Origin of the sequence: Pseudomonas sp. Pdm06 (assembly GCF_014851795.1) — a bacterium.
In the GTDB taxonomy this organism is placed as follows: Bacteria; Pseudomonadota; Gammaproteobacteria; order Pseudomonadales; family Pseudomonadaceae; genus Aquipseudomonas; species Aquipseudomonas fluorescens_AA.
Genome location: NZ_JACVAH010000004.1, coordinates 456,374 through 504,181, shown reverse-complemented (window position 1 = coordinate 504,181; position 47,808 = coordinate 456,374). Strand labels below are relative to the sequence as shown.

At 62.4% G+C, this 47,808-nt stretch carries 41 protein-coding genes (1 of these 41 running past the window's edge); 22 read left to right on the top strand and 19 right to left on the bottom strand.

Annotated features, from left to right (window positions below; translation table 11 throughout):
* Positions 1 to 343 precede the first annotated feature (343 nt).
* The 7 genes from IB266_RS09990 to IB266_RS09960 form a co-directional block, all read right to left on the bottom strand.
* Positions 344 to 1,354: a Gfo/Idh/MocA family protein gene (locus IB266_RS09990; RefSeq protein WP_192261088.1), complete on the bottom strand. Its 1,011-nt coding sequence runs from the start codon at positions 1,352 to 1,354 to the stop codon at positions 344 to 346.
* A gap of 29 nt (positions 1,355 to 1,383) precedes the next feature.
* Positions 1,384 to 3,315 carry a 3D-(3,5/4)-trihydroxycyclohexane-1,2-dione acylhydrolase (decyclizing) gene (iolD, locus tag IB266_RS09985; protein ID WP_192261087.1) on the bottom strand — a complete coding sequence of 644 codons (1,932 nt, stop codon included), beginning with the start codon at positions 3,313 to 3,315 and terminating at the stop codon, positions 1,384 to 1,386.
* A gap of 151 nt (positions 3,316 to 3,466) precedes the next feature.
* Positions 3,467 to 4,288 carry a TIM barrel protein gene (locus IB266_RS09980; RefSeq protein ID WP_192261086.1) on the bottom strand — a complete coding sequence of 274 codons (822 nt, stop codon included), beginning with the start codon at positions 4,286 to 4,288 and terminating at the stop codon, positions 3,467 to 3,469.
* Positions 4,289 to 4,322: 34 nt separating this feature from the next.
* Positions 4,323 to 5,825: a CoA-acylating methylmalonate-semialdehyde dehydrogenase gene (locus IB266_RS09975; protein ID WP_192261085.1), complete on the bottom strand. Its 1,503-nt coding sequence runs from the start codon at positions 5,823 to 5,825 to the stop codon at positions 4,323 to 4,325.
* Positions 5,826 to 5,853: 28 nt separating this feature from the next.
* The gene (gene iolB / locus IB266_RS09970; RefSeq protein ID WP_192261084.1) at positions 5,854 to 6,663 is read right to left on the bottom strand and encodes a 5-deoxy-glucuronate isomerase; all 810 of its coding nucleotides are present in this window, start codon (positions 6,661 to 6,663) and stop codon (positions 5,854 to 5,856) included.
* Positions 6,660 to 7,550 (bottom strand): myo-inosose-2 dehydratase, encoded by an 891-nt coding sequence (gene iolE / locus IB266_RS09965; protein ID WP_192261083.1) that lies wholly within the window; start codon positions 7,548 to 7,550, stop codon positions 6,660 to 6,662. Before iolE ends, iolB begins: the two co-directional genes overlap by 4 nt.
* Positions 7,551 to 7,782: 232 nt before the next feature.
* Positions 7,783 to 9,720 (bottom strand): bifunctional 5-dehydro-2-deoxygluconokinase/5-dehydro-2-deoxyphosphogluconate aldolase, encoded by a 1,938-nt coding sequence (locus tag IB266_RS09960; protein ID WP_192261082.1) that lies wholly within the window; start codon positions 9,718 to 9,720, stop codon positions 7,783 to 7,785.
* A 313-nt stretch (positions 9,721 to 10,033) separates the two neighbouring features.
* On the opposite strand from IB266_RS09960, the gene IB266_RS09955 reads away from it, so the two are divergent.
* Complete coding sequence (locus IB266_RS09955; protein WP_003202885.1) at positions 10,034 to 10,957, top strand: MurR/RpiR family transcriptional regulator; 924 nt, start codon at positions 10,034 to 10,036, stop codon at positions 10,955 to 10,957.
* Between the two features lie 29 nt (positions 10,958 to 10,986).
* Positions 10,987 to 11,598 carry a glutathione S-transferase gene (locus IB266_RS09950; RefSeq protein ID WP_192261081.1) on the top strand — a complete coding sequence of 204 codons (612 nt, stop codon included), beginning with the start codon at positions 10,987 to 10,989 and terminating at the stop codon, positions 11,596 to 11,598.
* 225 nt (positions 11,599 to 11,823) lie between these two features.
* Here IB266_RS09950 and hcnC read toward each other — a convergent pair whose 3' ends face one another.
* From hcnC to hcnA, 3 genes are read right to left on the bottom strand one after another with little or no spacing between them, the layout of a single operon-like run.
* Entirely contained in the window at positions 11,824 to 13,083 is a 1,260-nt protein-coding gene (hcnC, locus tag IB266_RS09945; protein WP_192261080.1) for a cyanide-forming glycine dehydrogenase subunit HcnC, read from the bottom strand.
* Positions 13,076 to 14,485: a cyanide-forming glycine dehydrogenase subunit HcnB gene (hcnB, locus tag IB266_RS09940; RefSeq protein WP_192261079.1), complete on the bottom strand. Its 1,410-nt coding sequence runs from the start codon at positions 14,483 to 14,485 to the stop codon at positions 13,076 to 13,078. The genes hcnC and hcnB overlap by 8 nt, the downstream gene beginning before the upstream one ends.
* A complete protein-coding gene (gene hcnA / locus IB266_RS09935) occupies positions 14,482 to 14,805 on the bottom strand; it encodes a cyanide-forming glycine dehydrogenase subunit HcnA (RefSeq protein ID WP_072404983.1) in 324 nt (107 codons plus the stop codon). Before hcnA ends, hcnB begins: the two co-directional genes overlap by 4 nt.
* Before the next feature lie 276 nt (positions 14,806 to 15,081).
* Between hcnA and IB266_RS09930 the strand changes: the two genes are divergently transcribed.
* The gene (locus IB266_RS09930; protein WP_053122824.1) at positions 15,082 to 15,765 is read left to right on the top strand and encodes a response regulator transcription factor; all 684 of its coding nucleotides are present in this window, start codon (positions 15,082 to 15,084) and stop codon (positions 15,763 to 15,765) included.
* On the top strand, positions 15,743 to 17,128 hold the full coding sequence (locus IB266_RS09925) for a sensor histidine kinase (protein WP_192261078.1): 1,386 nt from the start codon (positions 15,743 to 15,745) through the stop codon (positions 17,126 to 17,128). Before IB266_RS09930 ends, IB266_RS09925 begins: the two co-directional genes overlap by 23 nt.
* Before the next feature lie 29 nt (positions 17,129 to 17,157).
* Here the strand turns inward: IB266_RS09925 and IB266_RS09920 are convergent, their stop codons facing one another.
* Together IB266_RS09920 and IB266_RS09915 are read right to left on the bottom strand one after the other, a co-directional pair.
* Entirely contained in the window at positions 17,158 to 17,403 is a 246-nt protein-coding gene (locus tag IB266_RS09920) for a DUF1652 domain-containing protein (RefSeq protein ID WP_192261077.1), read from the bottom strand.
* A 240-nt stretch (positions 17,404 to 17,643) separates the two neighbouring features.
* Positions 17,644 to 19,128, bottom strand: a complete 1,485-nt coding sequence (locus IB266_RS09915; protein ID WP_192261076.1) for a helix-turn-helix transcriptional regulator — start codon at positions 19,126 to 19,128, stop codon at positions 17,644 to 17,646.
* Between the two features lie 308 nt (positions 19,129 to 19,436).
* Between IB266_RS09915 and IB266_RS09910 the strand changes: the two genes are divergently transcribed.
* A complete protein-coding gene (locus tag IB266_RS09910; RefSeq protein ID WP_192261096.1) occupies positions 19,437 to 19,895 on the top strand; it encodes an REP-associated tyrosine transposase in 459 nt (152 codons plus the stop codon).
* Positions 19,896 to 19,959: 64 nt separating this feature from the next.
* On the opposite strand, the gene IB266_RS09905 is transcribed toward IB266_RS09910, so the two are convergent.
* On the bottom strand, positions 19,960 to 21,243 hold the full coding sequence (locus tag IB266_RS09905; RefSeq protein WP_103310395.1) for a Zn-dependent hydrolase: 1,284 nt from the start codon (positions 21,241 to 21,243) through the stop codon (positions 19,960 to 19,962).
* Between the two features lie 150 nt (positions 21,244 to 21,393).
* The gene (locus IB266_RS09900) at positions 21,394 to 22,878 is read right to left on the bottom strand and encodes an NCS1 family nucleobase:cation symporter-1 (protein WP_092171876.1); all 1,485 of its coding nucleotides are present in this window, start codon (positions 22,876 to 22,878) and stop codon (positions 21,394 to 21,396) included.
* 608 nt (positions 22,879 to 23,486) lie between these two features.
* Between IB266_RS09900 and hydA the strand changes: the two genes are divergently transcribed.
* From hydA to preA, 3 genes are all read left to right on the top strand, one after another.
* Positions 23,487 to 24,926, top strand: coding sequence for a dihydropyrimidinase (gene hydA, locus IB266_RS09895; protein WP_060741721.1), 1,440 nt, complete (start codon positions 23,487 to 23,489; stop codon positions 24,924 to 24,926).
* Positions 24,927 to 25,107: 181 nt separating this feature from the next.
* The gene (locus IB266_RS09890) at positions 25,108 to 26,475 is read left to right on the top strand and encodes an NAD(P)-dependent oxidoreductase (protein ID WP_192261075.1); all 1,368 of its coding nucleotides are present in this window, start codon (positions 25,108 to 25,110) and stop codon (positions 26,473 to 26,475) included.
* Positions 26,476 to 27,750, top strand: coding sequence for an NAD-dependent dihydropyrimidine dehydrogenase subunit PreA (gene preA, locus IB266_RS09885; RefSeq protein WP_192261074.1), 1,275 nt, complete (start codon positions 26,476 to 26,478; stop codon positions 27,748 to 27,750).
* A 143-nt stretch (positions 27,751 to 27,893) separates the two neighbouring features.
* On the opposite strand, the gene IB266_RS09880 is transcribed toward preA, so the two are convergent.
* Together IB266_RS09880 and IB266_RS09875 are read right to left on the bottom strand one after the other, a co-directional pair.
* Entirely contained in the window at positions 27,894 to 28,514 is a 621-nt protein-coding gene (locus IB266_RS09880) for a TetR/AcrR family transcriptional regulator (protein WP_003202912.1), read from the bottom strand.
* A 267-nt stretch (positions 28,515 to 28,781) separates the two neighbouring features.
* Positions 28,782 to 29,117: a DUF6124 family protein gene (locus IB266_RS09875; RefSeq protein WP_060741718.1), complete on the bottom strand. Its 336-nt coding sequence runs from the start codon at positions 29,115 to 29,117 to the stop codon at positions 28,782 to 28,784.
* An 865-nt stretch (positions 29,118 to 29,982) separates the two neighbouring features.
* Here IB266_RS09875 and IB266_RS09870 point away from each other — a divergent pair.
* The 7 genes from IB266_RS09870 (at position 29,983) to IB266_RS09840 (ending at position 37,105) form a co-directional block, all read left to right on the top strand.
* On the top strand, positions 29,983 to 31,212 hold the full coding sequence (locus tag IB266_RS09870) for an OprD family porin (protein ID WP_225613486.1): 1,230 nt from the start codon (positions 29,983 to 29,985) through the stop codon (positions 31,210 to 31,212).
* A 145-nt stretch (positions 31,213 to 31,357) separates the two neighbouring features.
* On the top strand, positions 31,358 to 32,179 hold the full coding sequence (locus tag IB266_RS09865; protein WP_060741716.1) for an NAD-dependent epimerase/dehydratase family protein: 822 nt from the start codon (positions 31,358 to 31,360) through the stop codon (positions 32,177 to 32,179).
* Between the two features lie 42 nt (positions 32,180 to 32,221).
* Positions 32,222 to 33,127 carry an SMP-30/gluconolactonase/LRE family protein gene (locus IB266_RS09860; protein ID WP_192261072.1) on the top strand — a complete coding sequence of 302 codons (906 nt, stop codon included), beginning with the start codon at positions 32,222 to 32,224 and terminating at the stop codon, positions 33,125 to 33,127.
* A gap of 58 nt (positions 33,128 to 33,185) precedes the next feature.
* Positions 33,186 to 34,154 carry a TRAP transporter substrate-binding protein gene (locus IB266_RS09855; RefSeq protein ID WP_060741714.1) on the top strand — a complete coding sequence of 323 codons (969 nt, stop codon included), beginning with the start codon at positions 33,186 to 33,188 and terminating at the stop codon, positions 34,152 to 34,154.
* Positions 34,155 to 34,229: 75 nt separating this feature from the next.
* A complete protein-coding gene (locus tag IB266_RS09850; RefSeq protein WP_060741713.1) occupies positions 34,230 to 34,757 on the top strand; it encodes a TRAP transporter small permease in 528 nt (175 codons plus the stop codon).
* On the top strand, positions 34,757 to 36,037 hold the full coding sequence (locus tag IB266_RS09845) for a TRAP transporter large permease (RefSeq protein WP_192261071.1): 1,281 nt from the start codon (positions 34,757 to 34,759) through the stop codon (positions 36,035 to 36,037). Before IB266_RS09850 ends, IB266_RS09845 begins: the two co-directional genes overlap by 1 nt.
* Before the next feature lie 198 nt (positions 36,038 to 36,235).
* Entirely contained in the window at positions 36,236 to 37,105 is an 870-nt protein-coding gene (locus tag IB266_RS09840; RefSeq protein WP_192261070.1) for an aldose 1-epimerase, read from the top strand.
* A gap of 128 nt (positions 37,106 to 37,233) precedes the next feature.
* Here the strand turns inward: IB266_RS09840 and IB266_RS09835 are convergent, their stop codons facing one another.
* On the bottom strand, positions 37,234 to 38,034 hold the full coding sequence (locus IB266_RS09835; RefSeq protein ID WP_192261069.1) for a sulfite exporter TauE/SafE family protein: 801 nt from the start codon (positions 38,032 to 38,034) through the stop codon (positions 37,234 to 37,236).
* 207 nt (positions 38,035 to 38,241) lie between these two features.
* Between IB266_RS09835 and IB266_RS09830 the strand changes: the two genes are divergently transcribed.
* A complete protein-coding gene (locus IB266_RS09830) occupies positions 38,242 to 39,105 on the top strand; it encodes an MBL fold metallo-hydrolase (protein WP_103308832.1) in 864 nt (287 codons plus the stop codon).
* 127 nt (positions 39,106 to 39,232) lie between these two features.
* Here the strand turns inward: IB266_RS09830 and bkdR are convergent, their stop codons facing one another.
* The gene (bkdR, locus tag IB266_RS09825) at positions 39,233 to 39,721 is read right to left on the bottom strand and encodes a Bkd operon transcriptional regulator BkdR (RefSeq protein WP_003202929.1); all 489 of its coding nucleotides are present in this window, start codon (positions 39,719 to 39,721) and stop codon (positions 39,233 to 39,235) included.
* Positions 39,722 to 39,913: 192 nt separating this feature from the next.
* On the opposite strand from bkdR, the gene IB266_RS09820 reads away from it, so the two are divergent.
* The 5 genes from IB266_RS09820 to IB266_RS09800 all read left to right on the top strand — a co-directional run bounded on the left by IB266_RS09820 (position 39,914) and on the right by IB266_RS09800 (position 46,197).
* Entirely contained in the window at positions 39,914 to 41,149 is a 1,236-nt protein-coding gene (locus IB266_RS09820) for a 3-methyl-2-oxobutanoate dehydrogenase (2-methylpropanoyl-transferring) subunit alpha (protein WP_060741704.1), read from the top strand.
* A gap of 1 nt (position 41,150) precedes the next feature.
* The gene (locus tag IB266_RS09815) at positions 41,151 to 42,209 is read left to right on the top strand and encodes an alpha-ketoacid dehydrogenase subunit beta (RefSeq protein ID WP_060741703.1); all 1,059 of its coding nucleotides are present in this window, start codon (positions 41,151 to 41,153) and stop codon (positions 42,207 to 42,209) included.
* Positions 42,210 to 43,475, top strand: a complete 1,266-nt coding sequence (locus IB266_RS09810) for a dihydrolipoamide acetyltransferase family protein (protein ID WP_192261068.1) — start codon at positions 42,210 to 42,212, stop codon at positions 43,473 to 43,475. It begins immediately after the preceding gene.
* Positions 43,476 to 43,493: 18 nt separating this feature from the next.
* Complete coding sequence (gene lpdA / locus IB266_RS09805) at positions 43,494 to 44,876, top strand: dihydrolipoyl dehydrogenase (protein ID WP_192261067.1); 1,383 nt, start codon at positions 43,494 to 43,496, stop codon at positions 44,874 to 44,876.
* A gap of 301 nt (positions 44,877 to 45,177) precedes the next feature.
* Positions 45,178 to 46,197 (top strand): branched-chain amino acid aminotransferase, encoded by a 1,020-nt coding sequence (locus IB266_RS09800; protein ID WP_192261066.1) that lies wholly within the window; start codon positions 45,178 to 45,180, stop codon positions 46,195 to 46,197.
* A 184-nt stretch (positions 46,198 to 46,381) separates the two neighbouring features.
* On the opposite strand, the gene IB266_RS09795 is transcribed toward IB266_RS09800, so the two are convergent.
* Entirely contained in the window at positions 46,382 to 47,311 is a 930-nt protein-coding gene (locus IB266_RS09795) for a DMT family transporter (RefSeq protein ID WP_192261065.1), read from the bottom strand.
* Between the two features lie 109 nt (positions 47,312 to 47,420).
* Here IB266_RS09795 and IB266_RS09790 point away from each other — a divergent pair, with 109 nt between their 5' ends.
* Positions 47,421 to 47,808, top strand: the 5' portion of a protein-coding gene (locus IB266_RS09790; protein ID WP_060741698.1) for an AraC family transcriptional regulator. It continues 404 nt past the right edge of the window; the window shows 388 of its 792 coding nt (coding positions 1–388); it begins with the start codon at positions 47,421 to 47,423; its stop codon lies off the right edge, out of view.

The window sequence follows — 47,808 nt, the reverse complement described above, 5'->3', positions numbered from 1 at the left end:
GCTTGCTCGCGAAGACGGCGATACATTCAACATTGATGTCGACTGACACTACGCCATCGCGAGCAAGCTCAGCTCCCACCATTTGACCGAGTACCTTTGAGGGAACGCAGTCGACTGTGGGAGCGGGCTTGCTCGCGAAGACGGCGATACATTCAACATTGATGTCGACTGACACTACGCCATCGCGAGCAAGCTCAGCTCCCACCATTTGACCGAGTACCTTTGAGGGAACGCAGTCGACTGTGGGAGCGGGCTTGCTCGCGAAGACGGCGGTACATTCAACATTGATGTCGACTGACACTACGCCTTCGCGAGCAAGCCCGCTCCCACAAGGGATTGCGGGTTAGCCATAGAAGGGTGGGCGCTCGGGCAGCTCGACCTTGACGATCTGCCCGCTCTGCTGCGCTTCGACACAGGCATCCGCCGCCACCGCCGCGGCAAACCCATCCCAGGCCGATGGCCCACCCACTTGCCTGGCACGCACACCATCGATGAAGGCCTGCAACTCGACGTCATAAGCGGCGATGAAGCGGTCCTTCCAATCCATCAGGATCGCATTGGACAACTTGGCGCCGCTGCGCAGTTGCACCTGGGACGGCTCCGGCAGCTTGGCGATGCCGGTCTCCCCCACCACTTCGCACTGGATGTCATAGCCGTACTGGCAATTGACGAACACCTCGACGTCGATGCGTGTGCCCCGGGCGGTTTCCAACAGGACGATCTGCGGGTCCCGCAAATGAGCCAGGGCCTTGCTGGTCTTGCGTGGGAACACCACCTGCACCGACACGTAGTCATCGGCCAACAACCAGCGCAACACATCCAGCTCGTGGATCAAGGTGTCGGTGATCGCCATGTCGGTCTTGTAGTTCTCGCCCACGCTCGGGTTGCGGTGGGCGCAGTGCAGCATCAGCGGCTCACCGATCTGGCCGCTGTCGATCACCGCCTTGAGCGCCCGATAGCCTTCATCGTAGGGCCGCATGAAGCCGACTTGCACCAGGCGCTTGCCATGGGCCACTTCGGCCTCGACGATCTTGCGGCAACCTTCGGCCGTGACCGCCAGGGGTTTTTCACAGAACACCGGTTTGCCCGCCGCAATCGCCGCCAGCACGAATTCTTCATGGCTCGGGCCCCAGGAGGTGACAAGGATCGCCTCCACGTCCGGCGCCTTGATCAACGCATGGCCGTCAGGGTAGACCTCGGCGGTCAGCTTGAGATCGGCCACGACCTTGGCCGCTTGTTGCAGGTTGATGTCGGTCACCGCCACCACCTGGCTGTTGAGCAAGGTCTGGCTGCAACGACGGATATGGTCCTGGCCGATGGCCCCGGTGCCGATGACGCCCAGCTTCAAAGACATGTAGAACTCCTTTCGTAGGGTTGGGGCAATCAGTATTGACGGGCCTTGGCCAGTCGTTCATTGAGGGTCTTGGCGACGGCATCGGTGCGGGCGCTGGTGGAGACTTGCGCCACGCCGACCCGCCACCACGACAGGTATTTGTGGATCATGGTCTTGGGCAAAACCTTGATGTCGATCAGCGTCGAGACGCTCTGGCGCCGCGCATCGGCCAGGGCCGCGTGCAGTTCGTCGAGGGTCCTGACCTTGTAGGTCTTGCAGCCATAGGCCGCGGCACTCATGGCAAAATCCACCGGCACGAAGGCGCCGTCGAGCTTGCCGGTCTCGGGGTTGCGAAAGCGGAACTCGGTGCCGAAGCTGTCCATGCCGTGTTCCATTTGCAGGTTGTTGATGCAACCGAACGTCATGTTGTCCAGCAGTACCACATTGATCTTGCGGCGCTCCTGGATCGAAGTCGCGAGCTCCGAGTGCAGCATCATGTACGAACCGTCGCCCACCAACGCGTAGACCTCTTTGTCGGGCTCGGCGAGTTTCACCCCCAGCGCGGCATTCACCTCATACCCCATGCACGAATAACCGTATTCGACGTGATAGGTGTCCACGCCCTTGCTGCGCCAACTGCGCTGCAAGTCGCCGGGCAGGCTGCCAGCGGCGGCGACGATGATGGCGTCATCCGCCAAGGTTTCGTTGAGCGTGCCCAGCACCCGGCTCTGAGTCAGGCAGGAACCGGTGAGTTCGATGAATTCGCGAAACACCGCCGGGTCCATGTGGTCGTTGATTTCCGGGACGAAATCCTCGGCCTGGAAGTCCGCCTGATAGACCCGGTCCACTTCCGCGTCCAGTTGCGCCTTGGCGTCGGCGATCTGCCCGCCCCATTCGGCGCGATAGTCACCCATCGCGGTCGACAAGGCCTCCAGCCCCGAACGGGCATCGGCCAACAGTTGCACACCATCGAGCTTCAAGGCATCGCACGGGTTGATGTTGAGGTTGAGGAACTGCACATCGGGGTGCTGGAACAGCCATTTCGACGCGGTGGTGAAATCACTGTAGCGCGTGCCGATGCCAATGATCAGGTCGGCTTTCTTGGCCAGCAGGTTCGCCGCCAGGCAACCGGTCTCGCCGACACCGCCGACGTTCAGCGGGTGGCTGGACACCACGGCGCTCTTGCCGGCCTGGGTCTCGGCGAAAGGAATGTCGAAGCGCTCGGCAAAGGCCTGCAACGCGGCGTTGGCACCGGAGTAGCGCACCCCGCCGCCACAGATGATCAACGGTTTGCGCTTGCCCTTGAGCAGCGCCAGGGCATCGCTGAGCATCGCTTCGGTGGCCGGGCGGCGGTCGATGCGGTGCACGCGTTTTTGCAGGAAGTAGTCCGGATAATCGTAGGCTTCGGCCTGTACGTCCTGGGGCAGCGCCAGGGTCACCGCGCCGGTTTCAGCCGGGTCGGTCAGCACGCGCATCGCCTGGATCGCCGCGGTCATCAACTGCTCGGGGCGGTTGATGCGGTCCCAGTATTTGCTCACGGCCTTGAACGCATCGTTGGTGCTGATGCTCAGGTCGTGAAACTGTTCGATCTGCTGCAGCACCGGGTCCGGCTGGCGACTGGCGTAGACATCGCCGGGCAATAGCAGCAGCGGAATGCGATTGGCCGTGGCGGTGGCTGCGGCGGTCAGCATGTTCGCCGCGCCGGGGCCCACCGACGAGCTGCAGGCGTAGATCTTGCGCCGCAGGTGCTGCTTGGCGAACCCGATGGCGGCATGGGCCATGCCCTGCTCGTTGCGCCCCTGATGGACCACCAGGTCGCCGCTGTCCTGCTCCAGCGCCTGGCCCAGGCCCAGCACGTTGCCGTGGCCAAAAATGGTAAAGACTCCGGCGACGAACTTGCTCTGGACGCCATCGACCTCGATGTACTGGTTATCGAGGAATTTCACCAGGGCCTGGGCCATGGTCAGTCGTGTTGTGGTCATGCTTGCACCTTTTCAAACGCAACTCGGTCAAGTGTGGGAGCGAGCTTGCTCGCGATAGCGGTGTGTCAGGCGACGCATGCATTGATTGGGGCGCCGTCATCGCGAGCAAGCTCGCTCCCACAAGGGGTTCTCCATCATTCAGGAAGTCGGGTCAGGCCTGTGAGCTTTGCAGGTGATTCATGCTCGCCCCCAACGCCTGGCGAATATCGGCCAGTTCATGGACGCTCTCGGCAAACGGTTCGAAGGACAGGTAGCCCTCGTAGCCCCCAGCCCGCAGCGCCTCGATCTGCGCGGCATTGCCGAGAATGTCAGCGGCGCCCACCAGCACCCGGTGACCGTCGCGAATCGTCGCCAAGGGCGCCTGGGCATCCTCGACGCCGGAGATGTGCACCAGCCCGGTCAGTTCGGGAAAGAACGCCTGCTCCCCCGCCAGATGATGGTGAAAGGTGTCGTGCACCAGGCGGAACACATCCAGCCCGCCGATGGCCTGGATCGCGTCCACTGCCGTGCGCTTGCGCCGCAGCGAGCACTCTTCGAAACCCAGAGGCTCGATGAAACCGTAGATGCCAAAGGCGCGCAGGATCGGCGCCAGCTCACTGAGGGCGGTACGCAGCCCCGCCGCCCGTTCAGCCTCGCTGCGCGGGTCGGCGCGGTCGTTGAGCGGGCACATCACCAGCCCCTCGGCGCCGCATTCACGGGCGTAATCGACCAGCCGCACGGCCTGGGCACGACGCTCTTCGTTCCACACATCGAAGGGGTACAGGGCGTTGATCGACAGCACCTTGATGCCGCGAGCCTCGCACAACTCTCGTACCTGGGCCGGCGGCATGCCGTCTTCGATCTCGACGCCCTTGAGGTCGTTGCGGATCTCGATGGCATCGGTTTTCAACGCCAGGGCCAAGTCGATGAATTCGGGCAGTGACAGGCGTGGGGCAACCATTCGGTTCAAAGCAAAACGCAGGGGCTTGTTCATTGTTGTTCTCCCTCCGGCACTTGTAAAAAACGGGTTATTGGGCAGTCGGCATGCTGAATTCAGGACCCTTGGCGATGCTGTCGGGCCAACGCTGCATCACGCTTTTGTAGCGGCTGTAGAAACGCAGCCCTTCTTCGCCGTAGGCATGGTGATCGCCGAACAGCGAACGCTTCCAGCCACCAAAGGAATGCCAGGCCATGGGCACCGGAATCGGCACGTTGATCCCCACCATGCCGACCTTGATGCTGCGGGCGAACGCCCGGGCGATGCCGCCGTCACGGGTGAAGCACGACACGCCGTTGCCAAATTCATGGGCGTTGATCAGCGCCACCGCCGTGGCGAAATCCGGTACACGGACGATCCCCAGCACCGGGCCGAAAATCTCTTGCTGGTAGATGCTCATCCCGGCGGTGACCTGGTCGAACAGCGTCGCGCCGACAAAGAACCCCTGCTCGGCCCCCGGCACCTTGAAACCACGGCCATCGACGATCAGGCGCGCGCCCTCGGCCACGCCGGCGTCGATGAAACCTTCCACCTTGGCCTTGTGCTCGGCGGTGACCAACGGCCCCATGTCGGTGCCGGGCTGCTGGCCGTTGCCGATCTTCAGTTGATCAATACGGGGTAACAGTTTGGCAATCAATTCATCCCCCACATCACCCACCGCCACGGCGATGGAAATCGCCATGCAGCGTTCACCGGCCGAGCCGTAGGCCGCCCCGATCAACGCATCCGCGGCTTGGTCGAGATCGGCGTCGGGCATGACGATCATGTGGTTCTTCGCCCCGCCCAGGGCCTGGACGCGCTTGCCCTGCGCCGTGCCTTGCTGGTGGATGTACTCAGCGATCGGTGTGGAGCCGACAAAGGAAATCGCTTCGATGTCCGGGTGCTGCAACAGCGCATCCACCGCCACCTTGTCGCCTTGGACGACGTTGAACACGCCATCCGGCAGGCCGGCTTCCGTCAGCAAGCGGGCCATCAGCAAACTGGCGGACGGATCACGCTCCGAAGGCTTGAGGATGAAGCAGTTGCCGGCGACCAGCGCCAGGGGAATCATCCACAAGGGCACCATCACCGGGAAGTTGAACGGCGTGACCCCGGCGCAAACACCCAGGGGCTGGCGCAGGTTCCAGTTGTCGATGCCACCGCCGATGTTGTCGCTGAAATCGGTCTTGAGCAGGTTCGGCGCACCGCAGGCGTACTCGACGATCTCGATGCCCCGGGTGACTTCACCGTGGGCGTCGGACAGCACCTTGCCGTGTTCACGGCTGATGATCTGCGCCAGTTCGTCATGATGCCGATCGAGCAATTCCTTGAACTTGAACATCACCCGCGAACGGCGCAGGGACGACTGCTCGGACCAGGCCGGGAACGCCGCCAGTGCCGAAGCCACCGCTGCGTCGACGGTACTTGGTTCGGCCAAGGCCACCCGGGCCTGCACCGCGCCAGTGGCCGGGTTGAAGACATTGCTCAGGCGCGCGTTGTCGCTGGCCTGAATTCGACCGTCGATGTAATGGCCTACTACCGGGGCGTCGCTCATTGCTTGTTCTCCCTGCGTATGTGTGGAGTCAGAGATCCAGCAGCCAGCTGTGCTGCGGATCGTTATGGAATTGCCAGACCCGCTTCGGGCCGGCCATGACGTTCAGGTAATACGACTCGTACCCGTAGGGCACACTGACCGGGTGATAGCCCTTGGGTACCACCACCAGGTCGCTGTTCTCCACGGCCATGGCCTGGTCGATGCTGCGGTCGTCGGTGTAGACCCGCTGGAACACGAACCCTTGGGACGGGTTGATCTGGTGGTAATAGGTCTCTTCGAGGAAGCTCTGGTGGGGCAGGTCGTCGGTGTCGTGCTTGTGCGGCGGGTAACTCGAGGAGTGCCCCGACGGCGTGCGCACCTCCACCACCAGCAGCGAATGGGCCGGTTCGCTGTCCGGTAGGATGTCGCAGACATAGCGGGTGTTGGCGCCCTTGCCGCGCACGCTGCGCTTCATGCTCTCCGGGCGGATCAGTCGTGGGCCGTATTCGTTACGCGCCGAACCCGGCGCGGCACACACCGCCACCTGCACATCGCTCAGGGCGGTGACCTGGGCCTGGCTGCCCGGTGGCAGGTAAGCGGCATAAGGTGACTTGTCCTCGAACACCGACTGGCGATCACCCAGGTTGTCCCAATCGAAGGCGCCCTGCCCCGGCGCTTCGCCCTTGAGGCTGATGCGCCCGCTGAGCAGCACCAGGCACAATTCCTTGTCGCCGGCGGCCACCGGTAGGGTTTCACCGAGGCTCAAGCGATAGGCGGCGAAGCCGACGTACTCCAGTTCTCCACGGGGCAACTGGACCATGGTCTGGCCCTCTGGATGGCTTTTGATCAACAGGCTCATGACGCACTCCTTTCCAGCAAGGCACGCAGAGTGTCGTAGCCCTTCTTGGCGTAGGCATAACTCGGCGCTACGGCAGGATCCTGCTCGGCTTCCACCACCAGCCAACCTTGGTAGTCGGCGGCCAGCAGCACATCGAGCAACGCGGCGAAATCGATATCGCCATCCCCCGGCACGGTGAAGGTGCCGTTGATGATGCAGTCGGGGAAGCTCCAGAGGTTATTGCGCGCCAGTTGCACCACTGGTTTGCGCACGTCCTTGAAGTGCACATGGCAGATCCGTTCGATGTGTTTGCGCAGCACCTGCAACGGTTCGCCACCGCCCATGTAGCAGTGACCCGAATCGAACAACAGGCCCACTTCGCTGCCGGTCAGGGCCATCAATTTGTCGATGTCCGCGGGCGACTCGACATAGGCGCCCATGTGGTGGTGGTAGGCCAGGCGCACGCCTTGGGACAAGGTGAAGCGCGCCAGTTCGGTGAGTTTGTCGGCGTAGGCTTGCCAGGCTTCGTCGGTGTGAAAACGCGGCCGCTCAACCAATGGAATGCGTTGGCCTTGAATGGAATCGGCGACCTCGCCATACACCAGCACGTTGGCGCCGTTCTGCGCCAACAGCTCGACGTGGCTGGCGATGGCGTCGATTTCCTCGGCCGCCGAGCGCCGGGCCAGGCGACTGGAATACCAGCCGGAGACCAGCGCCAGGTCGTACGGCCGCAGCACATCGCCGACGCCCTTGGCGTCCTTGGGGAACTTGCCGTTGAGCTCGAAGCCTTCGTAGCCGATGGCTTTGCCTTCACTCAGCGCGGTACTCAACGGCGTCTCGCCGCCCAACGATGGCAAGTCGTCGTTGCTCCAGGAAATCGGGTTGATGCCAATTCGAATAGCGGGCATGGCTGCACCTTTTATTGTTGTCTCTAAATGTTCAACCGATCACCTGTGGCGAGGGAGCTTGCTCCCGCTCGGCTGCGCCTGTAGGAGCTGCCGAGTGCAACGAGGCTGCGATCTCTCCACTACCAATTGAGTCGACAGCGAACGATCAAGATCAAAAGATCGCAGGCTTCGCCAGCTCCTACAGCGTCCAGCGGGAGCAAGCTCCCTCGCCACAAAAAGCCCGGCATTGCTATCACGCCCGCGCAGCACGCCAGGCCTCGATCAATTCCACAAACCGGCCCTGCACCTGCCGGATCAGCGTTTCATCGTCGATTTCCCCGGCCAGCCAGGCCCGGCTCGGTTCCTGGAAGATCGTGCGGCCCACGGCGAAACCGCGGCAGGTGCTGCTCTGGCTGGCCTGGCGAAACCCTTCGGCCAATGCGGCGGCCGGGGCGTTGAGGCCCAGCAGGACCACGCCACGGCAATACGGGTCGCGCTGTTGGATCAGCTCATCGAGCTGCTGCCATTCATCCGCGCCCTGGGCTTCGATCTTCCACCACGCCGGGAAGATACCCAGGTTGTAGAGGCGCTTGAGAGCGCGATAGAGCACGTCCGGATGCGGCGATGGATGATCCTTGGGCGGAATGACTTCCAGCAGCAATTCATGGCCGCTGGCCTGGGAGGCCTTGTACAGCCCCATCAATTGCGCCTCTTGCTCCAGGCGCAGCAGCGGTTCGTCGTCAGGGTGAAATTGCACCAGGCATTTGATGATCTGCTCCTGTGGCCAGGCGATCAGGTTGCTGCCAATGGAGCGCCCATGCTCGAAGGCCAGTGGCCGCGAACCCTGCACTTCCACCGGCCGCGCCACCCACCAGCCGCGGCCGGTGGCAGCGTTCAGCGAATCCTGGCCGAAGCGCTGGTCGGCCAGCAGACCGACGTCGGCCTCGATGCCCTGGTGCCGCAGGTCGGCTTCGACCCGTGCCACCGCCTGGATGAACAGTTGCTTGAGTTCGCCGATGCTGCTCAACTCGCGGCCGCCCTTCTGGGCCAGCTCCACCAGTTGTCCACGATGGTCGAAGGCGAAGATGAACAGCTGTTTCCAGGTCTTGCGGGGCACGCTGACCTGATGCAGGCGTTGCAGCACGACATCCTGGTCCGGCCGGGTGATGGGCACCGGGCTGTCGAACAAATAGTCGAGTTCGGCCCGGGTCGGCATTGCCGGGGCGCAGGCATGGCGCGACACCACCAGCCCACCGCAAGCATTGGCCAACTGGCAGCAGCGTTCATCGCTGGCGTCCTCCAGCCAGCCGGCGAGAAATCCGGACATGAACGCATCGCCAGCACCCAGTACATTCAAGACTTCGACCCGCACGCCAGGGTAAATGGCGCCGTCTTCGAGCCGGGCCGGAATGGCACCATGGATCACCGTGCAGCCCTGGGGGCCGAGCTTGACCACCAGGGTCGCCGCCGTCAGCGAGCGTACGGTACGCAACGCGGTCAACAGGTCTTCACTGCCGCCGGCGATGAGGAATTCTTCTTCGGTGCCGACGATCAGATCGAAACGCGGCAGGATGCTCTGCACGTGCTGGCTGACTTTCTGGTCGGCCACAAACCGCGTTTCGCCATCGGCCTTGCTCGCCAGGCCCCAAAGCACTGGTCGGTAATCGATGTCGAGGACCCGCTTGACCTGATGTTTTTGCGCATAGTCCAGCGCCTGGATACTGGCCTTGTAGACGCCGTCGGTGGAGAAATGCGTGCCGGTGATCAGCAAAGCCTTGCTGGAAGCAATGAAGGTTTCGTCGATGTCTTCGGCGCGCAGCGCCATGTCGGCGCAGTTCTCCCGGTAGAACACCAGGGGAAAGGTTTCCCGGTCCTTGATCCCCAGCAGGACCATGGCCGTCAGACGTTCGGGATCGACCTTGATGCCCCTGACATCGCAGCCTTCGCGGGCCAGGGACTCCACCAGGAAGCGGCCCATGTGGTCATCGCCTACCCGGCTCAACATCGCCGACCTGAGGCCCAGGCGCGCCGTGCCGAACGCGATGTTGGCCGAGGAACCGCCAAGGTACTTGGCGAAGCTCGAAACATCTTCCAGGCGCGCCCCGACTTGCTGCGCGTAGAGGTCGACGCCCAGGCGTCCCAGGCAGATCACATCCAATTGACGCCCACTGGCAAAACGAGTCTGGCCCATGCTGGCTCCTGTTATTTTTATCAGCCTGCGCTTGTCGCCGACACCGGCGCCAACGCTGTTGGTGAGTGCAGACTAAAACGAGCAGCGCGCAATAATCAATAATTATTCTATAAATTTTTTACGTGGAATATTTTTTCCAATACGCTATGACCCAAGCGAACCAGACGCAGTGCATCGTTTCAGCACCTGCTGCAACATTTGTCCGCCCATGATTTTCCCTGCGCCTACGCTGTAGACTGCGACCAGCCAACCTATTGTCGAGGGCCGGCCTTTTTTCGGGCCGCCCTATAAGAACAAGCCAGAAGGATTTTCTATGACCCGCCCCGATGATCTGCCGGCGCCGTCCGAGAGCGCGTCCGAACCCGCCCTCCCGAGCCCTCCGATCAATGCCGAGCGCCTGCTGCAACTGATCACCGACGAATACGAAAGCCTGCCGCGCCAGCTCAAACGCATCGCCAGCTACATGAGCCAGCAGAGCGACCGGATCATGGTCGACCGCATCAGTGACATCGCCCGGGAATGCGAAGTACACCCCTCGGCCATCGTCAGGTTTTCCCAGCGCTTCGGCTTCAGCGGGTTCAGCGAAATGCAGGCGTTGTTCCGCGAGGCCTACACCCACAAGACCACACCGGTACAGAACTACCAGCAGCGCATTCGCAGCATGATCGCCAACAAGTCGCAGAAAGCCAGCGGCGGCGACCTGGCCCGCGAGTGCGTCAACGCGACCCTGTCGGGCATCGAGCGCCTGGGGTTGGAGCTGGACGACCAGGCGTTCGAAAAGGCCGTGGACCTGGTGGTCAACGCCGACAACATCTATGTGGTGGGCGTACGCCGCTCGTTCGCGGTCGCCGATTACCTGGTCTACAACCTGCAACACACCAACAAACGCATTCACCTGGTGTCCGGCCTGGGGGGCAGCTACCGCGAGCAGATGCGCAGTGTGCGGGCCAACGACCTGGTCATCGCCATCAGCTTTACGCCCTACGGCAAGGAAACCCAGCACTGCCTGCGCATTGCCCAGCATCACCAGGCCAAGACCCTGATCATCACCGACAGCAACCTCTCGCCCCTGGCCAAGCGGGCCAACGCCGTGTTGCTGGTGAACGAAGGGAGTTCGTTCGCCTTTCGTTCGTTGAGCGCCACGTTGTGCCTGTGCCAGGCGTTGTTCATCGCCGTGGCTTACCGGCTGGAACTCAAGGTCGATGAAATCCATGAACAGGTCGGGTTCGAGGACTAACGCCCGCAGGATTTTCCGAAGGAGACGTCATGAAACTGATCGGCATGCTGGACTCGCCCTACGTACGACGCGTCGCCATTTCCGCCAAGTGCCTGGGGGTTGCCCTGGAACACGAGTCCGTTTCGGTGTTCAGGCATTTCGAACAATTCCAGCGCATCAACCCGGTGGTCAAGGCCCCGACCCTGGTGCTGGACGATGGCAACGTGCTGATGGATTCCACGTTGATCATCGACTACCTCGAGGCCTTGGCCGCGCCGGGCAAAAGCCTGATGCCGGTCGACAGTGGGCAACGGCTGCGCGCACTGCGCCTGATCGGCCTGGCCCTGGCGGCGTGCGAGAAGTCGGTGCAGATCTACTACGAACGCAACCTGCGGCCGACAGAAATCCAACACGCCCCTTGGGTCGAACGCGTGGAAGGCCAACTGGCGGCGGCCTATGGCATGCTCGAACAGGAACTGGTGAAACAGCCCCTGGCCACCGATGGCACACTCGATCAGGCGGGCATCACCCTGGCAGTGGCCTGGAGCTTCACCAACCTGGTGGTGCCGGACCAGGTGCAGGGCAAGTCATTCCCATCGATCAGCGCGTTCACCGCCTATGCCGAAGGGTTGGAGGCGTTTGTCAGCACGCCGATGGAATAAGCGCAGGATTCCGATTCACCCTGGATCCCTGTGGGAGCGAGCTTGCTCGCGATAGCGGTGTACCAGTCAGCAGGGATACTGCCTGACCTGACGCCATCGCGAGCAAGCTCGCTCCCACAGTTTGTCCCCGGATGTCTGCTGGATATGCACTCACCACAACTCCCACAGTTTGTTTCGGGGTGACTGCGGGATATGTATTCAGCACAGCCCCCACGCAGGATTTGCTCAGGCCAGCTCCATTTCCTTGGGCTCTACCACCGGCGCCACCTCGAAGCGGTCCGCCAGGAACGGCGTGATGTCCAACGGCAAGGGCTCGTTGTTCACCAGTTTGTCCAGCAACACGCCGGTGATGGCCGAGGTCAGGATGCCGGTGCGGAAATGCCCGCACGCGTTGAGATAGCCTTCCACCCCGCGCATCGGCCCCAGGATCGGTAACTCATCAGGCGAACCCGGGCGCAGGCCGGCCCAGGTTCGTTTCAGGTTGATGTCGGCCAACTGTGGAATACAGCGCACCGCACCTTGCACCAGCCCTTCGATCTCCGGATAAGTCGTGGTCACGTCGAAACCTTTGTCTTCGGTGGTGCTGCCGATGAGGATTTCACCGTTGTCTTTCTGCGCCACATAGCAGTCGCTGGTGGTCAGGCAGCCGTTGAGGATTTTCGGCATGCGCTCGGTCAGCAGGATCTGGCCCTTGACCGGCTTGACCGGAATCCGCACGCCGGTGGCCTGCTCGCTCAGGTCCGCCGCCCAGGCGCCGGCCGCGTTGATCAGGGTCCGGCAGTGGAAGGTCCCCGCCTCGGCGGTTTGCACCCCTGTCACCCGCGTGCCGCTGCGCAACACCTCGGTCACGTTGGTGTTGAAGAACAGGTCGACGCCGTTCTGCCGGGCGCCTTCAGTGTAGGCGTCGGCCAGGCGGAACGGGCTGAGCTGGTGATCGCAGAGAAACTCCAGGGCGCCCTGGGCCTCATGGCTCACATTCGGCTCCGCTGCACGCAAGGCCGCCTGGTCGAGCCAGCGTACCTGGTCTGCCAGGTGGGGAATGCACGCGACGATGTGCTCGGCGTACAAACGGTCTTCGTCGTCGTAGATCACGAACTTGAGCCCGGTCTCCTCGAACTTGAAATCCATACCATGGCGGTCGATCAATTCGCGGTGCAACTGCGGGTACATCGCATTGGACTGCAAGGCGAACTCGAAGAACGACTGCGGCAAGATGTGCGGCGTGCTGGCATCCACCGCCACGGCGGCGCCCTGGGTCTGGCGCTTGCGGTTGGCCGACATCATGCGAAAGAAGATCACCCCGCAACCCAGGCCCACCGACTCACCGATGGCCCACAGCCCACCCGCCGAGGCGCGGGTCGCGTTGCCGGGGCGCTTGGCGTCGATCAGGGCGATCTTCAGGTGTTTGCGCTTGGACAGTTGATAGGCACACGAGGCCCCGATCACACCGCCGCCGGCGATGACCACGTCGTAGTCCTTAATCATGGGAAACGACCTCCATGCCGACGTTCTGGAACGCTGAAAAGGGAATCGGATCGATGGGGAAACGCGGCCGCAGCCAACCCACGTCGGCGCGCCCGGTGGCTTCGCGCAAGCGGTCGCTGCAGTAGCCGACGCACATCCGCCCCTGGCAATCGCCCATGCTCACGCGGGTGCGCATCTTCAGGCTGGCCATGTCTTGCACGCCTTGCTCCAGCGCCCGGTCGATGTCGGCGCGGGTGGCGTGCTCGCAGCGGCAGATCACCGTGTCGGCGGCAGGCAACGCGGTTTGCCCGGCACCACGCTGGGTGTAGCGATCCACGGCGGCGCGAAAGCGAATGATCCGCGCCAGTTGCGCTTGGTAACGCTCCCGGTGGGCCAGGGCCGTGGACGGATCCAGCACGTTGCGTTGCATGAGGATCGACAACGCCGCGATGCGCCCGCTGAGCATGGCCGCTTCACCGCCACGGATCCCGCCCATGTCGCCGGCCAGGTGAATGTGCGCTTCGCTGCTTTGTTGCCAGGCATCGGACACGGCCCGCAAATAGCCGTCATCGCTGAAACCGTGCTCCAGGCCCATCTGCTGGCTCAATTGAGTCCGCGGGATAAACCCGTAGCCCACCGCCAGGGTCTGGGCCGGCACCTGTTCGGCGCGTTTGAGGTCCGGCTCCCAGGTCGTGGAATACGGCGCGACGGTGACGTGGCTCAACTCACCCTCGCCGTCAGCCTGCACCACGCCCCAGCCATAGCGCACGGGAATGCGATTGAGCTTGAGGTAGGCCAGCATGCTCAGGCCGTCGAGGAACAACTGCGGCTTGTTCAGCAACGCCAGGCTCTCCTTGGCGATCCGACCGAACCCACAGGCTTCGAAGACCCCCGCCACCGCCACGCCCGACGCGTGCAGCTGGCAGGCCACCAGCGGCAGCAACGGCCCCGTGCCGGCGATCACCACCGGGCTCGGTGGCCGGACCACGCCGCTCTTGATCTGCAATTGCAGGCCCCCGAGCATCATCACCCCCGGTAGCGTCCAGCCAGGAAACGGCACGCTGCGTTCGTGACAACCGGCCGCCAGGACCAGATGGGAATAGGCGACCTCGCCCAGGCGCTCGTCGGCATCCAGCAGCATCAACGCCCGGAAGCCTTCGGCACCGATGACACGGTTGCCCAATCGCACATCGATCAACCCGGCATGGCGCTGGTATTCTCCGTGGAGTTTTTCCAGGGCTTCGCTGTAGCGCGGCCCCAGGTAATCCAGGCTGACGCCATCGCGCAGCGGCCCGCGGTACACGACGCCGCCGAGGCGCGGAGCCTCTTCGAGCAAGGTGCAACGCACGCCGTGGGAGGCCAGCTCGATGGCCGCAGCCATGCCCGCCGGCCCACCGCCGACAATCACCGGATCGAGGCTCATGGCGCCTCCGTTTCGGTCATGCGGTTGGCTCGGGTTTCGATCTGCATGCCAGGGCGCACCAGGGTCTGGCAGGCGCGGCGCTTGTGGCGGCCGTCGATCTTGACCAGGCAGCACTGGCACACGCCCATGCCGCAGTAGGCGCCGCTGATCTGGTCGTGGTCGTTGCGGGCGACCTGGCGTTGCCCCAGGGACTGGATGACGGTGAGGACGGTTTCCCCGTGGGCGGCGTTGACGGCTTGCCCGTCCAGGCGCACCGTCATGTCGGCGCGGGTCAACGGCTGGATATCGAATGTTCGGCGTAGAACGTCTTGAGGTTGCATCATGCTGCTCTTCCTTGAAGGTTCAGTGAGGTTTCGGCTCCTTGCGGCACACATCCACCGGCTCGCGTCGGTACCCGGCAACAGCGCACCGAAGCGGGGCAACAGACGCAACATGATAGTGCGCGCAAAATTCATGTTAGGGATAATTTGTGACCAAGTGTTGATCCAGGCCAGCGAATCGGCGTGCCGCTCCATGAACTTTTTTTCAGAAAGCCGACAGCTGATTTTTGGCAGAATGCTGTGCAATCGCTCCAACTTCCCCACACGGTACCGCCCATGAACCGCATCCTGACCATCGAAGACGACGCCGTGACCGCCCGTGAAATCGTTGCCGAGCTGACCCGCAACGGCCTGGACGTCGATTGGGTCGACAACGGCCGCGAAGGCCTGGAACGGGCGGTCAGCGGCGACTATGACTTGATCACGCTGGACCGCATGCTGCCTGAGCTCGACGGGCTGGTGATCGTCACCACGTTGCGCACCATGGGCGTGGCCACGCCGATCCTGATGATCAGCGCCCTTTCCGATGTGGATGAGCGCGTGCGTGGCCTGCGGGCCGGCGGCGACGATTACCTGACCAAGCCGTTCGCCACCGACGAAATGGCCGCCCGGGTCGAAGTGCTGCTGCGGCGCAACAATGGCACCCGCGAGCCGGAAACCGCGCTGCGGGTGGCCGACCTGGAACTGAACCTGATCAGCCGCGAAGCCAGCCGCAACGGACAACTGCTGAGCCTGTTGCCCACTGAATACAAGCTGCTGGAATTCCTGATGCGTAACAGCGGGCAAATCCTCTCGCGCATGATGATTTTCGAGGAAGTCTGGGGCTATCACTTCGACCCCGGCACCAATCTGATCGACGTCCACATCGGCCGCCTGCGCAAGAAAATCGACCCGCCGGGCCTGGAACCGCTGATTCGCACGGTACGGGGTTCCGGCTATGTCATTGCTGAACCCCGCTAAGGGCTGGCGCTCCTCCAGCAGCCGCCTGCTGGCGCTGTACAGTTCGCTGTTCGTGATCTGGAGCGCGATCCTGATGGGGGTGATGTATTACGAAGTGTTTGGCTACCTCGACAGCCTGGCCAAACACTCCCTGATGCAGCGCCAGCACCTGTTCGCCCGGATCCACGGCGACCAACTGGAAGATGCGCTCATGGCCAGCCTGACGCTGGACGAGCGCGGCGTCGACGCCTACGGGCTGTTCGATCCGCAACTGCGCCATTTGAGCGGGCCGATCCTGCGCGTGCCCGCCGACCTGCCCCTTGACGGCAAAATCCACATGCTCGGCGGCTGCGTCGACTCCGATGACCCGGGCGTGCCTTCCGACAGCTGCGACGCGGTGGCGACCCGTACCCAGGACGGCCGCTGGCTGGTCCTGGCCCGGGACAACGGCTCGCTGTTCGCGGTGACACGGATCATCTTGCACGCGCTGTTCTGGGGCGTATCGCTGACCATCCTGCCGGGCATCGCTGGCTGGCACCTGCTGCGCCGTCGACCGCTACGCCGGATTCGCCAGTTGCAGGCCAGCGCCGAAGCCATCGTCGCCGGCGACCTGACCCATCGCCTGCCGCTGTCGAGTCGGCGCGATGAACTGGACATGCTGGCGGCGATCGTCAATGCCATGCTCGAGCGCATCGAGCGCTTGATGAACGAGGTCAAGGGCGTGTGCGACAACATTGCCCACGACCTGCGCACCCCGTTGACGCGCCTGCGTGCTCAACTTTATCGCATCCAGCAGCAAGCGCCGGACGGTTCCCCCGAGGCCTTGCAGATGGACCAGGTGATCGCCGAGACCGACACCCTGATGGCGCGGTTTCGTGGTTTGTTGCGGATTTCCGAACTGGAAGACCAGCAACGGCGCTCGGGCTTCGTACGCCTCGATCCGTTGCAGTTATTGCAGGAGCTGCATGATTTTTACCTGCCCCTGGCCGAGGAAGGCGAACTGACCTTCATCCTGGAGGCGCCCGACGCCCTGCCCCTGCTCAACGGCGACCGGGCCTTGCTGTTCGAGGCCGTGTCGAACCTGCTGAGCAATTCCATCAAGTTCACCCCGCCGGGGGGCACCGTGATCCTGCGTGGGGTCGACCAGGGCGACAGCACGCGCATCGAAGTGCTCGACTCCGGCCCGGGCATCCCCGAGGCGGAGCGCAAGGCGGTGTTCCGCCGTTTCTACCGCGCCGAGGGCAGCAGCCAGCACGGCGGATTCGGCCTGGGCCTGTCGATCGTCGCAGCGATCGTCAACCTGCACGGGTTTACGTTGGAGGTGGGCAGCAGCGAACATGGTGGCGCACGGTTGGTGCTCGATTGCCGGGGGTCATTGTTGTAGCCAAGGGTGGGGGGCTTGATCTTTACCTATCAGGACTCACTGCGATGCAGCGGAGTGTTTTGCAGCTCATAGTGCAGCTCATCGATCAGCTTCGCGATACTTTCTTCCGAGCGGACGCTGTCGACACTCATGCCGCTCACTACCAAGTCCACCTCGCCGCTTTCACGGTGATACAGGCGCACGGTGAGGGTACCGTCGCCATTGAGGCTGCATTCGCAGGCCAGCGGCGTAAAGCTTTCTTCGAGGCGGGCACGCAAGGGGGCCAAATGGGTCATGGGATGCACCTCAGCCCTGAGGGGACAAATGAACGGTGGACAGCGCCGACCTCCTGGTCCGAATAGATATCCTGTCGCGCTCGTATCGGGTTCGTTCACTGCACATCGTGGCGTATTCCTTGTGTGTTTCGTGGGGGACGCGACATCACAAACGATGTCGCACACCCATAGCCTAAGGAACCGCCCCCCCGTGCAAAACCCGAATTTGCACCAGTACACCCGGTGCATTTGCACTGGCTATCATGGTGCCTTCATTCGCCATTCGCCAGCGAACAAACCCCGCGCTCGCGCCCAGACAATCGCCTCGCTGCGGCTGTGGACATCCAGCTTCGAATACAGTGTCGCCACGTGATTGCGCACGGTGTTGGGCGCCAGCTTCAGCCGCGCGGCGATTTCCTTGTCCGCCAGCCCCTCGCAAATCAGCCCCAGCACGTCCCGTTCCCGGGCCGTCAGCTCGGTGAATGACACGCTCGGCACCTGGGCATTGATGCTCTTCACGTTGGCCAGTTTTTCAATCAGGGTCCGGCTGAACCAGGACGCGTCTTTCATCACCTCCTCGATGGCCGCCACCAGCTCCAGTTCCGAGCGCTTGCGTTCAGTGATGTTCATCAGCACCAGCAGGTAACAGGGCTTGTCCTGGATGAGCACCGTGTCGGCGGCGACCTCGCAATCGATGAGCTCACCGCCTTTCTTGTGCACCTTGACGTCGATACTGGAGACCGCGGCAGCCTTTTCCAGCCGGGCAAACAGCGCGGCGCCGGCGTCCTTGTCGAGAAAACCGATCTCCTCCACGGTTTTACCCAACAACTCTTCGCTGGCGTAACCGGTGGTCTGGAGAAACGCCTCGTTGATTTCCAGCAATTGTTGTTCGGCGCTGCACACCAGGGTGGGCACGGGCGACAGGCGGAACGACTTGGCAAAACGCTCCTCGCTCTGGCGCAGCGCCGTTTCTGCCTTGCGGCGTGGCTCCATGTCCATGAAGGAAAACAGCATGCAGTCTTCGTCGTGCAGGTCCAGGGGCTGGCCGGCGACGATCACCTGCTTGGTGGTGCCATCAGGCAATTTCAACTCGGCCTGCATTTGCGGAATCGTCGCGCCCTGCCCCAGGCGCTCGATGGCCAGGTCGCGTTTTTCGGCGGCTTCGAGCACATCCAGCTCATACACCGAACGCCCGATCACCTGCTCGCGGCTGTAGCCGGTCATCTCCAGGAACCCCGGATTGACCTTGATGTAGCGCAGGTCGCTGAGGCGACAGATCACCGCCGGCGCCGGGTTGGCCCCAAAGGTTTTCTCGAAGCGCTGCTCGGCGCTGGCCCATTCGGTGGCATCGCTGAGGATCAACACGAGCAGCTCCGGCTCGCCGTTGCGGTCGGCCAGGACCATGCTGCGGATCCGATGCACCCAGGTGCGATCCGGGTCGGCCTGGGGCGTGACTTCCACCAACACATCGCTGAACTCATCGCCACGGGCAACCCGGGCGATGGGGTAGTTGTCTTCGGTCAACGGATGGTTGTTGCGGTAACGCAAATTGAACCGTTGGGCGTACTCCTTGGCGTTGGCACCCAGCGCCTTGAGGTCCGTGACCCCGTGCATGGTCAACGCCGCGTCGTTGGCCCAAGCGATGGTCTGATCGACTTCGATCAACATCACCCCGTCGGACAATCCGGCAATGATCTGCAGCAATTGACGACGGTTGGTATCGGTGGTCGGGACTTGCTGATTCATTGGGTCTCCATGTGATTCAGGCGCACATGGAAGTTACGACCACCCCCAGTGATGACACGTTCCCCGTAGCAGCGGTGTAGGAGCTGTGTAGGAGCTGTCGAGTGCAACGAGGCTGCGATCTTTCCATTACCAATTGAGTCGAGAGCGAAAGATCAAGATCAAGATCAAGATCAAGATCAAGAGATCGCAGGCTCCGCCAGCTCCTACAGAAATCTATGCGCACTGAAATATTGCGCAATTGCTTTTTCAAGCGTCCTTCGTCGCAACGACTAATTTTTGATGATCTACCTATTTTTTTGGAGATCACAATGCCCACCGCAGCACATGGATGTCGTTTGCGTAAAGGTCGAGTCAGTGAGCACGACCGAATCTATCTATTGACCGCCGTTGTGTACCAGCGCCAGCCTATTTTTAGAGATTGGCGACTGGGCCGGCTACTCGTCGATCAGTTGCGCAGTGCCGAAGAAGTTTCAATAGCAACCTCCCTTGCCTGGGTAGTGATGCCGGATCATGTACATTGGCTGGCACAATTGCACAGTGGCAGCCTGGCCGAGTTAATGAGCCGCATCAAATCCCGCAGCAGCCGAGCCGTCAATCTTGCTCGTTACCAGCATGGCCGACTATGGCAGCGGGGCTACCATGATCGTGCGCTACGCAAAGAGGAGGATCTGAAAGACGCTGCAAGGTACATCATCAGCAATCCGTTGCGTGCCGGATTGGTGAGGCGTGTTGGTGACTATCCCCTGTGGGATGCCATTTGGGTTTGAAGAGTAAAAAGATCGCAGGCTTCGCCAGCTCCTACATAAACGTTCAACTGCGATCTTCTACCCTTCACGCCGCCATGCGCCCCTCGGCAATCGCCTGGGAGGCCGCCAGCATTGCTCGCAGCAACACCGCGCAACCGGCGGCGAGGTCATCCGGGGCGGCGTTTTCGATTTCGTTGTGGCTGATGCCACCTTCGCAGGGCACGAAGATCATCCCGGCCGGGCCCAGTTCGGCGAGGAAGATCGCGTCATGGCCGGCACCGCTGACGATGTCCAGGTGAGACAGGCCCAGCCCCTGGGCGGCCCCGCGCACCGCGTCGACGCAGCCCTGGTCGAAATACAGCGGCGGGAAGTCGGCGGTGGGTTTCAAATCGAAGGTCAGGCCGTGCTGCCGGCAGGTGTCTTCGATCACTTGCTTGACCTCGGCGATCATCGAATCCAGGCGCGCCGGTTCCAGATGACGGAAATCCAGGGTCATGCGCACCTCGCCGGGGATGACGTTGCGCGAGCCCGGATAGGCCTGCAGGCACCCGACCGTGCCGCAGGCATGGGGCTGATGACCGAGGGCGGCGCGGTTGACGGCACCGACGATGATCGAGGCGCCCACCAGGGCGTCCTTGCGCAGGTGCATCGGGGTCGGACCAGCGTGAGCCTCGACACCCCGCAAGGTCAGGTCGAACCACTTCTGCCCCAGGGCGCCCATCACCACGCCGATGGTCTTGCCCTCGTCCTCGAGGATCGGCCCCTGTTCGATGTGCGCCTCGAAGTACGCCCCCACCGGATGCCCACTGACCGGGCGCGGGCCGGCATAGCCGATGGCGTTGAGCGCCTGGCCCACGCTGATGCCCTCGGCATCGGTCTTGGCGAGGGTTTCTTCGAGGGTGAATTTCTCGGCGAACACCCCGGAGCCCATCATGCAGGGGGCGAAGCGCGAGCCTTCTTCATTGGTCCAGACCACCACCTCCAACGGCGCTTCGGTCTCGATATTCAGGTCATTGAGGGTGCGCAGCACCTCCAGCCCGGACAGTACGCCAAAGCAGCCGTCGAACTTGCCGCCGGTGGGTTGGGTGTCGATGTGGCTGCCGGTCATGACCGGTGGCAGGTTCGGATTGCGCCCCGGGCGACGGGCGAAGATATTGCCCACCCCATCGATGCTGACCGTGCAGCCCGCCGCCTGGGTCCATTGCACGAACAGGTCGCGGGCCTGGCGGTCGAGGTCGGTCAGCGCCAGCCGGCACACACCGCCCTTGACCGTGGCACCGAGCTGGGCCAGGTCCATGAGCGATTGCCACAGGCGGTCGCGGTTGATGTGCGGCTGGGTGGATTGCAGGACATCGATGGCTGCGTTCATGGGGATCTCCTTCAGGCAGTTATCTCATTTCAACGCGGTCCAGTGTGGGAGCGGGCTTGCTCGCGAAGGCGGTGTATCAGCCCGCATTGATGTTGATTGACCCACCGCATTCGCGAGCAAGCCCGCTCCCACAGGAACCGCATTCATCTGTTATTGCAGAGGTGACTTGGCGACAGCCGGGCTAGCCCCCTGCATGCTGCACAACCCGTAATAAATCACCCCACCCAGCGCCGAGCCGGTGAACCAGCCGTAGCTGTAGAACCAGCTGAACGCGTCGCTGCCCAGGGACAACAAGGTCAGCACCACCGGCACGCCAAAGGCGATGAAGCCGTTCCAGTTCCACGCCGGGTAAATGTCGTCGCGGTACAACCCGGCCAGGTCCAGTTGCTGTTTCTTGATCAGGAAATAATCCACCACCATGATCCCGGCAATCGGCCCCAGCAGGCTTGAATAGCCCAGCAACCAATTGGAATAGACCGATTCGAGGCTGACCTCGGAGACGATCAGGCCGAGTTTCTTCAACAGTTCGTGGGCCATCAGCGCCAGCCCCACCAGCCCGGTGAGCATCACGGCCTTGGTGCGGCCGATCAGTTTCGGCGCCAGGTTCTGGAAGTCGTTGGTGGGCGAAACGATGTTGGCGGCGGTGTTGGTCGACAGCGTGGCGACGATGATCAGCACCATGGCCAGCGCCACCCACACCGGGCTCTGGATGTGCCCGATCAAGGTCACCGGGTCGGAGACGGTGACGCCCACCAGTTTTTCCGAGGCGGCAGTCATAACCACGCCGAGGGAGGCGAACAGGAACATGGTCAGCGGCAGGCCGATGATCTGCCCCACGACTTGGTCTTTCTGGCTCTTGGCATACCGGCTGAAGTCCGGAATGTTCAACGACAGGGTGGCCCAGAAACCGACCATGGCCGTCAGCCCGGCAAGGAAATAGCCGGTTACCCCGGCGCCTTCGGGCCGCTTGGCCGGGACCGCCATCAGTTCAGTCAATGAAACGTTGGGCAATGCCCACACCAACAGACCGACGCCCACCAGCACCAGCAGCGGCGCAGACAAGGTTTCCAGCCATTTGATCGACTCGGCGCCGCGCAACACCACCCACAGGTTGATGACCCAGAACACCATGAAGCCGATCACTTCGCCGGTACCGCCCAGGCTCTTCCAGCCGTCGAACACCGAGCCGAGAAACAGGTGGATAGCCAGCCCGCCGAACATCGTCTGGATGCCGAACCAACCGCACGCCACCAGGGCGCGGATCAGGCACGGCACGTTGGAACCGATGACGCCAAAGGACGAGCGCAACAGCACCGGAAACGGAATACCGTACTTGGTCCCGGCGAAGGCGTTCAGGGTCAGGGGGATCAGCACGATGATGTTGGCAAACAGGATCGCCAGCAGCGCCTCGCCCACCGTCAGGCCAAAATAGGCGGTGAGCACGCCGCCGAGGGTGTAGGTCGGCACGCAGATCGCCATGCCCACCCACAGTGCAGTGATGTGCCATTTGTTCCAGGTTCGCTCGTGCACCTTGGTCGGCGCGATGTCGTGGTTATAACGGGGGCTGTCGAGGACGTCGCTGCCGGCTTCAAGCTCGAACAATCCGTCGCGCTCGGTCACTGTTGATCTGGTCATGTCCGCTCCACTGTTTTCATTATTTTTGCTCATCGACGGGCGATGGCCGGAGTACTTGCACGCGTGCTACCGACCACCCCGCCAGACCCACGACGGCACTCAATAACCGTGCCGGATAATGTGCCGAGCTGACCGGATGATCGATATAACCCTTTCAACCTTTTGATGTTTAACGTTTTAAAGCCACGTTATTGCCTTGTGTCACTCCCTGCTTACCGCCCTTGAGGCTAGATGACCTTCACGCCCTGTCGAGGGGGAGATTCAAAGTGGTGCACCCCGGATCGACGCGAGGTGTCTAGACCGCACTTGCAACGCTTTCAAGCCGCTGATTTACCATGACAAATCTCGCTCAAATAACGATCCTGTCAAGTGCGTCAAAATGGTGAGCAGGCTCACCATTTTGGTGAATTAATAAATTAATACTTTAATTTCAATAAGTTAATTAACTCATAAGCTTATAAAAAATAATCTTGCTCATTTCAAAAACTCCAGCTAGCGTCTAATCCTGACAGTTGTGACAAGAACATAAACCGGCACGACTTTACCTACCGTGATCGATAAAACATAAAGAACCGGCAACAGTCGGTCATGCCTGCGAGGAACTCGGAATGTCTCTGTTGATCCGTGGCGCCACCGTTATTACCCATGATGAAAGTTATCGCGCCGATGTGTTTTGCGCCGACGGCGTGATCAAGGCCATCGGTGACAACCTGGATGTTCCGGCCGCTGTCGAAGTGCTCGATGGCAGTGGTCAATACCTGATGCCCGGCGGCATCGATCCCCATACGCATATGCAGTTGCCGTTCATGGGCACGGTCGCCAGTGAAGACTTCTTCAGCGGCACGGCAGCGGGTCTCGCCGGTGGCACCACGTCGATCATCGACTTCGTGATTCCCAACCCCCAACAGTCGCTGATGGAAGCCTTTCATCAATGGCGGGGCTGGGCCGAAAAAAGCGCCAGTGACTACGGTTTCCACGTGGCGATCACTTGGTGGAGCGAGCAGGTGCGCGAAGAAATGGCCGAGCTGGTCAGCCATCACGGGGTGAACAGCTTCAAGCATTTCATGGCCTACAAGAATGCAATCATGGCCGCCGACGACACCTTGGTCGCAAGCTTCGAGCGCTGCCTGGAATTGGGCGCGGTGCCCACCGTGCACGCCGAGAATGGCGAACTGGTCTACCACCTGCAACGCAAGCTGCTGGCCCAGGGCATCACCGGCCCCGAAGCCCATCCGTTGTCACGCCCTTCGCAAGTGGAAGGCGAAGCCGCGAGCCGCGCCATCCGCATCGCCGAAACCCTGGGCACGCCGCTGTACCTGGTGCACGTGTCCACCAAGGAAGCCCTGGACGAAATCACCTACGCCCGCAGCAAGGGCCAACCGGTCTACGGTGAAGTACTGGCCGGGCATCTGTTGCTGGACGACAGTGTTTATCGCGATCCTGACTGGCAGACCGCCGCCGGCTACGTGATGAGCCCGCCCTTCCGCCCACGCGGGCATCAAGAGGCACTCTGGCACGGCTTGCAGTCCGGCAACCTGCACACCACCGCCACCGACCACTGCTGCTTCTGCGCCGAACAGAAGGCTGCCGGGCGTGACGACTTCAGCAAGATCCCCAACGGCACCGCCGGGATCGAAGACCGCATGGCGGTGCTTTGGGACGAGGGGGTCAACAGCGGCAAATTGTCGATGCAGGACTTCGTCGCCCTCACCTCCACCAACGCCGCGAAGATTTTCAACCTCTACCCACGCAAGGGGGCGATCCGCGTCGGCGCCGATGCGGACCTGGTGCTCTGGGATCCCCAGGGCAGCCGCACGATCTCAGCCAAGACCCATCACCAGCAAGTGGACTTCAACATCTTCGAAGGCAAGACCGTGCGCGGCGTGCCCAGCCACACCATCAGCCAGGGTCGGCTGGTGTGGGCCGACGGCGACCTGCGGGCCGAGCGCGGCGCCGGGCGCTACATCGAACGGCCGGCGTACCCGGCGGTGTTCGATTTGCTGAGCAAGCGGGCGGAGTTGCACAGGCCGGTTGCCGTGAAGCGCTGAACCCAGGCCTTCGGCCTATCGCGAGCAAGCTCGCTCCCACACTGGATTTGGGTGGATGCGAAAGCCATGGGCACTGCAGATGCCCTGTGGGAGCGAGCTTGCTCGCGATGAGACCAGTCCAGACACCGAAAAAACCACTGCCCACCAGAGGCAGCACCTCAAACACCGTGAGGCCCACTCCATGATCCAGCCCTTGAGTCACCTCCCCCATTCCCAGGAAGACCCGGCCACCCTCGCCGCCCGTTTCAGCGACCTGGCGCCACCGCTCAACGCGCGCCAGGCCCACCTGGAAGCGTCCCGCTGCCTGTACTGCTACGACGCGCCCTGCGTGAACGCCTGTCCGAGCGAGATCGACATTCCGTCGTTCATTCGCAACATCCACCAGGACAACGTCCAAGGCGCGGCACAGAAAATCCTCTCGGCCAACATCCTCGGCGGCAGTTGCGCCCGGGTCTGCCCCACGGAGGTTCTGTGCCAGCAAGCCTGCGTGCGCAACAACGCCCATGAGTGCGCGCCGGTGTTGATCGGCTCGTTGCAACGCTACGCGGTGGACAACGCCCACTTCAGCGAACACCCGTTCAAGCGTGCCGCCACCACCGGCAAGCGCATCGCCGTGGTCGGGGCCGGGCCGGCGGGGTTGGCGTGTGCGCACCGCAGTGCGATGCACGGCCATGACGTGGTGATTTTCGAAGCCCGGGACAAGGCCGGCGGCCTCAACGAATACGGGATCGCCAAGTACAAACTGGTGGACGATTACGCCCAACGCGAGCTGGACTTCCTGCTGGACATCGGCGGCATCGAAATCCGTCACGGCCAGAAACTCGGCGAGAACCTCAGCCTGAGCGACCTGCACCAGCAGTTCGACGCAGTGTTCCTCGGCCTCGGCCTGGCCGCCAGCAAACAACTGGGCCTGAGCGACGAACAGGCGCCGGGGCTGCTGGCCGCCACCGAGTACATCCGCGAACTGCGCCAGGCCGACGACCTCAGCCAGTTGCCGCTGGCCGACCGTTGCATCGTGCTCGGTGCCGGCAACACCGCCATCGACATGGCCGTGCAGATGGCTCGCCTCGGCGCCCGGGACGTCAACCTGGTCTACCGTCGTGGCCTTGAAGACATGGGTGCCACCTTGCATGAACAAGACATCGCCAAGGCTAACCAGGTACGTCTGCTGACCTGGGCCCAACCGCAACAGGTGTTGCTCGATGACGCCGGGCATGTGCGCGGCATGCGCTTTTCCCGTACCCATCTGGAAAACGGTCGACTGGTCATCGGTGCCGAGACCTTCGACCTGGCCGCCGACGCCGTTTTCAAAGCCATCGGCCAAGCCTTTGATGACCACGCACTGGTGGACCCGCTGGCCCGAGAGCTCAAGCGCCAGGACGGGCGAATTCTGGTGGACGAACACCTGTGCACCAGCATTCCCGGTGTCTACGCCGGCGGCGATTGCACCAGCCTGGACCAGGACCTCACCGTGCAGGCCGTGCAGCACGGCAAGCTCGCCGCCGAGGCGATCAACGCTCAACTGATGCTTAACGTGGAGGCTGCGTAAATGGCCGATCTGTCGATTGTCTTCGCCGGCATCAAAGCGCCCAACCCGTTCTGGCTGGCCTCCGCGCCCCCCACCGACAAGGCCTACAACGTCGTCCGCGCCTTCGAGGCTGGCTGGGGTGGCGTGGTCTGGAAAACCCTCGGTGAGGATCCGGCAGCCGTGAATGTGTCCTCGCGTTATTCGGCCCACTACGGTGCCAATCGCGAGGTCTTGGGCATCAACAACATCGAGCTGATCACCGACCGTTCCCTGGAGATCAACCTGAGGGAAATCACCCAGGTGAAAAAGGACTGGCCGGACCGGGCGTTGATCGTGTCGCTGATGGTGCCCTGCGTCGAAGAATCCTGGAAACGCATCCTGCCCCTGGTGGAAGCCACCGGCGCCGACGGCATCGAGTTGAACTTCGGCTGCCCCCACGGCATGCCGGAACGGGGCATGGGCGCGGCGGTCGGCCAGGTGCCGGAGTACGTCGAGCAAGTGACCCGCTGGTGCAAGACCCATTGCTCGCTGCCGGTGATCGTCAAGCTCACGCCGAACATCACCGACATCCGCGTCGCCGCACGGGCGGCCCATCGCGGCGGCGCGGACGCGGTGTCGTTGATCAACACCATCAACTCCATCACCAGCGTCGACCTGGACCGCATGGTCGCCCTGCCCAGCGTCGGCAGCCAGAGCACCCATGGCGGTTACTGCGGTTCGGCGGTCAAGCCCATCGCCCTGAACATGGTCGCCGAAATCGCCCGCGACCCGCAGACCCAAGGCTTGCCGATCTGCGGCATCGGCGGCATCGGCAGTTGGCGCGACGCGGCGGAATTCATCGCCCTGGGCAGCGGCGCGGTGCAGGTCTGCACGGCGGCGATGCTGCATGGGTTTCGCATCGTCGACGAGATGAAGGACGGCTTGTCGCGGTGGATGGATGAGCACGGCCACGCCAACCTCCAGGCGTTCTCCGGTCGCGCGGTGGGCAACACCACTGACTGGAAGTACCTGGACATCAACTACCAGGTCATCGCCAAGATCGACCAGGAGGCGTGCATCGGTTGCGGGCGCTGCCACATCGCCTGCGAAGACACTTCACACCAGGCTATTGCCAGTTTCAAGCAGGCGGACGGCACGCGTAAATATGAAGTGATCGATGAAGAGTGCGTGGGCTGCAACCTGTGCCAGATCACCTGCCCGGTGCAGGACTGCATCGAGATGGTGACGGTGGACACCGGCAAGCCGTTTCTGGATTGGAACCATGATCCGCGCAATCCCTATCATGTAACAGCTTGAAGGTAGGCGTGTCTGGACTGGCGCCATCGCGAGCAAGCTCGCTCCCACAGTGGATCGTGTCGTTCACAAATGTTGTGTACAGCAGAGATCCAATGTGGGAGCGAGCTTGCTCGCGATGAGGCCATCAGCCTCACCAAAAATTCTCAAGGCTCCAACCCTATCCCCCGCAAAATCACACTGGTCACCGTCTGCACCGCCCGTTCGAATTGCATGTCGGACAGCGGCTGGTGGTCGTTGAGAATATTAATCTGGTGATCGAAGTCGGCGTAGTGCTGGGTCGAGGCCCAGATCATGTAGAGCAGGCTTGAGGGTTCCACTGGGAGGATGCGTTTGTCCTCCACCCATTGGCGGATTTTCGCTTCCTTCATCTTGGCCCAGTCATAGAGGCTGGCATCCAGCGCCTGGCCCAGGGTCGGGGCACCGTGGATGATTTCGTTGGCCCAGACCTTGGAGCCGTAGGGCCGGCTGCGGGAGTGGTTCATCTTGGCGCGGATATAGCTGCTGAGCACCACCCGCGGGTCGTCGAACATTTCGAAGCACAAGGCATCCTGTTTCCACACCTCCAGCAGATCGAACAGCACGGCGCTGTACAGTTCGCTCTTGGTGCTGAAGTAGTAATGCAGGTTGGAACGAGGCAATTGCACTTCGGCGGCGATGTCGGCCATGGCGGTGCTGCCGAAGCCTTTCTCGGCAAAGACCTTCTCGGCGGCCAGCAGGATTTTCTCGACGTTACTGCGACGAATCTCGATCTTGTGATTGCCCATGAGGGCTCCCTGGCAACAGCGTTGCTCAAGACTAGCATCCGCCCACTTTCGAAAACACTGGGGGCTCGCTCCCCATTTGACCGTGCATGTTCAGGCGGATGTACACAATGCCCTTGTGGCGAGGGAGCTTGCTTCCGCTCGGCTGCGCAGCAGTCGTAAAACCGGCTGGAGCGGTGTTCCTGGAAGAACCGCGTCAGTTCATTTTGGGGCTGCTGCGCAGCCCAGCGGGAGCAAGCTCCCTCGCCACAGGGGGTTGTGGTGAGTCGGCTAGCGTGCTTCGACGTTATCCAGCGCGCGGTTCGCCAATAATCCGCTCAGTTCGATCAATTGTTGGATGCCCAAGGCGATGTGACGCCTGGGACCTTCCAGGTCGAAGGCCAAGTCATTGACCATGGCATTGGCCGAGGCCAGGTTTTCGCTGAGGTTGGCGAGCAGGGTTTCGGTGTCGACGCCATGGGCGACGGTGAACAATTGGCCGGGATCGGCCTCGGGTTTGCCGGGTTTGGGCTTGAGGTAGGAGTCGAGGATGCGGTCGGCGGCTTTGTCGAATGCCTTGGCGTTGGATGGATCTGTATCGGGTGGGTTGGGGGTTACTTTGAACATAGTTGAAGCTCCGATGCTGTAGAAGGGAGCCAACACCCTCTCGCTACCAAACGAATTAGGGTGGCGGCCATACGAAGGTTGGTAGACCGGGCATCGGAGCCGGCGCCTCCGAAGAGGCCCTGCGCATGGCCACCAAAAAGCGAAGTGCATGATTGCACTCGCAAGCGATGACGCTATGCACCGACAGCCCGGGCTACCAAACCCGATCGCTGATTCCTCAGCGACCCGGAAACGATAAAACCCGACCGCAAGGCGCACAAGCCGGCGGATTCTGGCGCAGGTGTAGGCAATGGCGCAAGACAACGTAGCCCGATCCCGAACGTTCCTACATCTGAATAAACACGGTTTCCCTGATGGACGGGGAGCCTGGGTTAACCACACACCTGTGGCGAGGGAGCTTGCTCCCGCTGGGTGGCAAAGCCGCCCCCAAAAATTGTGCTGAAACAAAAAACTTGGGGCTGCTTCGCAGCCCAGCGGGAGCAAGCTCCCTCGCCACAAGAGACCTCACCGTCCATGAGCGCGCGGGCATTCGACTAATGTCTTAGACCAGTCATCGCACAACCAAGCACCCTCCCCGCTATCTTAAAACCACAAATCTGCCCGGCGCCACGGCCTGCGATCTTGACCTCGTCCAGCAACAGCCATTGAAACGCCTCATTTTGAAGCACAGTCGAGTTGGATAATTCCGATAATGGCCAGTTGACAATGAGCAGCCGCTTCCAAATAATCCCTCTAATGTTGTACGACGACGTATGACAAAAATAAAAACAACAAAAAAGTAGGGAGCGTCATAGTGAGCACACGTGTCCGTTTTTCGCCCGACCATCGTCCAAATCGCCGTACCCTTCTCAACGCCAGCCCCGCCCTGATTCTGCTCGGTTGCAGCAGCCTTGCCGCGTTTCTGCCAACCGCCGCCAGTGCCGAAGGCTTCGTCGATGACGCCAAGGCCACGCTGAACCTGCGCAACGCCTATTTCAACCGCAACTTCACCAACCCGAACAACGCCCAGGGCAAGGCCGAAGAGTGGACCCAGAGTTTCATCCTCGATGCCAAGTCCGGGTTCACCCAGGGCGTGGTCGGTTTCGGCGTGGACATACTGGGGATGTACTCGGTCAAGCTCGACGGCGGCCGTGGCACGGCGGGTACGCAATTGCTGCCGGTGCATGACGACGGTCGCCCGGCCGATGACTTTGGGCGCCTGGGCGTAGCCCTGAAGGCCAAGGTGTCGAAAACCGAGTTGAAGGTCGGCGAGTGGATGCCGGTGCTGCCGATCCTGCGCTCCGACGACGGCCGCTCCCTGCCGCAAACCTTCCGTGGCGGCCAGGTGACCTCCACCGAAATCAACGGCCTGAGCCTCTACGGCGGCCAGTTCCGTGGCAACAGCCCGCGCAACGACGCGAGCATGGAAGACATGTCCATGAACGGCCGCGGTGCGTTCACCTCCGACCGTTTCAACTTCGGTGGCGGTGAATACGCCTTCAACGAAAAGCGCACCCAGGTCGGTGTGTGGTACGCGGAACTGTCCGACATCTACCAGCAGCAATATTTCAACCTGACCCACAGCCAGCCCATCGGCGACTGGACCCTGGGCGCCAACCTTGGCTACTTCATCGGCAAGGAAGACGGCAGCGCCTTGGCCGGCGACCTGGACAACAAAACCGCGTTCGCCATGCTCTCGGCCAAATACGGCGGCAACACCTTCTACGTCGGCCTGCAGAAAGTCGGCGGCGATGATGCCTGGATGCGCGTCAACGGCACCAGCGGCGGCACCCTGGCGAACGACAGCTACAACTCCAGCTATGACAACGCCAAGGAAAAATCCTGGCAACTGCGCCACGACTTCAACTTCGCTGCCGTCGGCGTGCCGGGCCTGACATTGATGAACCGCTACATCAGCGGTGACAACGTGCACACCGCCACGGTCGACGATGGTAAGGAGTGGGGCCGTGAAAGTGAGCTGGCCTACACCGTGCAGAGCGGTGCGTTGAAGAGCCTCAACGTGAAATGGCGTAACTCGACCATGCGCCGGGATTACAGCACCAACGAATTCGATGAGAACCGTATTTTCATCAGCTATCCGATCAGTTTGTTGTAAGGCGGTTGGGTGGGTCTGCTGGTGAGGGGGCGGCTGGGCTGGCGCCTTCGCGAGCAGGCTCGCTCCCACAAGGAAAGGTCACCCTTTGCCCGCGGTCATATGGCCTATACAACGGATATCACTCACTGTTTGCTCAGGTAATGCCATGACGACGACACCGATTCGCCAACCCCTCAATCGCCTGCTGCTGACCGGCGCCGCCGGCGGCCTGGGCAAAGTCCTGCGCGAGCGCCTCAAGCCTTTCGCCCGTCACATCCGGCTGTCGGACATCGCCAACATGGCCCCGGCCATCGATGAAAGCGAAGAAGTGGTGCCGTGCGACCTGTCTGATAAGCACGCCGTGCACCAACTGGTGGAAGGTGTCGATGCCATCCTGCATTTCGGGGGTGTTTCGGTGGAGCGCCCGTTCGAAGAAATCCTCGGCGCCAACATCAGTGGTGTATTTCACATCTATGAAGCCGCCCGCAAGCACGGCGTCAAGCGCGTGATCTTCGCCAGTTCCAACCACGTCATCGGCTTCTACAAGCAGGACGAAGCCCTCGACGCCCTCTCGCCGCGCCGCCCGGATGGTTACTACGGCCTGTCCAAGTCCTACGGTGAAGACGTCGCCAGTTTCTACTTCGATCGCTACGGCATCGAGACCGTGAGCATCCGCATTGGCTCGTCGTTCGCCGAGCCACAGAACCGCCGGATGATGAGCACCTGGCTGAGCTTCGACGACCTCACCCAACTACTCGAATGCTCGCTCTACACGCCCAAGGTCGGCCACACCGTGGTCTATGGCGTGTCCGCCAACCGCGACGTCTGGTGGGACAACAGCCACGCCGCGCACCTGGGTTACCAACCCAAGGACACTTCCGAGATTTTCCGCGACAAGATCGAAGCCCAGCCAATGCCAGCCGCCGACGACCCGGCCAGGATCTACCAGGGCGGTGCCTTCGTGGCAGCCGGCCCGTTCGACGACTGATTGGCCTGTTTCCATGGGATACGAACGGACAAAGGAATCACCATGCAAGCCGAATTGATTGTCGATGCACGCAACGCCGTCGGGGAGAGCCCGGTGTGGGTCCCCGAGGAAAACGCCCTGTATTGGGTGAACATCCCCAGCGGTGGCCTGCAACGCTGGAATGCCAGCAGCGGAAAAATCCAGGGCTGGGAAGCCCCCGAAATGCTTGCCTGCATTGCCCGTCACCAGGACGGCGGCTGGATCGCCGGCATGGAAAGCGGTTTCTTCCGCCTGCACCCCCATGACGACGGCAGCCTCGACAGCGAACTCTGTGGGAGCGTCGAGCACAGCCGCGTCGACATGCGCCTCAACGATGGCCGTTGCGACCGCCAGGGCCGCTTCTGGGCTGGCAGCATGGTGCTGAACATGGCCGCCAACGTCGACGAAGGCCGGATGTACCGGTATGAAGCCGGGCAACGCAGCCCGGTCGAGGCGCAACTGAGCGGTTTCATCGTGCCCAATGGCCTGGGCTTCAGCCCGGACGGGCGGACGATGTACCTCTCCGATTCACACCCGTTGAGCCAGCAGATCTGGGCTTTCGATTACGACATCGACAGCGGCACCCCATCCAACCGGCGGCTGTTCGTCGACATGCTGCCCCTGGCCGGTCGCCCGGACGGCGCGGCAGTCGACGCCGACGGTTGCTACTGGATCTGCGCCAACGACGCCGGGCTGATTCACCGTTTCACTCCCGATGGACGTCTCGACCGTTCGCTGGAAGTGCCGGTGAAAAAACCCACCATGTGCGCCTTTGGCGGCAGCCGCCTGGACACCCTCTTCGTCACCTCGATCCGCCCCGGCGACGACACCGATCCGCAGTCCCTGGCCGGTGGCGTGTTCGCACTCAAGCCCGGTGTCAAAGGCCTGGCCGAACCCGCTTTTGGAGGGCTGAAACACGCCGCGAAATGATCTGCTTCACCGCTTTGCTGAATGAGCCATAAAAAAAACAACAAACTGGAGATGGACCATGAATTTCAAACGTACGCTTCTGATCGCAGCCCTCCCCCTGGCCTTCCTGGCCCAGGCGGCCCATGCCCTTGAACTCAAGATCGCCGACATCCATCCCAAGGGCTACCCCACCGTGATGGCCGAAGAAAGCATGGGCAAGACCCTGACCAAAGAGACCAACGGCGAGCTGACCTTCAAATACTTCCCAGGCGGTGTATTGGGTTCCGAAAAGGAAGTCATCGAGCAGATGCAAGTCGGCGCGATACAGATGTCCCGGGTCAGCCTGGGTATCGTCGGTCCTGTGGTGCCGGATGTGAACGTGTTCAACATGCCGTTCATCTTCCGCGACCAGGCCCACATGCGCGCCGTCATCGACGGTGATGTGGGCGATGCGATCCTCGACCGGATCACCAACTCCGAGTTCGGCCTGGTGGCCCTGGCCTGGATGGACGGCGGCACGCGCAACATCTACACCAAGAAGCCGGTGCGCAAGCTCGAAGACCTCAAGGGCATGAAGATCCGCGTGCAAGGCAACCCGATGTTCATCGAGATGATGAACGCCATGGGCGCCAACGGTATCGCGATGGACACCGGTGAAATCTTCAGCGCCCTGCAGACCGGCGTGATCGACGGCGCGGAAAACAACCCGCCGACCCTGCTCGAACACAACCACTACCAAAACGCCAAGTACTACAGCCTCACCGGACACCTGATCCTGCCAGAGCCGATCGTGATGTCGAAAATCACTTGGGAAAAACTGACCCCGGATCAACAGACGATGGTCAGGAAAGCCGCCAAGGCTGCCCAGGCCGAAGAGCGTGCGCTGTGGGACCAGAAGTCCACCGCCAGCGAAGAAAAACTCAAGGCTGCGGGTGTCGAGTTCATCACGGTCGACAAAAAACCCTTCTACGACGCCACCGCACCGGTACGGGCCAAGTACGGCGCGCCCTATGCCGACCTGATCAAGCGTATCGAAGCCGTTCAGTAACGCCTCCCGTTCTGTACTCATGAAAAGGCCCGGCACGCCTGATGCCCAAGGCGTGCCCGGTTACGGTGGAACCCGATGAAGAATTTGCTGCTGCGTATCAACGATAAGATCTACATGACGTGCATCTGGGTTGCCGGCCTTTCCGTCCTGGCGATTTCCCTGATGATTCCCTGGGGCGTGTTCGCCCGCTACGTGCTGGGCTCCGGCTCGAGCTGGCCCGAGCCCACGGCGATCCTGCTGATGATGGTGTTCACCTTCATTGGTGCCGCCGCCAGTTACCGCGCCGGTGCGCACATGGCCGTGGCCATGCTCACCGACCGCATGCCACCGCACCTGAAATCCGCCGCGTCGATCTTTTCCCAATTGCTCATGGCCCTGATCTGCATCTTCATGACGGTCTGGGGCTTCAAGCTGTGCATGTCCACCTGGAACCAGTTCATGGCTTCCCTGCCCGGCCTGCGAGTTGGCGTGACCTATTTGCCGATTCCCCTGGGCGGCTTGCTGACGCTGGTTTTTGTCCTGGAAAAACTCTTGCTCGGTGACCAGAGCAAACGGCGGGTCGTGCAGTTCGACCTGGTTGAAGAAAGTGAAGGTGCCGCTTAATGGACGCTCTGATTCTGCTGGGCAGTTTTATCGTGTTGATCCTGATCGGCATGCCGGTCGCCTACGCCTTGGGCGCCGCCGCCCTGATCGGGGCGTGGTGGATCGACATCCCGTTCCAGGCCGTGATGATCCAGGTGGCGGGCGGGGTGAACAAGTTCTCCCTGTTGGCCATTCCGTTCTTCGTGCTGGCCGGTGCGATCATGGCCGAAGGCGGCATGTCCCGCCGCTTGGTGGCGTGTGCCGGCGTGCTGGTGGGTTTTGTGCGTGGTGGCCTGTCACTGGTCAACATCGTCGCCTCGACCTTCTTCGGCGCGATCTCCGGTTCGTCAGTGGCCGACACCGCGTCGGTGGGCTCGGTGCTGATTCCGGAAATGGAACGCAAGGGCTATCCGCGGGACTTTTCCACCGCCGTGACCGTCAGCGGTTCGGTGCAAGCCCTGCTCACCCCGCCAAGCCATAACTCGGTGCTCTACTCCCTGGCTGCCGGTGGTACGGTCTCGATTGCCTCGCTGTTCATGGCGGGCATCGTGCCAGGCTTGCTGATGAGCGCGTGCCTGATGGTGTTGTGCCTGATCTTCGCGAAAAAGCGCAACTACCCCAAGGGCGAAGTGATCCCGATGCGCCAGGCGTTGAAAATCGTCGGCGAAGCCCTGTGGGGCCTGATGGCGATGGTGATCATCCTCGGCGGCATCCTGTCGGGCATCTTCACCGCCACCGAATCGGCGGCCATCGCGGTGCTGTGGTCGTTCTTCGTGACCATGTTCATCTATCGCGACTACAAGTGGCGTGAACTGCCGAAGCTGATGCACCGCACCGTGCGCACCATCTCCATCGTGATGATCCTGATCGGCTTCGCCGCCAGCTTCGGCTACATCATGACGCTGATGCAGATCCCGGCGAAGATCACCACGATGTTCCTGACCCTGTCGGACAACCGCTACGTGATCCTGATGTGCATCAACGTGATGTTGCTGCTGTTGGGCACCGTGATGGACATGGCGCCGCTGATCCTGATCCTGACGCCGATCCTGATGCCGGTTATCGTCGGCATCGGCGTGGACCCGGTGCAGTTCGGCATGATCATGCTGGTGAACCTGGGCATCGGGCTGATAACGCCACCCGTGGGGGCGGTGCTGTTCGTCGGCTCCGCCATCGGCAAGGTCAGTATCGAAGCCACCGTCAAGGCGCTGCTGCCGTTCTATGCCGTGCTGTTCCTGGTGCTGATGCTGGTGACCTACATTCCAGCCCTGTCGCTGTGGTTGCCGCATCTGGTGTTGTAACCATTCCATCAGCAAGCAAGCCCCCTTGTGGCGAGGGAGCTTGCTCCCGCTGGACTGCGAAGCAGGCCCAAGTTATTTGTTTCAGCACAAATTTTTGGGGCGGCTTCGCCACCCAGCGGGAGCAAGCTCCCTCGCCACAACAGCGTCCACACAAAATCTGCATTTCCTCACTGCTTTTCAATCCAGCAGACAACCACCATGACCCCACCCCTTCTCCATCTCGAAGACGAACTGACCCGCCTCACGCTGGCCCCGCATCTGGGTGCCAGCCTGGTGGACTGGACCTTGCGCAGCAGCGGCGCCCCGCTGCTACGCCCGCCCGCGCCGCAAGCCCTGGAAAACGGCCTGCCCGGCAAGCTCGGTGGCTTCCCATTGATCCCCTGGTCGAACCGGATCGCCCACGGCGGTTTCGATTGCCCTGGCGGCTGGCTGGCCCTGGAGGCCAACAGCCCCAACGACCCGTTCCCCATCCATGGCAGCGCCTGGCAGCAACCGTGGCAAGTGACCGAACAGAATGCCCAGGAAGCGCTGCTGCAACTCGACAGTCAGCACCCGTTCGGTTACTGCGCCAGTTTGCGTGTCCGCTTGCGCGGCGGCCAGTTGCAAATCGCGATGCTCGTCACCCACACGGCGAAACAGCCGGCGTGGCATGGGCTCGGCCTGCACCCATACTTCCCGCGCACCGCCGGCACGCGCCTGCAAACCCGGGCGAGCGAAGCCTGGCTATGCGACGCCACAAAACTGCCGACGGAACGGATCGACCTCCCCGAACACTGGAACTTCCAGGAGTCCCGCTTATTGCCGGACACTCTCGTGGACAACGGCTTCGGTGGCTGGGACGGACATTGCCTGATCCAACAGCCGGACCTGGGCTACGAGCTGGAGTGCCAGGCCAGCGGCTGCGATTACTTCCTGCTCTACTGCCCCGTGGGCCTGGATTTCTTTTGCATTGAACCGGTCAGTCACCCGGTCAACGCCCACCACCTGCCTGGGCGGCCAGGGTTGCGCCTGCTGGAGCAAGGGCAGTCGGTGGCGCTGGGGTTTTCGATGCAGTGCCGATTGCTGTAGACACACACCCGTGGCGAGGGAGCTTGCTCCCGCTCGGCTGCGAAGCAGACGCCCTGGGGAACCGTAGGGGCCTGCTGCGCAGTCCAGCGGGAGCAAGCTCCCTCGCCACAGATTGTGTCCAGCCGGGACTACGCCCGCACCCACATGAACAACGCCACCCCCAGGCACACCCCGGCGAACCCCACTTGCAGCGCCCGGGCCGGAACCTTGGCCGCCACTCGCCGCCCGAGCACCATCCCGACGATGCTCGCCGCAATGAACGCCATCCCTACCCGGTCGATGCTCACCCCGGCATGAAACGCGCCCACCACGCCAATCAACGAAATCAGGCTGATGACCATCAAGGACGTCGCGACGATCCCGCGCATCTGCACATCGGTCAGTTGCTTGAACGCCGGCACGATCAGGAAGCCGCCCCCCACGCCCAGCAACCCCGAGACCAGGCCAGTCACCGCGCCCAATGCCGACAGCGTGGCGGTGCAACGAGGCGTCCAGGCCAGGCGGCCGGTCTGGCGGTCGAGCATGCAGTTTTTCTGGCCCCAACTGGCGGCGCCATGATCGCTGGGTCCCACTTGCGGCGTTTCGCGACGCAACATGCGCGCCGCCACCAGCACCATCAGCAGGCTGAACAGCATCATCAGGATTTTTTCCGAGAGCTGGTGGGCGAGGTAGATGCCCAGCGGCGAAAACACCGCGCCCAGCAGTGCGATCAGCAGGGCCGCACGGTAGCGCACCAGGCCATGGCGCAGCCCGTCGATGGCCCCCACCGCCGCCGCGCTACCCACCGCGAACAACGCCACCGGCGCGGCCTGGGTCATGCTCCAGCCCAGGCCCAACACCAACGCCGGCACCGCCAGGATGCCGCCGCCCGCCCCCGTCAGGCCAAGGAGCAAGCCCATGACCACACCAAAAAAACTTGCCAGTAACATTCAGGTTCTCTCAAGCCGCGCACACCTGTTGGCAGGTGCGATCGCATTTGCAGGACGCCTTGGCCCTCACTAAGCTGCGGACCATATGTTGTAAGTCCCAAGCGTTGCAACAAGCTATTTTAGATTGGTATGTGGCGAGGGCGCTTGCTCCCGCTGGGCTGCGTAGCAGCCCCCTTTCATGAGCTCTTCCCGCACAGGTTCGCTGTCATGCCCGCGCAGATCCAAAGCTTTCTCGACCCCGCCTCAAAGACCTATACCCATGTCATTTTCGAGCACGACGGTGGGCAATGCGCGGTGGTCGATCCAGTGCTCGACTACGACCCGACTTCGGGACGCACCGCCACCGAACAGGCCGACCGGGTAATCGCCTTCGTGGGCGAACACCGATTGAACGTGCAATGGCTACTGGAAACCCATGCCCACGCCGACCACTTGTCGGCCGCGCCCTACCTGCGCCAGAAACTGGGCGGCAAGATTGCCATCGGCCAGTCCATCAACCAGGTCCAGAGCGTCTTCAAGGCGCTGTTCAACCTCGAACCGCAATTCGCGGTGGATGGCTCGCAGTTCGATCACCTGTTCGCCGCCGACGAGTCCTTCTTCATTGGCAACCTCAAGGCCACCGCCCTGCACGTGCCCGGCCACACCCCGGCGGACATGGCCTACCTGATCGATGGCGACGTGATCCTGGTGGGCGACACGCTGTTCATGCCCGACGTAGGCACCGCCCGTTGCGACTTCCCTGGCGGCAATGCCCATCAGCTCTACGCCTCGATCCGCAAGCTGCTGGCCTTCCCCGCCGGGGTACGGCTGTATGTGTGCCACGACTATCCACCGGAGGAACGCGAGCCCCACTGCATGAGCACCGTGGGTGAGCAGCGCCAGCACAACATTCATGTCCGCGATGGCATCGATGAAGCCTCGTTCGTGGCCATGCGTACCCAGCGCGACAAGACGCTGGGCATGCCGACGCTGCTGTTGCCGGCGATCCAGGTGAATGTGCGGGCCGGCCATCTGCCGCCGGCCGAGGACAATGGCGTGACGTACCTGAAGATTCCGATCAATCAGCTTTAGAAGCTTGTACTGAATGTGATGGCCTCATCGCGAGCAAGCTCGCTCCCACAGGGGATTGATTAACATCACCAATCCAGTGTGGGAGCGAGCTTGCTCGCGATGGCAGTGGATCAGGCAACAATGAGCCTCAGGTTCCCAAGGTCAGCCCATTGGCCGGCAACGGCAGCGCGGTCTTGTAGCGCACCTGCTTGAGGGCAAAGCTTGAACGGATGTTCGCCACGCCCGGGACCTTGGTCAGGAAGTCCATCATGAACCGCTCCAGCGACTGGATGGTCGGCACCAGCACGCGGATCAGGTAGTCCGGATCGCCGGCCATCAGGTAGCACTCCATCACCTCCGGCCGGTCGGAAATCGCCTCCTCGAAGTGCTGCAACGCCTCCTCCACCTGCTTCTCCAGGCTCACATGGATGAACACGTTGACGTGCAACCCCAGCAGGTCGGCATCCAGCAGCGTGACCTGCTCGCGGATCACGCCCAACTCCTCCATCGCCCGGACCCGGTTGAAGCACGGCGTCGGCGACAGATTGACCGAACGGGCGAGATCGGCGTTGGTGATGCGGGCGTTTTCCTGAAGGCTGTTCAGAATGCCGATGTCGGTGCGATCCAATTTACGCATGAGACAAATAATCCTGTTTTTTATCGTTGTGCAGATTTTTTATCTGCAAATGATCTGAACAGCAAGCTAACAGAGAAAAATATTCTTCTTCGTCGAGCCTATGATTGTTGTAGGACAATTTCCCCTACCCGGGGACATTCGTCAGCTAGCGCGCCCACTACAAGAAATTCACAAGATCGAGCGTAGAAAGCCATGAACCCAGCGTACGAACCGCTACGCCTGCACGTCCCCGAACCCTCGGGCCGTCCCGGCTGCAAGACCGACTTTTCCTACCTGCATCTGTCCGATGCCGGCACGGTGCGCAAACCTCCCATCGACGTCGAACCCGCCGACACCGCCGACCTGGCCCGCAGCCTGATCCGCGTGCTCGATGACCAGGGCAATGCCTTGGGCGACTGGGCGGCGGACATTCCCGTCGAGATCCTGCGCAAAGGCATGCGTGCCATGCTCAAGACGCGCATCTACGACAACCGCATGGTGGTCGCCCAACGCCAGAAAAAGATGTCGTTCTACATGCAGAGCCTTGGCGAAGAAGCCATCGGCAGCGCCCAGGCCCTGGCGTTGAACATCGACGACATGTGCTTCCCCACCTACCGCCAGCAAAGCATCCTGATGGCCCGCGAGGTGCCGCTGGTGGACCTGATCTGCCAACTGCTGTCCAACGAGCGCGATCCGCTCAAGGGCCGGCAATTGCCGATCATGTACTCGGTCAAGGACGCCGGTTTCTTCACCATTTCCGGCAACCTCGCCACGCAATTCATCCAGGGCGTGGGCTGGGGCATGGCCTCGGCGATCAAGGGCGACACCAAGATCGCCTCGGCCTGGATCGGTGACGGCGCCACCGCCGAATCGGACTTCCACACCGCCCTCACCTTCGCCCACGTCTACCGGGCGCCGGTGATCCTCAACGTAGTCAACAACCAGTGGGCGATCTCCACCTTCCAGGCCATTGCCGGCGGTGAAGCCACGACCTTCGCCGGACGCGGCGTCGGTTGCGGCATCGCCTCCCTGCGTGTCGATGGCAACGATTTCATGGCGGTCTACGCCGCCTCGCGCTGGGCCGCCGAACGTGCCCGCCGCAACCTCGGCCCGGCGCTGATCGAATGGGTCACCTACCGCGCCGGCCCGCACTCCACCTCGGACGATCCCTCCAAATACCGCCCCGCCGACGACTGGAGCCACTTCCCGCTGGGCGATCCGATTGCCCGTCTCAAGCAGCACATGGTCAAGATCGGCCAGTGGTCCGAAGAGGAACATGCGGCGGTCAGCGCCGAACTCGAAGCCGAGGTGATCGCCGCGCAGAAGGAAGCCGAACAGTACGGCACCCTCGCCGGCGGGCAGATTCCCAGCGCCGCGACCATGTTCGAAGACGTCTACAAAGAGATGCCGGAGCACTTGAAGCGCCAGCGTCAGCAGTTGGGGATCTGACATGAACGATCACAACAACAATATTGCGTTGGACACCGCCATGACCACTACCACCATGACCATGATCCAGGCCCTGCGCTCGGCCATGGACGTGATGCTCGAACGTGACGACAACGTCGTGGTGTTCGGCCAGGACGTGGGCTACTTCGGCGGCGTGTTCCGCTGCACCGAAGGCCTGCAGAACAAGTACGGCACCTCGCGGGTGTTCGACGCACCGATTTCCGAAAGCGGTATCGTCGGCGTGGCGGTGGGCATGGGCGCCTACGGGCTGCGGCCGGTGGCCGAGATCCAGTTCGCCGACTACGTCTACCCGGCGTCGGACCAGATCATTTCCGAGGCGGCGCGCCTGCGCTATCGCTCGGCCGGCGAGTTCACCGCGCCGATGACCCTGCGCATGCCCTGCGGCGGCGGCATCTACGGCGGCCAGACCCACAGCCAGAGCATCGAGGCGATGTTCACCCAGGTCTGCGGCCTGCGCACCGTGATGCCATCCAACCCCTACGACGCCAAGGGCCTGTTGATCGCTTCCATCGAAAACGATGACCCGGTGATCTTCCTCGAACCCAAGCGCCTGTATAACGGCCCGTTCGACGGCCACCACGACCGCCCGGTAACCCCGTGGTCGAAACACCCCTCGGCCCAGGTGCCGGACGGTTACTACACCGTGCCGCTGGACGTCGCCGCCATCACCCGTCCGGGCAAGGACGTGACAATTCTCACCTACGGCACCACGGTCTACGTTTCCCAAGTGGCGGCTGAAGAAACCGGCATCGACGCCGAAGTCATCGACCTGCGCAGCCTCTGGCCGCTGGACCTTGAGACCATCGTCAAATCCGTGAAGAAGACCGGCCGTTGCGTGGTCGTCCACGAAGCCACCCGCACCTGCGGTTTCGGCGCCGAACTGGTGTCGTTGGTGCAAGAACACTGCTTCCACCACCTGGAAGCGCCCATCGAGCGTGTCACCGGTTGGGACACCCCCTACCCGCATGCGCAGGAGTGGGCGTATTTCCCTGGGCCGTCCCGAGTGGGCGCGGCGTTGAAACGGGTCATGGAGGTCTGAATGGGCACGCACGTTATCAAGATGCCGGACATTGGCGAAGGCATCGCCGAAGTGGAACTGTCGGTGTGGCACGTCAAGGTCGGCGACATGGTGGTCGAAGACCAGGTACTCGCCGATGTCATGACCGACAAGGCGATGGTGGACATCCCTTCGCCGGTGCATGGCCGGGTCATCGCCCTGGGCGGCGAGCCGGGTGAAGTCATGGCGGTGGGCAGCGAACTGATCCGCATTGAAGTCGAAGGTGCGGGTAATTTGAAAGAGTCGGCACAGCCGGCTCCAGTTGCGACGGCGCAGGCGCCGAAGCCGGCGCCAGTGGCCACGCCTGAACCGGTGCTGGAAAAGACCGCCGCCCCTCGCCCGGCGCCGCAAGCCCCGGTGGCCCGCGATCCCGACGAGCGTCCTCTGGCCTCGCCGGCCGTGCGCAAACACGCGCTGGACCTGGGCATTCAATTGCGCCTGGTCCAGGGCAGCGGCCCAGCCGGACGGGTCCTGCACGAAGACCTCGAAGCCTACCTGGCCCAGGGGCCGTCGTCCCTGGCCAAGGGCGGTTCGGGTTATGCCGAACGCCACGACGAGCAGCAGATCCCGGTGATCGGCATGCGCCGCAAGATCGCCCAGCGCATGCAGGAAGCGACCCAACGCGCGGCCCATTTCAGCTACGTCGAGGAAATCGACGTCACGGCCCTGGAAGAGCTGCGGGTTCACTTGAATGAAAAACACGGCGCCAGTCGCGGCAAGCTGACCTTGCTGCCGTTCCTGGTCCGCGCCCTGGTCGTGGCCCTGCGGGACTTTCCGCAGATGAATGCGCGCTACGACGACGAAGCCCAGGTCATCAATCGCTCAGGCGCGGTGCATGTGGGTGTCGCCACCCAGAGCGACGTTGGCCTGATGGTGCCGGTGGTGCGTCACGCCGAAGCCCGTACCCTGTGGGACAGCGCGGCGGAAATCGCCCGCCTGGCCACGGCGGCCCGCACGGGCAAGGCCAGTCGCGATGAACTGTCCGGCTCGACCATCACCCTGACCAGCCTCGGTGCCCTCGGCGGCATTGTCAGCACGCCGGTGCTGAACCTGCCGGAAGTGGCGATTGTCGGCGTGAACAAAATCGTCGAGCGGCCCATGGTGATCAAGGGCCAGATCGTGATCCGCAAGATGATGAACCTCTCCAGCTCCTTCGATCACCGGGTGGTCGACGGCATGGACGCGGCACAATTCATCCAGGCCCTGCGCGGCTTGCTCGAACAACCCGCCACCCTGTTCGTGGACTAATCATCAATGGAGCAGGCAATGCAAATTTTGAACACTACGCTGCTGATCATCGGCGGCGGTCCTGGCGGTTATGTGGCGGCGATCCGCGCCGGGCAATTGGGCATCTCGACCATCCTGGTGGAAGGCCAGGCGTTGGGTGGCACCTGCCTGAACATCGGTTGCATCCCGTCCAAGGCGTTGATCCATGTGGCCGAGCAGTTCCACCAGACCCGACACCACAGCCAGGGCTCGGCGCTGGGCATCACGGTGGCGGCGCCAACGCTGGACATCGGCAAGAGCGTGGAATGGAAGGACGGCATCGTCGATCGCCTGACCACTGGCGTCGCGGCATTGCTGAAAAAGCACAAGGTCCAGGTCATTCATGGCTGGGCCAAGGTGATCGATGGCAAGACGGTCGAGGTCGGCGATACCCGCATCCAATGCGAACACCTGCTGCTGGCCACCGGTTCGAAAAGCGTCAACCTGCCGATACTGCCACTGGGCGGGCCGATCATTTCTTCCACCGAAGCCCTCGCCCCCACCTCGGTGCCCAAGCACCTGGTGGTGGTCGGCGGCGGCTACATCGGCCTGGAACTGGGCATCGCCTATCGCAAGCTCGGCGCCGAGGTCAGCGTGGTCGAGGCCCAGGAGCGGATCCTGCCAGCTTACGACGGCGAACTGACGCAACCGGTGCACGAGGCGCTCAAGCAACTGGGCGTGAAGCTGTACCTCAAGCACAGCGTCGAAGGGTTCAATGCCCAGGCCAGCACCTTGCAAGTGCGTGATCCCAATGGCGACACGCTGAACCTGGACACCGACCGGGTGCTGGTGGCGGTCGGGCGCAAACCCAACACCCAGGGCTGGAACCTTGAAGCGCTGGACCTGGCGATGAACGGTTCGGCGGTGAAAATCGACAGCCGTTGCCAGACCAGCATGCGCAACGTCTGGGCCATCGGCGACCTGAGCGGCGAACCGATGCTCGCCCACCGGGCCATGGCCCAGGGCGAAATGGTCGCCGAGCTGATCGCCGGCCAGCATCGGGAATTCAACCCGACCGCCATCGCCGCGGTGTGCTTCACCGACCCGGAACTGGTGGTGGTCGGCAAGACGCCGGACGAGGCCAAGGCTGCCGGGCTGGACTGCCTGGTTTCGAGCTTCCCGTTCGCCGCCAACGGTCGGGCCATGACCCTGGAATCGAAAAGCGGTTTCGTCCGGGTCGTGGCGCGCCGGGACAATCACCTGATCGTAGGCTGGCAAGCGGTCGGCGTCGGCGTGTCGGAGCTGTCCACGGCATTCGGCCAGTCCCTGGAAATGGGCGCGCGCCTGGAGGACATCGCCGGCACCATCCACGCCCATCCGACCCTGGGCGAGGCCGTGCAGGAAGCGGCGTTGCGGGCGTTGGGGCATGCGTTGCATCTATAGCCGTGCAGTGCATCTGAAGGCATGAGTTTCACCTGTGGCGAGGGAGCTTGCTCCCGCTGGGCTGCGAAGCAGCCCCAATCCGAGCACCGGGATCGTTCAGTCACACCGCGTTGACCGGGTTACGACTGCTTCGCAGCCGAGCGGGAGCAAGCTCCCTCGCCACGGGGGAGTCTGCAGAAATCTGCCTGTCACCTATCGTGCGGGCTGCGAAACAGCCCCGGAATGAAGTATTGTTGTCCCCATCCAAAAAACGTCAGAAGCCTTGAACCGTTTCGACGGTTGTTAAGAAATAGAGGGTGTCATGGGTAACGAGAGCATCAATTGGGACAAACTGGGCTTTGACTACATCAAGACCGACAAGCGCTACCTGTCGCACTGGCGCGATGGCGCCTGGGACGCGGGCACCCTGACCGACGACAACGTGCTGCACATCAGCGAGGGCTCCACGGCCCTGCACTATGGTCAGCAGTGCTTCGAAGGGCTGAAGGCCTATCGTTGCAAAGACGGTTCGATCAACCTGTTCCGCCCGGACCAGAACGCCGCCCGCATGCAGCGCAGCTGTGCCCGCCTGCTGATGCCGCAGGTCGAGACCGAGCAGTTCGTCGAAGCCTGCAAGCAAGTGGTCCGCGCCAACGAGCGCTTCATCCCGCCGTACGGCACCGGCGGCGCGCTGTACCTGCGTCCGTTCGTGATTGGCGTGGGTGACAACATCGGCGTGCGCACCGCACCCGAGTTCATCTTCTCGATTTTCTGCATCCCGGTCGGCGCCTACTTCAAGGGCGGCCTGACCCCGCACAACTTCCTGATCTCCAGCTTCGACCGCGCCGCCCCGCAAGGCACCGGTGCGGCCAAGGTCGGTGGCAACTATGCCGCCAGCCTGATGCCCGGCTCCCAGGCCAAGAAGGCCAGTTTCGCCGACTGTATCTACCTGGACCCGATGACCCATTCGAAAATCGAGGAAGTCGGCTCGGCCAACTTCTTCGGCATCACCCACGACGACAAATTCGTCACCCCAAGATCCCCTTCGGTCCTGCCGGGCATCACTCGCCTGTCATTGATCGAACTGGCCAAATCGCGCCTGGGCCTGGAAGTGATCGAAGGCGACGTGTTCATCGACAAGCTGTCGGACTTCAAGGAAGCCGGGGCCTGCGGTACCGCGGCGGTGATCACCCCGATTGGCGGCATCAGCTACAAGGACAAGCTGCACGTGTTCCACAGTGAAACCGAAGTCGGCCCGATCACCCAGAAGCTCTACAAAGAGCTGACCGGCGTGCAGACCGGCGACGTGGAAGCGCCGGCGGGTTGGATCGTCAAGGTTTGACCTCCCCGGCAGCATCAGGGGCTTTTATGGCGAGGGAGCCTGCTCCCTCACCCGTAGGAGCCAGGTAGGAGCTGACGAGTGAAACGAGGCTGCGATCTTTCCCCAGACACTTGAGTCCCAAGCGAAAGATCAAAAGATCGCAGGCTTCGCCAGCTCCTACAGGCCCCAGCGTCTGCTACCCCCATTACCCCCGCCGCAATACCAACCATCGCCCCCAGCGCTGGTGAAACCAGCCGTAACCGCTGACCAGCAAGATCCCGCCCAGCACCAGGACCGCGCCAACGATAAAGTTCGGCTCCAGCGGCTCGTCCAGCAACCAGACACCAAAACCGATGCCAAACAGCGGCGTCATGAACGACAGCACGCCCAATTGCGAGGCGAGGTAACGGCGCAGCAGCGAGAACCAGATCAGGAAACTGGCGAAGGACACCAGCAACACCTGGAACGCCAGGCTGGCAATGAGTTGCGGCGTGGGGTTGATCGTCGTTTGCGCCAACGCCACGGACATCCCGATCAGCAGCACCCCGGCGCCCACCAGTTGATACAGCAGTGTCTGGCTGGCCGGCACGTCGGTCAGCCGAGAACAGCGTACCGTCACCGTGGTCGCGCCCCACAGCGCGCCGGCCAGCAACCCCATGCCGTCACCGAGCAACGAGCTGCCGTTCGCCGCCTCCGAGCCGCCACTGAAGGCCACCACGATCCCGCCGAAGGCAACCGCGATGCCCAGCCATTGCGCCGGCTTGAGGCGTTCGCTCGGCAGTTTCCAGTGCAAACCGAGGGCGGCGAACATCGGGGCGGTGTACAGGAAAATCACCATGTGCGAAGCCGTCGTATGACGCAGGCCTTCGCCCACCATCACGAACTCCAGGGCAAACAACAACCCCACCAACAGGCCTGGACGCCAACTGCCATCGGCCAGGGACAGGCGTTCACCCCGCACCAGCACCAACAGCCAGACCAGTACCGCGGCAATGGCCGAGCGCACGCCCAGTTGCAGCATCGGCGCCATGTCGGCGGCGCTGGCCTTGATCGCGACTTGCTGGAAACCCCAGATGGCACAGAGTCCGGTCATCAGGGCACTGACCTGGCCATCCAGGGCGCGGCGGGTGGTCATGGGAAAGATCCTTGGGCAGAAATGGATGAAAGGATTGTCTGCCTGACACCTTTGCTGGATATAGTGATTACCCGACAAGCCATCCCGGTAATCCGCCATTGCGGTCGATATGCAGCCTCCAGCCCAACATCTGAAAATGCCTCCGTTCGACGCGGCCCTGCCCTCGCCGATTTTCTTTCGCAGCGCCTGCATGCCGGCCCACGCCACTTACCCCCGGCATCGACATGCCTGGGGTGAGTTCGTCTACTCCTACAGTGGAGTGATGGAAATCGAGATCGCCCAGCACCATTACCTCGCGCCACCGCAGTACGGCATCTGGCTGCCGCCGGACATGGAACACGTTGGGTTCAATCGGCATGAGGCCTGTCATTGTTCGTTGTACTTGGCGGCCGAACTGTGCGCTGCGCTGCCGGCCGTCCCCTGCGCGCTGACCTTGAGCCCACTGATCCGCGCGTTGCTGGAGGAGCTGCGCAACGAACCGCCGAGCCAACCGCAGA

What these genes read in the sequence shown, in the direction of transcription:
- IB266_RS09860 (WP_192261072.1), top strand. Translation starts at nt 32,222, where the DNA reads ATGCAAGCCGAATTGATTGTCGATGCACGCAACGCCGTCGGGGAGAGC.
- hcnC (WP_192261080.1), bottom strand. Translation starts at nt 13,083, where the DNA reads ATGATTAAGGACTACGACGTGGTCATCGCCGGCGGCGGTGTGATCGGG.
- lpdA (WP_192261067.1), top strand. Translation starts at nt 43,494, where the DNA reads ATGCAAATTTTGAACACTACGCTGCTGATCATCGGCGGCGGTCCTGGC.
- IB266_RS09880 (WP_003202912.1), bottom strand. Translation starts at nt 28,514, where the DNA reads ATGGGCAATCACAAGATCGAGATTCGTCGCAGTAACGTCGAGAAAATC.
- IB266_RS09845 (WP_192261071.1), top strand. Translation starts at nt 34,757, where the DNA reads ATGGACGCTCTGATTCTGCTGGGCAGTTTTATCGTGTTGATCCTGATC.
- IB266_RS09840 (WP_192261070.1), top strand. Translation starts at nt 36,236, where the DNA reads ATGACCCCACCCCTTCTCCATCTCGAAGACGAACTGACCCGCCTCACG.
- IB266_RS09820 (WP_060741704.1), top strand. Translation starts at nt 39,914, where the DNA reads ATGAACCCAGCGTACGAACCGCTACGCCTGCACGTCCCCGAACCCTCG.
- IB266_RS09875 (WP_060741718.1), bottom strand. Translation starts at nt 29,117, where the DNA reads ATGTTCAAAGTAACCCCCAACCCACCCGATACAGATCCATCCAACGCC.
- IB266_RS09980 (WP_192261086.1), bottom strand. Translation starts at nt 4,288, where the DNA reads ATGAACAAGCCCCTGCGTTTTGCTTTGAACCGAATGGTTGCCCCACGC.
- IB266_RS09930 (WP_053122824.1), top strand. Translation starts at nt 15,082, where the DNA reads ATGAACCGCATCCTGACCATCGAAGACGACGCCGTGACCGCCCGTGAA.
- bkdR (WP_003202929.1), bottom strand. Translation starts at nt 39,721, where the DNA reads ATGCGTAAATTGGATCGCACCGACATCGGCATTCTGAACAGCCTTCAG.
- IB266_RS09990 (WP_192261088.1), bottom strand. Translation starts at nt 1,354, where the DNA reads ATGTCTTTGAAGCTGGGCGTCATCGGCACCGGGGCCATCGGCCAGGAC.
- iolB (WP_192261084.1), bottom strand. Translation starts at nt 6,663, where the DNA reads ATGAGCCTGTTGATCAAAAGCCATCCAGAGGGCCAGACCATGGTCCAG.
- IB266_RS09960 (WP_192261082.1), bottom strand. Translation starts at nt 9,720, where the DNA reads ATGGGCCAGACTCGTTTTGCCAGTGGGCGTCAATTGGATGTGATCTGC.
- hydA (WP_060741721.1), top strand. Translation starts at nt 23,487, where the DNA reads ATGTCTCTGTTGATCCGTGGCGCCACCGTTATTACCCATGATGAAAGT.
- IB266_RS09900 (WP_092171876.1), bottom strand. Translation starts at nt 22,878, where the DNA reads ATGACCAGATCAACAGTGACCGAGCGCGACGGATTGTTCGAGCTTGAA.
- IB266_RS09920 (WP_192261077.1), bottom strand. Translation starts at nt 17,403, where the DNA reads ATGACCCATTTGGCCCCCTTGCGTGCCCGCCTCGAAGAAAGCTTTACG.
- IB266_RS09950 (WP_192261081.1), top strand. Translation starts at nt 10,987, where the DNA reads ATGAAACTGATCGGCATGCTGGACTCGCCCTACGTACGACGCGTCGCC.
- IB266_RS09910 (WP_192261096.1), top strand. Translation starts at nt 19,437, where the DNA reads ATGCCCACCGCAGCACATGGATGTCGTTTGCGTAAAGGTCGAGTCAGT.
- IB266_RS09850 (WP_060741713.1), top strand. Translation starts at nt 34,230, where the DNA reads ATGAAGAATTTGCTGCTGCGTATCAACGATAAGATCTACATGACGTGC.
- IB266_RS09795 (WP_192261065.1), bottom strand. Translation starts at nt 47,311, where the DNA reads ATGACCACCCGCCGCGCCCTGGATGGCCAGGTCAGTGCCCTGATGACC.
- IB266_RS09830 (WP_103308832.1), top strand. Translation starts at nt 38,242, where the DNA reads ATGCCCGCGCAGATCCAAAGCTTTCTCGACCCCGCCTCAAAGACCTAT.
- hcnA (WP_072404983.1), bottom strand. Translation starts at nt 14,805, where the DNA reads ATGCAACCTCAAGACGTTCTACGCCGAACATTCGATATCCAGCCGTTG.
- IB266_RS09800 (WP_192261066.1), top strand. Translation starts at nt 45,178, where the DNA reads ATGGGTAACGAGAGCATCAATTGGGACAAACTGGGCTTTGACTACATC.
- IB266_RS09855 (WP_060741714.1), top strand. Translation starts at nt 33,186, where the DNA reads ATGAATTTCAAACGTACGCTTCTGATCGCAGCCCTCCCCCTGGCCTTC.
- IB266_RS09975 (WP_192261085.1), bottom strand. Translation starts at nt 5,825, where the DNA reads ATGAGCGACGCCCCGGTAGTAGGCCATTACATCGACGGTCGAATTCAG.
- IB266_RS09925 (WP_192261078.1), top strand. Translation starts at nt 15,743, where the DNA reads ATGTCATTGCTGAACCCCGCTAAGGGCTGGCGCTCCTCCAGCAGCCGC.
- IB266_RS09835 (WP_192261069.1), bottom strand. Translation starts at nt 38,034, where the DNA reads ATGTTACTGGCAAGTTTTTTTGGTGTGGTCATGGGCTTGCTCCTTGGC.
- IB266_RS09890 (WP_192261075.1), top strand. Translation starts at nt 25,108, where the DNA reads ATGATCCAGCCCTTGAGTCACCTCCCCCATTCCCAGGAAGACCCGGCC.
- IB266_RS09810 (WP_192261068.1), top strand. Translation starts at nt 42,210, where the DNA reads ATGGGCACGCACGTTATCAAGATGCCGGACATTGGCGAAGGCATCGCC.
- IB266_RS09915 (WP_192261076.1), bottom strand. Translation starts at nt 19,128, where the DNA reads ATGAATCAGCAAGTCCCGACCACCGATACCAACCGTCGTCAATTGCTG.
- iolD (WP_192261087.1), bottom strand. Translation starts at nt 3,315, where the DNA reads ATGACCACAACACGACTGACCATGGCCCAGGCCCTGGTGAAATTCCTC.
- hcnB (WP_192261079.1), bottom strand. Translation starts at nt 14,485, where the DNA reads ATGAGCCTCGATCCGGTGATTGTCGGCGGTGGGCCGGCGGGCATGGCT.
- IB266_RS09815 (WP_060741703.1), top strand. Translation starts at nt 41,151, where the DNA reads ATGAACGATCACAACAACAATATTGCGTTGGACACCGCCATGACCACT.
- preA (WP_192261074.1), top strand. Translation starts at nt 26,476, where the DNA reads ATGGCCGATCTGTCGATTGTCTTCGCCGGCATCAAAGCGCCCAACCCG.
- IB266_RS09955 (WP_003202885.1), top strand. Translation starts at nt 10,034, where the DNA reads ATGACCCGCCCCGATGATCTGCCGGCGCCGTCCGAGAGCGCGTCCGAA.
- iolE (WP_192261083.1), bottom strand. Translation starts at nt 7,550, where the DNA reads ATGCCCGCTATTCGAATTGGCATCAACCCGATTTCCTGGAGCAACGAC.
- IB266_RS09865 (WP_060741716.1), top strand. Translation starts at nt 31,358, where the DNA reads ATGACGACGACACCGATTCGCCAACCCCTCAATCGCCTGCTGCTGACC.
- IB266_RS09905 (WP_103310395.1), bottom strand. Translation starts at nt 21,243, where the DNA reads ATGAACGCAGCCATCGATGTCCTGCAATCCACCCAGCCGCACATCAAC.